The following is a 40,863-nucleotide window of genomic DNA, read 5'->3' on the forward strand; positions in this document are numbered from 1 at the left end:
GGCCGGCTCCCACAGGATCACTCACACACCGAGCATTGTGGGAGCCGGCCTTGCCGGCGATGAGGCCCCAATAGCCACCCTCACCCTTTCAGGCACTTCAACGCACTGAAATCCGCTCGCACCTTGCTCAGTCGCCCCTCCAGATACTGGCGCTGCGTCGGGCTGCTCTGTGCCATCAGGTCCACCAGCAAGCTGCGCGCTTGCTGCTCGGTATGTTGGTAGGCGATCCGATATTCTGGCGTCCACAAGCGCTCGCGATCCTTGAGCAGCACCTCCAGCCTGGGCTCGAATGCCGGGCTCTGGCGCTGTTCCATGGCCTTGCTGAACTGCGCCTGCCAGTGCGCCCGGTTGCTGATCCACTGGCGGTTCTGCTCACCCAGCGCCTGCGACCAGTTCACCACCCGCAGCCGCTGCTGGGCATTGAGTTCACCCAACCAGGTGCTCAGGCGCTTCTCCATGCGCTGGCTGCGCTCATCAATCTGCTTGGCCAGCGGCGTCTTCACGTATTTGTCCTGACGTTCGCGGATGTCCTTGGCAAAGGCCTGGCGCAGCTCCTGCACCTGATCGTCACTCATCCCGCGCAGCAGCTCTGCCGCCGAAGGGGTAATCTGGTCCGCCACCTTGGCGATCGCAAGCTTGGCTTCCTGCGAGCGCACGAGTAGTTGCTGGTCGCTCACCTCATTGCTGGCCACCATGCTGCGCACTGCATCCAGCCAGGTCAGGTACTCGGGCAGTTGGGTGCGGCAGTGCCAAGCCAGGTGCTGCTTGAGCCGCTGGTCGAGCCAGGCCTTCTGCTGGCGGTTCATGTCCAGGTAGTCGCTGAGCGACCAGGGCACCAACACGTCGAGGTTGCGGTAGGCGACGTCGATGCGGGTGCAACCCAGCATTACCACGCCGGGCAACACCAGCAGCAGGAGAGGGCGCAGGTACTTGTGCAGGCAGGCGTACATGAGCTAATCCTTGCAGGGGCATGCTTGTCTTTATAGAACAGGGTAGGCCAGCTCGGTTCAACCCGATCAGGTTCTCCGTCAGACACACGGCAAGCGATCAGGCGGCAATCGCGGTTCAGGTGTAGAATGCCGCCCTCGCAACGAGGATTTCCGGAAATGGCTTTAGTTGGGCGTTACAACACTTTGCAAGTGGTCAAGCACACGGACTTCGGTCTGTACCTGGACGGTGGGGCGGACGGCGAGATCCTGCTGCCCAATCGCTACATCCCCAAGGACACGCCCACCGAGGTGGAAGACTGGCTGAACGTCTTCATCTACTTCGACAGCGAAGACAAGCTGATTGCCACTACCGAAAAGACCAAGTTGCAGGTCGGCGAGTTCGCCAGCCTCAAGGTCAAGGAAATCAACAGCATCGGCCTGTTCCTCGACTGGGGCCTGCCCAAAGACCTGCTAATGCCGTACTCGGAAGAGAAGCGCCAGATGAAGGCCGGCGAGTACTGCGTGGTGCACGCCTACCTCGACAAGCGCACCCGCCGCATCACCGCGACCGCGCGCCTGGACCGTTACCTGGACAAACTCCCGGCCAACTACACGGTCGGCCAGGAAGTGGACCTGCTGGTCGCCGAAGAAACCCCGATGGGCTTCAAGGCGATCATCAACAACAAGCACTGGGGCTTGATCCACAAGAACGAAGTGTTCAAGTTCCTGCGTTCGGGCAAGCAGGAGAAGGGCTACATCAAGGAGCTGCGCAGCGACGGCAAGATTGCCCTGAGCCTGCAGCCGATTGGCCAGGCCCTGGCCAGCACCCTGCACGACAAGATCATCGACAAGCTCAAGGCCGCCAATGGCACCTTGCCGGTCAATGACAAGAGCGATCCGCAGGTGATCAGCGACCTGTTCGGAGTGAGCAAGGGCAACTTCAAGAAAGCGATCGGCGCCCTGTACAAGGACGGCCGCATCGTCATTCACCCAGACCGCATCGACCTGGTCTGATCAGCCCTGCACGAAGGCGGCGAAACTCAGGTTGTCGCCGCCTGGTCGCAGGTCCTGCAGCATCGAGTCACGATCGGCGCTCAGCGCAAGGCTGATGGTCGAGCGACGCTTGCCCTCGTGGCGCACTTCCATCTTCTCCAGGTGGGCCTTGAGGAAGTTGACCGGCACCTTCAGGTGTTGCAACTGGTCGGTTTCCGGGGTGTGCAGCAGCAGGTTGACCCAGTCGGCCGCCCCTTTGCGCAGTACCAACTTCACCGGCACATCAAACCACCACAGGCTGCGCTTGCTGTCGAGCACGGCGAACAGGGTGTTGTCGCTGTTCAGGACCGGGTTGGCCAGCTCCTGGTTACGGCGGGCAATGGCGGTGGGTTTGTCGAGTTTCATGCAGGTTCCTACGGGTGACGCTTGAAAGGTCGGACATTGTGCTGGGAATGCGGGCAAACATAAAGCGGCGCTGCAGTAGATCTTTTCCACGAGGTTGGTATCAATTTAACCCCACGCTTGCGGCCGCATCGCCGGCAATGCCCGCTCCCACAGGTGTATCACGAGTGCCTGAACCTACATTGAGCGCGGCATGGCAATGCTGAGTGGGGACGTTGCGCCATCGGCCCGTGTCACCGTTGCGGTAAATGACTTGAGCGCTTCGGCGTTCTCCAATACATAGTCAAACTGCCCCGCGCCGCGTTCATCCGTGATCACGTTCACATTCCCCAGGAACTGTTCGGCCTCAGTGGCCGTCGCTTCGGCGTTACCGAAGATTTCCACGCGTAACAGGCTATTGGGCTCGCCTTGCACGCTACCGTGCAAGCGAGCGTCCTTTAGCGCGGCCAGCACAGGTGCCGGCTGATCGTGATTGGGCATCGGCTGGCACCCTTGCGGCGCAGCCTTCGCGCTGCAAATGATCGCCCGGTTGTTGCTCGACTGATCAACCCCGATGCCCCGCGAACCCACATAGGCCGCATGTTCCAGCGCCGGTACGGCGAACACGATGGCCCCGGTTCGTTGCTCAGGCACGCATGAACCACCGGCTTCACAGCGGCGGATATCCTGGCTGTTGCCCCAGATCCGGTTGGCGCTCAGGCGGTTGCTGGTGCTGCTCGGCTCCGGGCGCAGGGCCACGCCGATGCGGTTGCCATGGATCAGGTTGCCATCGAGGATATTCCCCGCACCGCTGACGCTGACGCCGATCGAGTTGCCGGTAAAGGTGTTGGCGCCCAGGTAATTGCGCTGGCCCCAGTTGATCTGCAAGCCGTCGGAGTAGTTCTCGAAGCGGTTGCGCACCACGTTGTTGTCGTTGCCCCAGAGGATCTCGATGCCCTGGGACGGCTCCGGGTTGGCCGCAGTGGAGCGGAACAGGTTGTCGGCCACCAGGTTGAACGCCGCGCCACGGGTCAGCTCCAGGCCGTCGCCGTTGTCGATCAGCTGGTTGCGTAGCACTTTGTTGTTGTTCGTGGTGGTCGCGGTCGGGTTGCCCTGGCCGTCGTCGCCGGTGAGCATGATTCCGGCGCCGCCCTTGTTGGCGGTAATGCGGTTGTCCTGGATGACGTTGTTGCTGGCGCGGTTGACCAGGATGCCGATGCAGAAGTTGCGCACATCCAGCCCGGATATTTCCACGCCCTGGGTATCGCGGATGACCAGGCCGGGGCCGGTGGTGGTGCGCACATTGGTGCCGAACTGGCCGGGCACGGCGCCGGGGCACGCCTGGGTGCCGCTGCCGATGATATAGGCCGAGCCGTCAATGGCAATGAACTGGCCGCTGTGCTTCCACGCCGTGCCTTCGATGACCACTGGCCCCTTGATGGCCGGCAGTGGCGAGGTGGGCTTGATCACATAGGGCGGGGCCCCGACTGGCTGGATGTCGATCCGGTATTTGCCGGGTGTCTGGTTGTTGCGTTCGATGGCCCAGCGCAGGCTGCCCGGCTGGCTGTCGTCGGCGTAGCGGTCGACCAGCAGGGTAGTCAGTTTCGTGGCTTCAGCGGCCGGTGCGGCCAGCAGGGTGTGTGCGGGTACAGTCAGCAGCAAGGCTGCAAGCAGGGGAGTGATTCGCATGGACGGATGTACCACCAAGTCTGTTGTTGTTATGGCGGCTGTCGAGCAGGCCGCTGGTGACCGAGTCTAAGGAAAGCGCTGGCCTGCGAGCTGGTTGCGCAGACGATTCGGGGCGATATTCGCCCGCTGTTTGGCCGACCGCCGGTAGGCGCCGGCGAAAATAAATGAAACTCCCGCGCACGGCTCCGAGTCCACCCTCTGTCGATTCTGACAACGCATGTTCCCCCTTCAGGAGAAATCCCATGAGTGGTACCAAAGATAAAGTCAAAGGTATGGCCAACGAAGCGGTCGGTAATATCAAGCAAGGCGTTGGCAAGGTCACCGATAACGACAAGCTGCGCGCCGAAGGCAAGGCCCAGGAACTCAAGGGTGAAGCCCAGCAAATCGCGGGCAAGGTAAAGGACGCCGTGAAGAAGTAGTCAGCGCGACACGGCGGGTAACCTAGCGGCCATCTTCGGGTGGCCGTTTTACTGTCTGTGGCAACGGATCGTAATCGCGCATCGCTGGTCTATTGGGCTACCGTGAGGTAAAACGCCTCCCTTGGGTGAAGGGCTTTGCACATGACACTAGAGCGGCGAAAGGAGACGCTATGATTTTTCCCGAGTTGCGCGGGCTGCCCGTGCACCGCGTACTGGTGCGTACCATCAGCGAGTTTCTCGATGACGAGATGTCCACCTATGCGTCGGCGCTGGCCTACCAGATGCTGTTTTCGCTGTTCCCCTTCCTGCTGTTCCTGATCGCCTTGATCGGTTTTCTGCACCTCCCCGACTTCTTTTCCTGGCTGCGCCTGCAATCGGAGCTGGTGTTGCCGCCCCAGGCGCTGGACCAGGTCAACCCGGTGATCGACCAGTTGCAGCAGTCCAAGGGTGGGCTGCTGTCGGTCGGTATCGTCATCGCGCTGTGGACCGCCTCGGCCGGCGTGCGCCTGATGATGAGTGCGATGAACGCTGCCTACGATGTGGCTGAAGGGCGCCCGTTGTGGAAGCGCATTCCACTGTCGATCATTTATACCGTCGGTATCGCCGGCATGTTGCTGGCCGCGGCGGCGTTCATGGTGCTGGGCCCGCAGGTGATGGGCTGGATCGCCTCGCAGGTCGGCATGGAAGATTTCATCGTCACGGTGTGGACCGTGTTGCGTTGGCCGGCCATCGTCTTTCTGATGATGGTGGCCGTGGCACTGATCTATTACGTGATGCCCGATGTGAAGCAGAAGTTTCGCTTTATCACCCCAGGATCGGTGTTGGCGGTGGTGGTGTGGATCATCGCCTCACTGGGCTTTGGCTACTACGTGAAGACCTTTGCCGACTACAACGCCATGTACGGCAGCATCGGGGCGATCATCGTGCTGTTGCTGTACTTCTACATTTCCGCGGCAGTGTTGTTGCTGGGCGCGGAGATGAATGCGGTAATCGAGCACATGTCGGCCGAGGGCAAGAACCCGGGCGAGAAAGATTTCAACGAGGCGCAACCGGCCCATGATAAAAAGCATGTGTCCGGGCTGGGGCGCGATCACACGCTTGATCATCAACCGGACCCGCAATCAGAACCTGTGAGTCGAGCCCCGCATGATTCGTGACATTCTCAAGATGGGTGATGAGCGCCTGTTGCGCATTGCCCCACCAGTATCGGCCAGTCTGTTTGGCAGCGCCGAACTCGAGCAGTTGATCGCCGACATGTTCGAGACCATGCAGCATGTCGGCGGGGTCGGCCTGGCCGCGCCGCAGATCGGTATCGACCTGCAACTGGTGATCTTCGGTTTCGAGCGCAGCGAACGTTATCCGGATGCCGAGGCGGTGCCGCAGACCATCCTGCTCAATCCGCTGATCACGCCCTTGAGCAGCGAGGTCGAAGACGGCTGGGAAGGGTGCCTGTCGGTGCCAGGCTTGCGCGGGGTGGTGCCGCGTTACCAGCGCATTCGCTATGAAGGTGTCGACCCGCAGGGCCAGCCGATCCAGCGAGTCGCCGAAGGCTTCCATGCGCGGGTGGTGCAGCACGAGTGCGATCACCTGATCGGGCGCTTGTACCCATCGCGTATCCACGATTTCAACAAGTTCGGTTACACCGAGGTGTTGTTCCCCGGGCTCGACCCTTCCTCCGACGACTGAGCACGGGCCAACGCCAGCAAGGGCTTGCTGCGCTGATAGCGCGCCAGGCGCTCGGCCAGCACGGGCGGCAGGGTTTCCGTGCGCTCGAACCCTTGGGCCGCATAAAAACCTTCAAGGTCCGGGTGGCAGAACAACCAGATGCAGCCGAGCTTGTCGATGCACGCCTGGGCAATCAGTTGCCGGGCAACCCCTCTGCCACGCCAGGCCGGGTCGACCAGCAGGCTGGTCAACCAGTGGCCACCAGGCACCGGCGTCAGGCTCAGCGCCGCCACAATCGCCTCTGCACGGGCCACCCACAGCTGCCCTTGGGCGCTGGCGCGCATGGGGGAGGCGAGGCTTCGGTAGAATTTATTCAACAGCGGGCGTTCAGGCGGGGTCAGCGCGCTGGCGCGGATCTGGCTCATGGTGAGATTCCGACAGAGGCTCTGGAACGGGCTTTTACAGGCTACTGTCGCGATTGTCGAGCTGCAAGAATCGCCATTATTGTTGCGGATACGGTAACAGTGAATGTCCGTTATCGGGATTCAACAGGCAATTTGAGCTTGTAAACTGGGCCCATCCCAGACTAACAGCACTCAGCGGGATCGGTACTTCGTGTTATATCCGTTAGTTGATATAGCAACTTCTCCGCGCCAACTCGGCAACTGAAGTCACTCTGTTCCGATTGCTTTGCAGGCCTATTATCATGAAAACCTTACTTGCACTTGTATTGGCTGGTGTGTCGACGTTCGCCTTGGCGGATGGTGTTAAAGAGGCGGCCAATCCGCCCGTCGTAGAGCAGTATGACTACTCGACCAACCTGGATATCGCCAAAGTTATCAGCCTGTCGACCATCCCCAATGTCTGTGAAGTGGTCCCGGCAACCATGACCTACGAAGACCATCAGAGTCAGCGTCACACCATTGAATACCGCGCCATGGGCGACGGTTGCAAACAGGGTTGAGACCTGACCGCTTGAACTTCAAACCCCCGCCATTGCGGGGGTTTTGTTTATTGGCTGATTATTGTTGAATCGCGCTGTTATGTGCGCTCGCGCTCAAGCAACTGCTGTTTGCGCTCAACCCCCCAGCGATAACCGGACAGGTTGCCATCGCTGCGCACCACGCGGTGGCAGGGGATGGCCACTGCCAGGCTGTTGGCCGCACAGGCCTGGGCCACAGCGCGTACCGCCCTGGGTGCGCCAATGCGCTCGGCAATCTCGGCGTAGCTGGCGGTGTTGCCCGCCGGGATGCTGCGCAGCGCTTGCCAGACCCGCTCCTGAAACGCCGTGCCGCGCAGATCCAGCGGCAGGTCGAGGCCAATCGCCGGGGCTTCGATAAAGCCCACGACCTTGGCGATCAACTGTTCGAAATCCGCATCGGCGCCAATGAAGTTGGCCTTGGGGAATTTGTCCTGCAAATCCTGAAGCAGTGGCTGCGGGTCATCACCCAGGAGGATTGCGCAGATACCCCGCGCGCTCTGTGCCACCAGGATTGCCCCGAGCGAACATTGGCCGATGGCGAAGCGAATGTCGGTATTGGCACCGCCTGCGCGGTAGGCGCCAGGGGTCATGCCCAGCAAGCCGTCGCTGGCTTCATAGAAACGGCTGTTGGAGTTGTAGCCGGCCTCGTACAGCGCATCGGTGATGCTCTCGGCCTGCTTCAGCCGGCTGCGCACCTTGCGCGCCCGGTGCGCGGTGGCATAAGCCTTGGGCGTCAGGCCGGTGGCTGCCTTGAACACCCGGTGGAAGTGGTACGGGCTCATGTTCACGTGGGCGGCGATCTGGTTCAGGCTCGGTTCGGCCTCGGCGCTTTCGATCAGCTTGCAGGCACGGGTGACCTGGGCGGCATGCTGTTCGGCAACGCGAGACTGATCGCCGCCTTGGCGGCGGCTGGGGCGATAGCCGGCGGCCTCGGCCTGTTCGGCGGTGGCAAAGAACTCGACGTTTTCCAGGCGTGGCAGGCGTGACGGGCTGGACGGGCGGCAATACACGCCGGTGGTGCGCACGGCGTACACGAACAACGCATCGGCGGCCGGGTCGCGGGCCTGCACGGCTTGCCAGCGTGGGTCGGTTGCGCTGATCAGGGGTTTGCCTGGGCTGCTCATGGTATCGCTCTCGTCACAGGGTGGTGTCGTCAAGGCTACGGGCTGGGTGCGCTACTGAAACTCCGGGTCTTGCGGTCAAATTCAGGCACGCCACAGGTACCAGGCCGCGAGGGTGCGATACGGGCTCCAGGCCAGGCCGAGCTCGATCATCTGCTTGCGGGTCGGCTGGCGCTCCAGGCCATACAGGCGACGGTACCCCTCGCGCACGCCAAAGTCATCGGCGGGGAGGATGTCCATGTGTTCCAGGGTGTAGATCAGCAGCATCTCGACAGTCCAGCGCCCGACCCCGCGCAGGGTGGTGAGCTGGGTGATCAGGGTTTCCTGATCAAGTAACCGGGCCTGTTCGTGGTCGGGCACGATACCGTCCAGCCGGGCCTGGGCGATGCCCTGGAGGGTGTTCAGCTTGGTCGCGGAAAAACCGCAGGCACGCAGTTGCTCGGGGGCGGTGGCGAGCAGTTGCTGCGGGCTGGGGAAGTCGCTGCCCGGGTAGAGGGCGAGGAAGCGCCCAAGAATCGCCTCGGCGGCTTTGGCGTGCAGCTGCTGGTAGGCAATCGAACGGACCAGGGCCTGGTACGGGTCGCGGGTGGGCAGCGGCGCGTGCAGGCAGGGGCCGATGCGCTGGATGTGCGCAGCCCAGGTGGCGTCGAGGTTGCTGAGGTGGGCGGTGGCTTGGGTGTAGAAGGGGGTCAATGGGGATACTCCGGACATGATCTTGAACATTCGGGCGCCTACTGCAAATTTTTTGTAGCCGCTGCCGTCAGGCTGCGCTGGAGCCCGTGAGGGGTCCCAAAGGCGGCGCCTGCCATGCAGGCGAGCGCAGCCTTACGGCAGCGGCTACATGGAGCGGCGTTGCGGCGTTGCGGCGACCCGATGTGTCCCGCAATAGAGCCATTAAAGACACACTGCCGCCACTTGCTCCAACGCATGCTTCAACTCCGCACGGCTCCTGGCGGCCGAAAGGCTCACGCGAATCGCCGGCAAATCGCCCTGTTTCACCGCAAACACCTCCGCCGGCACGACCTCCACCGAGCGTGCCCGACACGCTTGGGCAAGCGCCGCCCCGGATTGCTGCCCCCGCACCCAGACATGCGGCGACGCTTCATCCTGCTCGGCCAGGGCAGCCCCCAGTATCCGCTTCGCCAGCCGCCAGCGCTGGCTGATCTCCTCGCGTTGCCACGCCAGCCGCTGCGCCGCCGTGCCATCGGCGATCCAGTTGCAGGCAATCTGCAGGTTCAGCGGCGACACCGGCCAATGGGTTGCCTGGCTGTGCGGGTCGATGCGTTCCAGCAATGCGCTGTCACCGGCGATCCAGCCAATGCGCAAGCCGGCCGCCACGGTCTTCGACAGGCTGCTGACCAACAGGCCACGGCCTGCAAGCAAGGGCAACAACGGCGGGCGATCCGTCAGTGCCCCATAGACATCATCCTCGATCAACAGCAAATCATGCAGCCTGACCACCTCGGCAATCGCCCGCCGCCGTGCCGCACTCATGCACGCGCCGGTCGGGTTGTGCAGGGTTGGCGTCAGCACCACGACCTTGGCGCCGCTGGCCCGGGCAACCCGGTCCAGATCATCGGGGCGGATGCCTTCGTGGTCCAGGGCAATCCCGTGCAAGGGCAGGCGCAACTGCTTGCACGCAGCCTTGATACCGGGTGCGGTCAAGGCTTCGACCATCACCGGGTCACCGGGATGGCAGAAGGAAAGCAGCAGGCTGAACAGGCCCTGCTGGGCGCCGCCACACAGCAGTATGTGTTGCGCAGTCAGGTGCAGGCCACGGCGGTTCAACCACGCAGCACCCTGCAGGCGGCCGAGCCACAGCTGTTCAGCGTTCAGGTAGTGTTCCAACTGATGGATCTGCCCGCTGCGCAGCAACGTGTGCAGGGCGTGTTCGATGGCATGGCTGTCGGGGTCGACCACCGGCACGTTGGTCGACAGGTCAATCAAGGTGGGCTGGGTATCTCGCTGCTTGAGGCGGAACAGCGTGGCCTCCTTGCTGCCTGACAGCACATAGGTGCCCCGGCCAACTTCGCCAGACACCAGATGCCGCGCCGCCGCCTCCCGGTACGCCTGTTGCGTGGTGCTGGGGTTCAAACCCAGGTTCCAGGCCAGGCGCCGCTGAGGCGGGAGGCGATCCCCCACCTTGAGCTCGCCCGCTTCGATGGCCTGGGCAATGGCGTCAACCAGGGCCAGGTAGCGAGGTTGTGCGGTGTCGGGGAGGGTGGGTGTCCACATTTTATTGTCGGCCATGCAATATAAGGTTTCACCCATACAATGCGCGGCGACTAGGATCAGGTCAAATTCCCCACCCTGAGGTGCTCCATGTTCGACCTGCCTGCTTTGCGCGATGCTGCCCGCCTGGTGCATGCCAGTGTGCCTGCTACGCCACAATATGCCTGGCCACGCTTGGCTGAGCGGGTGGGGGCGCAGGTGTGGGTCAAGCATGAGAACCATGCTCCGACCGGGGCGTTCAAGGTGCGCGGCGGCCTGCTGTATGTTCAGGCCCTGCTGGCGCGTGCGCCCCAGGTCAAGGGGCTGGTCACGGCCACCCGGGGCAATCACGGGCAGAGCCTGGCGCTGGCTGCACAGGCGGTGGGGCTGCCGATCATCATCGTGGTGCCGGTGGGCAACTCCCGGGAAAAGAACGCTGCGATGCGGGCGTTGGGGGCGCAACTGGTCGAGCATGGCGCCGATTTCGACCAGTCGCGCAGCGAGGCCGCGCGGCTGGCCGAGGTGAACGGTTATGAAATGGTGCCCTCGTTCCACCCGGACCTGATCCGCGGTGTGGCGACCTATGCGCTGGAGCTGTTCGAGGCGGTGCCGGCGCTGGACTGCGTGTATGTCCCGATCGGCATGGGCTCGGGCATTTGCGGCCTGATCCACACCCGCGACCTGCTCGGCCTGAAGACGCAGATCGTTGGCGTGGTTTCGACCGAGGCGGATGCCTTTGCGCAAAGTTTTGAGGCGGGCCGCATCATCAGTACCGAAACGGCCAATACTTTTGCCGACGGCATGGCCTGCCGTATACCGATGCCTGAGGCATTCGAAATCATCCGCCACGGGGCTGCACGTATCGTGCGGGTCAGTGATGCCGAGATCGCCAACGCCATGCGCATCTACCACGAAGACACCCACAACACCGCCGAAGGTGCCGGGGCGGCAGGGCTGGCGGCCTTGTTGCAGGAACGTGAGCTGCAACAAGGCCGCAAGGTAGCGGTGATTCTCAGCGGTGCGAACGTGGACCGGGAGCGGTATGCGCAGGTGCTGGCAGGTGCCTGAAAAATCCTGAATGAATCCCGGGGAAAAAGTGCTATCTTATTTTGATAGCATCTCGGGATGAACAATCGATACCGCAAAATCCTGTTGTGCATCTTTCGGCAACCCACCAGCACCTCGCTGGTGTTCGCCGATATAGAAGCCCTGGTACTCGCCCTCGGGGGCAGGTATTTGAGCGCGAGGGCTCCAGGGTCAAATTGGTACTGGGTGGCCAGCGATGGCGCTGTCATCGCCCGCACCCGGGCAAAGAAGCCAAGCGGTATCAGGTTGAAGAAGCCCGCGAGTTCCTTCTTCGGGCAGGGGTTCTAGTATGAGCAGCATGAGTTACAAGGGCTATTCGGCGCGCATCGACTACGATGCGCGTGACGATATTTTTGTCGGTCGCGTGCTCGGTGTGCGCGACATCATCAGTTTTCACGCAAGCTCCGTCAGTGCCTTGCATGAGGCGTTCCGGGCAGCGCTGGACGACTACCTGAGTGATTGCGAAGAGCGTGGCGTGGCCCCTGAAAAACCCGCTTCGGGCAAGGTCATGCTACGGATTCGTCCTGAAGTGCACGCGGCCGCCAGCATTGCCGCGCAGTCAGCCGGCAAAAGCCTAAACCAGTGGGCAGATGAAGTATTCGAGCGCGCCGCCCGCGCCTGAGCCTGCGCAATTTCTTCCAATACAGCACGCGGCAGAGCCGTTCTAATGGCACCTGCCTTTTATTGCCGTCAGTTGAGTGACCATGCCTTTTTCCAACGGATTTCTGCTGAGCCTGTCGTTGTGCCTGGATATCGGCGTGGCCAATATCGCGATGATCACCCTGGCCATGCAGCGCGGGTTCCTGCAAGGGATGTGGCTGGGCCTGGGGACCTGCATCGGCGACCTGATCTACGCCGTGGCCGCATTGGCGGGGATGACCGTGCTGCTGCAGTTCACCGCCGTGCGCTGGGTGTTGTGGGTGGGTGGCTCGTTGCTGCTGGTCTGGTTTGCCGTGCGCATGCTGATCACCGCGCTGCGTGGCAATACACACCTGAACACTGATGTGGCAGTGGTACGTGAGTCGGCCTGGCGCGAGTTCCTGCGCGGGATCTTCCTGGCCATGTCATCGCCCAGCGCCATCCTCTGGTTTGCGGCGGTGGGCGGGGTGCTGATTTCCCGCTCGGGGGGTGGCAGCGTGATGGAGGCGGGCATGTTCCTCAGTGGCTTCTTTGCCGCCGGCCTGCTTTGGTGCCTGACCCTGTGCACCGTGGCCAGCCACGGCGGACGGCTACTGGGGGATCGGCTGCTGACCTGGTCGTACCTGGCCTCGGCGGGGATCTTCTGCTACTTCGCGGTGTACGTGATTCTCTCCGGCTACCGCGAATTCATCCTGGCCGTGCCGGCGGCGGCAGCGGGTCTATAATCTTCCAGGTCACCGGCAAGCAGGTGTCGCTCAGCGGAGGGCCTGTCATGAAAGGTCTGAATGCGAAAAAAGCCACGAAGAAGAAACCCGCCCACACAGCCAAGGAAAAACGGCAGGCCAAACACGCCAAGGGTGATCACGCGACGTTTCTTCCCCAGCAATGACACGGCAAAAGGCTCCGCAAGGGGCCTTTTTCATGCCGGTCGGTGCAGTCGCGACCAGTAGCTGTTGGGCGTGACCCCCATGACCCGACGAAACGCATTGATGAAATGGCTCTGGTCGTAGAAATTCAGGCGTTGCGCGACCTCTAGCGGGTGCAGGCCAGCGCGTAACTGCTGGCGCGCTTCGATCAGGCGCAGTTGCATGTGGTATTGCAACGGGGCCAGCCCGGTGGCCTTCTTGAAGCAGCGCACAAAATGGAATTTGCTCAGCCCGCTGACAGCCGCCAACTCCTCCAGCTCGATACGTCGGTGCAGATGCTCGCGCATGAACGCGATCGAATGGCGCACGCCTGTGCTGTGTTCGTCGCGATGGGCGGTGCCTTGCTCAAGTAGCTGGCAGAGCAGGGCGAGCCAGGTTTCTTCCTGCTCCTGCGGGGCATCGCACGTGGCGAATTCGACGATGGCCTTGAGCAGCGCCGGGTCGTTCAGCACACCTTGGGTGAACACCGGATGGCCGCTGCTGTTGTCCAGGCTGTGCTCGGCCACGACCTCGCGCAGGGCGTCGGGCGAAAGGTGCAGGCTGATGTATTCGACGCCTTGCGGGCCGAACGCAGAGCCCTGGACCGCCAGCGGGTTGTACAGCGTCACCGCGCCGGGCGGCACGTCATGGTGACGGCCATCGAGCCAGATCTGCTCGTGGCCTTGCAGGTTTGCACTGAGCACATATTCATCGTGGGTGTGGCGCGGGAAACTCGCGGCACTGGCGCGCACCCACGAGGCCTCGATCAGGCCGCCGCGTTGCAGGTGTTCGGTGATCAGCGCCATGGGCCGGTTTCCTCGTGCAGGCAATCGGGCTACGCTAGCGGAGAGGCCTGCAGTGCCGCAACCCAATAAAAGAGACGTACGGGCGCTCGTTCAGCGATCTACCTTGTGAGGCATGGACATGGTTACCCAGAAAGACATGGACGTCAGGTTTGCTCCAGCGCGAATTATCAGCAGTCCAGGTTTTACCATTGGTGGCCTCGGGCAGCGCTATAGCCAGCAGTCCAACCAGAGCATTCCAGAGCTTTGGCTGCGCTTCGCCGAGCATGTCGGCAAGGTACCTGGCCAGATTGGTGGGGAAACCTATGGGTTGTGCTGTAACCCCGACGGTAACGGCGGGTTCGAATATATCGCTGGGGTAGAGGTGCGCAGTATCTCTTTGCTGCCCAAAGACTTTCGTTATTACACGCTGGCGCCTCAGCGTTACGCGGTGTTCGAACACCAGGGTGACGTTCGCAAGATCGGCCACACTTTTGAAAAAATCTGGAAACAATGGCTACCGGCTTCTGGCGAGGAGGCCGCCGATGCGCCTGAATTCGAGCGCTATGGCGCTGATTTCGATCCTGATTGCCGAGACGCCATGGTGGAAATCTGGTTGCCCTTGAAGCCGTCATGAAAAATCTTTTCCTGCCTGTCGATTCCCTCCCTTGCCGTTCGACCATGGATGAACACGCCGGATAACCCGGCGCCAGTCCATCGCCTCATTCGAGCGGGGAGCCACCATGACCAGTACCAGCGACAGTGAAATCCGCAGCCTCATCCAGCAATGGATCGACGCGGTCAAACACAAGAACCTTGAGGGCATCGCCGCGCCCTACAGCGATGACATCTGTGCCTTCGATGCAATCCAGACCCTGCAGTTCAAGGGCAAGGCCGCCTACCGGGCACACTGGGAAAAGTGCCTGGAATACTGCCAGGGCAATATGGTGTTCGAGTGCGAGCAACTGCAGATCCATGGCGGCAGCGACGTGGCGTTCGCCCACTGGCTGAACAAGTGCGGCTCGGGTGCCGAGGGTGAAGAGAGCTGCTATATGCGCGTCACCATGGGCTTGCAGCGCCTCGGTGGCCAGTGGCAGGTGGTGCATGAGCATTGGTCGGCGCCGTTCGACATGGAAACCCAGAAAGCCCTGTTCAACCTCAAGCCCTGAACCGCCGCCCGCCTACGGCTGCGTGGAGAAGACGATGAAATACCTGTGCCTGGTCTACTGTGATGAAGGGCTGCTGCACAGCCAGCCTGACAGCCCGGCCGATGCCGAGTGCATGGCCTATGCCGAGTCGGTGCAAGGGGGGGGCAGGATGCTCGCCGCTGAGGCGCTCCAGCCGGTGCAAACCGCCACTACCGTGCGCGTCCGCGGCGGCCAGGTCAGCCTGACCGATGGTCCGTTTGCCGAAACCAAGGAGCAGCTGGCCGGTTTTTATCTGGTGGAGGCCCGCGACCTGAACGAAGCCGTGAGCATTGCCAAGGGTATCCCGGCAGCCCGCGTGGGCAGCGTCGAGGTCCGCCCGGTTCGTGATCTGCAACCCTGAGATGAAGGAAACAACAATATGAGCCTTCCTGTTGCCAAACCGCAGTTTGAATTGTCCCTGACCCGCCTGATCGACGCACCACGGGCCAAGGTGTTCCGTGCCTGGACCGAGCCTGAGCTGCTCAAGCAGTGGTGGGGACCACACGGCATGACCACGCCGGAGTGCGAAATGCAGCTGTGGGTGGGCGGGCTGTTTCGCACGCTGATGCGCGCCCCGGATGGCGCCGAGTACCCGACCCAGGGGGTGTATCTGGAAATCGTTGCACCACGACGCATCGTCTTCACCGATGCCTTCGGCCCAGGCTGGGTGCCTTCGCCCAAGGCCTTCATGACGGCGGTGGTGCAACTTGACGATGAGCACGGCAAGACCCGCTACACGGCGACGGCCATGCACTGGAGCGAAGCCGACAGGCAGGCGCATGAAAACATGGGCTTTCATGACGGTTGGGGCCAGAGCCTGGACCGGCTGATCAGCCTGGTCACCGAGAAGATGCCTGACTGATGGCCGAGCTGCTTCAGGTGCAGGCGGCCGTCGAGGCAGTCTATCGGCAGGAGTCGCGGCGGATCCTGGCCACGCTGATCCGCCTGCTTGGCGATTTCGACCTGGCCGAGGAGGCCATGCATGAGGCCTTCTTCATTGCCGTCGAGCGTTGGCAGCGCGACGGCATTCCGGCCAGCCCGCGCGCCTGGCTGGTGTCCACCGGGCGCTTCAAAGCCATTGACGGCTTGCGCCGGCGGGCGCGCTTCGAGCGCTCGCCCGAGCACCTGGCCTTGGCCCTGGAAGCGCTGGAGAGTGCTGAAGTGAACGATGAAGAGTTGCAAGACGACCGCCTGCGGCTGATTTTTACCTGCTGCCACCCGGCCTTGTCGGCCGATGCCCAGGTGCCGCTGACCTTGCGTGAAGTCTGCGACCTGACTACTGAGGAAATCGCCCGGGCCTTTCTGCAAAGCCCGGCGACCATCGCGCAGCGCATCGTGCGGGCCAAAGCGAAGATTCGCGATGCGCGCATTCCCTATCAGGTGCCTTCACTGGCCGAATTGCCCGAACGGCTCGACAGTGTGCTGCGGGTGATTTACCTGGTGTTCAACGAGGGGTATTCGGCGTCTTCCGGCGACAGCCTGGTGCGCGATGACTTGAGCGCCGAAGCCATTCGCCTGGGGCGGCTGCTGCAGCAATTGCTGCCAGACCCGGAGGTGCTCGGGTTGCTCGCGCTGATGTTGTTGCAGGGCTCCCGGCAACGGGCGCGCAGCAGTGAACAAGGTGACCTGGTGCTGCTTGATGAGCAGGACCGTTCGCTGTGGGACCAGGCCATGATTACCGAAGGCTGTGAGCTGGTGCAGCAGGCGCTGCGTAGCCAGCGCTTTGGTGTCTACAGCCTGCAAGCAGCCATCGCTGCGGTGCATGCAGAGGCACAAACGGCGCAGCAAACCGACTGGGACGAGATCGTCGGGCTCTATGACGTGTTGCTGCGGGGCTGGCCTTCGCCGGTGGTCGAGCTCAATCGGGCGGCGGCATTGGCGCAGCGCGATGGCGCCCAGGTGGGGCTGGCGGCCGTGGAGGCGATTCTGGCGCGGGGGCAGTTGCTGGATTATTACCTGGCCCACTCGGCCCGCGCCGAACTGTGTCGCCAGTTGGGCCGCCATGAGCAAGCCCGTGAAGCGTACCGCACCGCCCTGGGCCTGACCCGGCAAGCGCCCGAGCAGCGCTTCATCGAGCGCCGCCTGGACGAGCTGGGCTGATCAGCCGATGGTGATCGGCGGTGGGCTGACCAAGTCGACGGTCTGCTGTTTGCGCGGGGCGAGGATTTCGGCTTCGCCGTCTACTACCAGTTCTTCGTTCTGGTTGAACACGCGGGTGGCGATGCGTACGCGGAATTTCGGCAGTTTTTCGAGAATTTCCAGGCGCACGGTCAGGGTGTCGCCAATCTTCACCGGCTTCTGGAAGCTCATCTGCTGGCCGAGGTAGATGGTGCCCGGGCCAGGCAGCTCGCAGGCGACAGCGGCGCTGATCAGCGCACCGCTGAACATGCCGTGGGCGATACGCTCCTTGAACATGCTCTTGGCCGCGAACTCGGCATCCAGGTGGACCGGGTTGTGGTCGCCAGACATTGCGGCGAACAGCTGGATATCACGTTCTTCGACGGTCTTGCTGAAGCTGGCGGTCTGGCCGACTTCGAGGGATTCGTACGGCGTGTTGGTGACCTGGGTCATGCGCGGGTTCCTTCGGTACGCGACGGGGTGCGCCAGTGTATCACTCGCTGCGCGCCGGCCGGCCAAGGGCTCGGGCCTGCTCAAGCCAGTCAATGAGGTCGGCGGTCACGTCGTCGCGGTTGGTTTCGTTGAGCAGCTCATGCCGCGCCTGCGGGTAGAGCGTGAGCTGCACATGCTGATTGCCAGCCAGGTGCAGGGCACCGGCCAGATCCTTCAGACGCTTGCCGGTACTGACCGGATCACATTCACCGCCCATCACCAGGATAGGCAGGTTCGGGTCGATCTGCGCCAGGTGCTTCGGCTGGCTGATCTGCTCCAGGCCCATCAGCAAGTCGATCCACAGGCGGTTGCTGCAGCGAAAGCCGCACAGCGGGTCGGCCACGTACTTGTCGACTTCCTGCGGGTCGCGGCTCAGCCAGTCGAAGGCGGTGCGATTGGGTTTGAAAGCCTTGTTGAACGAGCCGAAGGACAACCATTCGATCAACGCGCTGTGCCCCAGCGGGCCCTGGCGCCAGGATTCGGCGCGGGCGATCAGGCACGCTGCGCGGTACAAGGCCGGGGGCTGGAAGTTCGAGCCGCTGAGAATCGCCCCTTGCAGGCTGGCGCTGTGGTGCAGCAGGTAGGCCTGGGCGATGTAGCTGCCCATGCTGTGGCCCATCAGGAACAGCGGCGCACCAGGGTGTTGCTGGCCGATGTGCTGGCTGAGCAGGGCGAGGTCGTTGACCACGCTGGTCCAGCCATCATGGGCCGCGAACAGGCCCAGGGTGCCCAGTTCAGCGGTACGGCCATGGCCGCGCTGGTCATGGGCGTAGAGTGCGTAGCCTGCTTGCGCCAGGGCCTGGCCCAGGCGTTGGTAGCGTCCGGCGTGTTCGGCCATGCCGTGGGCCAGCAGCACCACCGCCTTGATCGGTGTGCTGGGCAGCCATTGGTAGACATACAGGCTGCAATGGTTGCTGGCCGGTAGCCAGAACGCGTCGTGGTGCATGGCGGGTCCTTGTGCGCAAGTCGTTGATCCAGCTCAGTGTATAACCCATCCACAGAATCGCAGGGCGCAAGGAAATAAGATTCACAATGTTAATGACAGCGCTTGGCGTATTTGCCACCTGCGACATAGCTGCTAACGTCGGCAGAATATTCGTTTTTGCATGTAGGCAATTCAGCCCGCAACCGCTCAGGCATGAGGACAAGAATAAATGCACGCTGATTTCTGGAACGACAAGCGCCCCGCAGGCGTCCCTGCGCAAATCGACCTGGACAGTTACAAGTCGATTCTTGAAGTGTTTGAGCGCTCCTGCAAGAAGTTCGCCGACCGTCCGGCCTTCAGCAACCTTGGGGTGACCCTGACCTATGCCGAGCTGGAGCGCCACTCGGCGGCCTTTGCTGCCTACCTGCAGCAGCACACCGACCTCAAGCCCGGCGAGCGCATCGCCGTGCAGATGCCCAACGTCCTGCAGTACCCCATCGCGGTGTTCGGCGCCCTGCGCGCCGGGCTGATCGTGGTCAACACCAACCCGCTGTACACCGCCCGCGAGATGCGCCACCAGTTCAAGGACTCCGGCGCCCGCGCGCTGGTGTACCTGAACGTGTTCGGCAAACTGGTGCAGGAGGTGCTGCCGGACACCGATATCGAACACCTGATCGAGGTGAAGATGGGCGACATGTTGCCGACGGCCAAGGGCTGGCTGGTCAACACCGTCGTCGCCAAGGTGAAGAAGATGGTCCCGGCCTATGAGTTGCCGCAGGCCGTCCCGTTCAAGAGCGTCCTGCGTCGCGGCAAGGGGCATGAGCTGCGCCCGGTCCAGGCCGGCCTGGACGATGTCGCCGTGCTGCAATACACCGGCGGCACCACGGGCCCGGCCAAGGGCGCGATGCTGACCCACGGCAACCTGGTGGCCAATATGCTGCAGATTCTGGCGTGCTTCTCGCAGATCGACGCCGACGGGCAGAAGCTGCTCAAGGAAGGCCAGGAGGTGATGATTGCGCCGCTGCCGCTGTACCACATCTATGCGTTCACGGCGAACTGCATGTGCATGATGGTCACCGGCAACCACAACGTGCTGATCACCAACCCACGCGATATCGCAGGCTTCGTCAAGGAGCTTAAAAAGTGGCGTTTCTCGGCCTTGCTGGGGCTGAACACCCTGTTTGTCGCGTTGATGGACAACCCCGAGTTCAAGAACCTCGATTTCTCCGCACTCAAGGTCACCAACTCCGGCGGTACGGCGCTGGTCAAGGCGACGGCCGAGCGCTGGGAGAGCATCACCGGTTGCCGCATCGTCGAAGGCTATGGCCTGACCGAGACTTCGCCGGTCGCCAGTACCAACCCCTATGGGCAGTTGGCGCGCTTGGGTACCGTGGGCATCCCGGTGCCGGGCACGGCGTTCAAGGTGATTGATGACGACGGCAATGAAATGCCCCTGGGCGAGCGCGGCGAGCTGTGCATCAAGGGCCCGCAAGTGATGAAGGGCTATTGGCAGCGTCCGGATGCCACCGCTGAAGCGATGGATGCCGAGGGCTGGTTCAAGACCGGCGACGTGGCGGTGATCGACCCGGATGGTTTTACCCGGATTGTCGACCGCAAGAAGGACATGATCATCGTCTCGGGCTTCAACGTGTACCCCAACGAGATCGAGGACGTGATGATGGCGCACCCGAAAGTCGCCAGTTGTGCGGCCATCGGCGTACCAGACGAGCGTTCCGGCGAGGCGGTGAAGTTGTTTGTGGTGGCGCGAGAAGGCGGGGTGACCGTGGAAGAGCTGAAGGCCTACTGCAAGGCCAACTTCACCGGCTACAAGGTGCCCAAGCACATCGTGCTGCGTGACTCGCTGCCGATGACGCCGGTGGGCAAGATTCTGCGGCGTGAACTGCGGGATATTGCTTGATTGGGTGGTGAATGCATCGCGGGACCAGCCCGCTCCCACAAGGGCTAAAGCCACACCCTGTGGGAGCGGGCTGGTCCCGCGATGCCGTTGATCTTCAGGCATCAAGCCGAGTGTTTAGTCTATTTGCTCTAAAAGTGACTACTGAAATTTCAAGAGTCACTTTAGTGACTATCTGGGCCGCTTTAGCTCTAGGCGACCCTTGGCAAAGCTGCTACTCTCGGCCCGCTTCTGATCAATCGGTTTGCAATAAACCGTAATCACATATCAATAATAATCGCATCGACTGCGGTGAAGAATTCGCTGTTGCTGGAGGAGTGGGCTTCCATGATCGAAAACTTTTGGAAGGATAAGTACCCAGCCGGGATTGCCTCGCAAATCAATCCTGATGAGTATCCGAATATTCAAGCGGTGTTGAAGCAGTCCTGCCAGCGATTCGCCGATAAACCGGCTTTTAGCAACCTGGGCAAGACCCTGACCTACGGCGAACTGTACGAGCTGTCCGGTAACTTTGCTGCGTATCTGCAGCAACACACCGACCTGCAGCCGGGCGATCGCATTGCCGTGCAACTGCCAAACGTTCTGCAATACCCCGTGGCCGTCTTCGGTGCCATGCGCGCCGGGCTGACCGTGGTCAACACCAACCCGTTGTATACCGCGCGGGAACTGGAACACCAATTCAATGATTCCGGTGCCAAGGCACTGGTCTGCCTGGCGAACATGGCGCACCTGGCCGAGAAGGTGGTGCCCAAGACCCAGGTCAAGCACATCATTGTCACCGAAGTGGCCGACCTGTTGCCACCTTTGAAACGTTTGCTGATCAATAGCGTGATCAAGTACGTGAAGAAGATGGTGCCGGCGTACAACTTGCCCAAGGCCGTGAAGTTCAACGATGCGTTGAGCAAAGGGCGTGGCCAGGCAATCACCGAAGTCACCCCGAACAGCGACGATGTGGCCGTGTTGCAATACACCGGTGGTACCACCGGCGTGGCCAAGGGCGCGATGCTCACGCACCGCAACCTGATCGCCAACATGCTGCAATGCAAGGCGCTGATGGGTTCCAACCTCAATGAAGGTTGCGAGATCCTGATCACCCCGTTGCCGCTGTATCACATCTATGCGTTCACCTTCCATTGCATGGCGATGATGCTGATCGGCAGCCACAACATCCTGATCAGCAACCCGCGCGACTTGCCGGCGATGGTCAAGGAACTGTCGAAGTGGAAGTTCAGCGGCTTTGTCGGCTTGAACACCCTGTTCGTGGCGCTGTGCAACAACGAGAACTTCCGCACCCTGGACTTCTCCGCGTTGAAAGTCACCTTGTCCGGTGGCATGGCGCTGCAGCTATCGGTGGCCGAGCGCTGGAAAACCGTGACCGGCTGCGCGATCTGCGAAGGCTACGGCATGACCGAAACCAGCCCGGTCGCTTCGGTGAACCCGGCGCAGCAGATCCAGGTCGGCACCATCGGCATTCCGATGCCGTCGACCCTGTGCAAGATCATCGACGACGAGGGAAATGAGTTGGCCCTGGGCGAAATCGGCGAGCTGTGCATCAAGGGCCCGCAGGTGATGAAGGGCTACTGGCAGCGTGAAGACGCGACGGCGGAGATCCTCGATGCCGAGGGCTGGTTGAAGACCGGTGATATCGCGCTGATCCAGCCAGACGGCTACATGAAGATCGTCGACCGCAAGAAGGACATGATCCTGGTGTCCGGCTTCAACGTGTACCCGAACGAGCTGGAAGATGTGCTGATGACCCTGCCAGGCGTGTTGCAGTGTGCGGCCATCGGTGTGCCGGACGAGAAGTCGGGTGAAGTGATCAAGGTCTTCATCGTCGTCAAGCCAGGCACGACGTTGACCAAAGAGCAGGTGATGGAGCATATGCGCGCCAATGTCACCGGCTACAAGGTGCCGCGTTTCATCGAGTTCCGCGATGCCTTGCCGACCACCAACGTGGGCAAGATCCTGCGTCGTGAACTGCGTGATGAAGAGATGAAAAAGCTGGGCCTGAAGAAGATCGCCTGATCCTTCTCTTGCCTTGTCCTGTGGGAGCCGGCCTTGCTGGCGATGCAAGGCAACGCCTTGCTGGTTGGCGGCTGTTGCGCAGCCATCGCCGGCAAGGCCGGCTCCCACAGGGTTTGCAGTGTTGCTGATACCTGTGGGGCAGGCGTGCCCCTTCAGCGCAATTTCTCAAGCATTTGGTAGTACCACATCCCCGCCGCCAGCAGCGGGTTGCCCAGCACATCGCCCATCGGCACCTTGATGTGCGTGCAGCCGGCAAAGGTATCGAACTTCTCCAGTGTCCCGGTAATGGCCTCGGCCATGATCTCGCCCATGATGTGGCTGGTCGCAATGCCGTGCCCGGAATACCCCTGGCAGTACCAGACGTTCTCCGACAGCTTGCCCAACTGCGGGATGCGGTTGACCACGATGCCCATGGCGCAGCTCCACTGGAACTCGATCGGCACACCTTTGAGCGCCGGGAACGTACGTTCGATACACGGCCGCAGTTCCCCGGCGATATCCCGCGAGTCACGTCCCGAATAGTTCGCGCCACCGCCGAACAACAAACGCCCATCCGCCGTCATGCGGTAGTAATCAAGCACGAAGCGGCAGTCGTACACCGCCAAATCCTGCGGGTTGATCTGCTTGGCCAGGTCGCCCAGTGGCGCCGTGGTGACAATGCCGCCCATGGCCGGGAAGATCTTGCCCTTGAGCTGGCGTTTTTCCAGCTTGTGATACACGTCGCCCGCCAGCAGCACCTGCTTGGCTTCGATGCGACCCTGAGCAGTCACCACGGCCGGTTTCGGCCCGTGGACGATCTCCAGCACCTCGGAATTCTCGAAGATCAGCGCGCCCAGTTCATGCGCTGCACGGGCTTCGCCCAGGCACAGGTTGAGCGGGTGGATATGCAGGTTGCGCAGGTTCTTCAACGCCCCCAGGTACAGCGGGCTTTCCAGCAGTTCACCAACCTCGCTGCGGTCGAGCATCTGTACCTTGTCGCCCATGCCACGGCGCTGCGCTTCGTCGTGGAATGCCTGCAACTCGGTGATGTGCGATGGCTTCATCGCCGCATGCAGGTGGCCGTGCTTGAGGTCGCAGTCGATGCCATAACGCTGCACCCGTTGCTGGATGATGTCGTGGCCACGAAAGCGCAGGGCCCAGATGAAGTCGTCGACCTCATCGCCCAGGCGTTTGTGCATCTGCTTGCGCATGGCTTCATCGCCCGACAGGCTGCCAGTGACCTGGCCGCCGTTGCGCCCGCTGGCGCCCCAGCCGATCCGGTTGGTTTCGACAATGGCCACTTTCAGGCCGCGCTCGGCCAGCTCCACGGCGCTGGCCACGCCGGTAAAGCCGCCGCCGATGATCACTACGTCGACCTGTACCGTGCCTTGCAGGCTCGGGTACTCGGTGCTGTCGTTGAGGCTCGCGGTGTAGTAAGAGGCGCTGCGCTGGGCAGGGCTGTGGTTCAGGGCTGCATTCATCAACAAGGTCCTTGGCAAATTCTGGGTAGATCGTTTCAAGCCTGGGTCAGGTACCAGCGCCAGTCCTGCTCGCCGACTTCGGCCATGAACTGACGGTATTCGGCGCGCTTGACGGCCAGGTACACACGCAGGAACGCCTCGCCGAAGGCTTCACGGGCCCAGCTCGAACGCTCCAGGGCGTTCAGCGAGGTCAGCCAGTCGGTGGGCAGCAGTACCTTGGCCTGGGCATAGCCGTTGCCTTCGACCGGTGCACCCGGGTCGAGCTGCTGGCGAATGCCGTGGTGCAGGCTGGCGAGAATCGCCGCGGCGGCCAGGTACGGGTTGGCGTCGGCACCGCAGATGCGATGCTCGACATGCCGTGTATGCGCCGGGCCGCCGGGTACGCGCAGGCTCACGGTGCGGTTGTCGACCCCCCAGGTCGGTGCCAGCGGGGCATAGCTGTTGGCCTGGAAGCGCCGGTAGGAGTTGGCATTCGGGCAGAACAGCAACAGCGAATCCAGCAGCAACTCAAGCATGCCGCCCACCGCCTGGCGCAGCAGCGGCGTGCCGGCCTTGTCTTCGCTGGCGAACAGGTTGTTGCCGTCGGCGTCGGCCAGGCTCACGTGCATGTGCATGCCGGTGCCGGCCAGGTCGTCGAACGGCTTGGCCATGAAGCAGGCCTGCATGCCGTGCTTGTGCGCCACGCCCTTGACCACGCGCTTGTAGCGTACGGCCTGGTCCATCGCCAGCAGGGCGTCGCCATGTTCCAGGGTGATCTCAACCTGGCCGGGGGCGTATTCGGAGATGGCCGTGCGTGCCGGAATGCCCTGGGCCTTGCAGGCTGCGTAGAGGTCGGCAAGGAACGGCTCGATCTGTTCCAGCTCGCGCAGGCCGTAGACCTGGGTGCCGCGTGGGCGGTTGCCGTCATTGTCCAGGGCCGGCTGTGGGCGGCCTTGCGGGTCACGCTTCTGATCGAGCAGATAGAACTCCAGCTCGCAGGCCATGATCGGGTGATAACCCTCGGCCTTGAGCGCGTCGACCACCCGTACCAGCAGTTGGCGCGGGTCGGCGACGGTTGCCGGCAGGCCTTCGCTGGGGTGCATGCTGACCTGCACGGCTGCCGTCGGCATCTGTCGCCACGGCAGGCGCACCAGGCTGCCCTCCAGTGGGTAGGCGCGGCAGTCGATATCGCCCACGTCCCAGACCAGCCCGGAGTTCTCGACGTCTTCGCCATTGAGGGTCAGGCCGAGGATGGTGCTGGGCAGCGGCCGGCCGCTTTCATACACGGCCAGCAACTCTTCGCGGTGCAGCAGCTTGCCGCGTGGCACGCCGTTGGCGTCGAGGATGAACAGCTCGACCATCTCGATATCGGGGTTGGCAGCCAGGAAAGCCTCGGCCTGGGCCAGGGGGGCAAAAGACATGGGGTGCTCGCTCGCGCCTCGGGGCGCTCTTGACCCAGCGCGTAAAGCGCTCAGTCGGATCGACAGGAAGTCCGGCCGAAGGTCGGCCAGCAGGTTCAGTCAGCAGCGAGTCGGGTGTCTGGTGGGCGGGCATGGCGGCAGTGCCACAAGGCCCAGAAGGCGAGGATGATGTGCACCAGCGGATTTTCACCAGAGCGGGCCCGCACCTTCGGGAACGAAGGCTGCGTGGTAGGGCGGGGCGAGCTCAGGGGTGAAGTCATGCCCGGATACTCCCATGCCGTCGAAGGTTCATTAAATCAGCGTTTGTATACCTTCAGATAATCATCGGCTAAACAAAGCCCGCCGCCGTTGCGTCGTGCCGAGGGCCGGCAAATCTGCGACAATCCCCGGCCAAACCAAGCCGATCATGTAAAAGCAGGCTCACCTGCATTATTAAAAAGACGTCATGACTGACCAGAACACCGCCATCGAGCAACTGCTGAAAAACCTCGATCACGCCATGATCGCCGAGCGCCATCGCCTGCGTCGGCAACTGCACGAGCTGCGCAAGCGCCCCGATGAGGCCAAGCTCGCCCAGTGGGCCGAGAAGGTCCAGGCGTCCTTCGACCAGGTCGCCGCGCGCAAAGCCAGCGTGCCGAGCATCCGTTACGACGACAGCCTGCCGATTGCCGCCAAGCGTGACGAGATCAAGAAGGTCCTCGCCGAGCACCAGGTGCTGATCATCGCCGGCGAGACCGGTTCGGGCAAAACCACCCAGTTGCCGAAGATCTGCCTGGAACTGGGGCGTGGCCAGCATGGCCAGATCGCCCATACCCAGCCACGCCGGATCGCGGCGCGCAGCGTTGCCACGCGGGTGGCCGAAGAGCTCGGCACGCCACTGGGGGCGCTGGTCGGCTACCAGGTGCGCTTCGAAGACCAGAGCGATGCCAATACCCTGGTCAAGTTGATGACCGACGGTATCCTGCTGGCCGAAACCCAGCACGACCGCTTCCTTGAGCGCTACGACACGATCATCGTCGACGAAGCCCACGAGCGCAGCCTGAACATCGACTTCCTGCTCGGTTACCTCAAGACCCTGCTGCCGCGTCGCCCGGACCTGAAGGTCATCATCACCTCGGCGACCATTGACCTTGAGCGTTTCTCCAAGCACTTCAACGATGCCCCGATCATCGAAGTGTCGGGCCGCACCTACCCGGTGGACACCTGGTACCGGCCGCTGACCAGCGAGCAGGACGAGGAAGGCAACCGCGTCGAGGACGACCTGACGGTTGACCAGGCGATCCTGGCCACCCTCGATGAAATTGCCGCGTACGAGCGTGGCAACGGCAAGGGCCCGGGCGATGTGCTGGTGTTCCTGCCGGGCGAGCGCGAGATTCGCGACGCCGCAGAAATGCTGCGCAAGGCGCAATTGCGCCATACCGAGATCCTGCCGCTGTATGCGCGGCTGTCGCCGGCTGAACAGCAGAAGATTTTCCAGTCCCATCCGGGCCGCCGCGTGGTGCTGGCGACCAACGTCGCGGAAACCTCGCTGACCGTGCCGGGCATTCGCTATGTGATCGACAGCGGTACCGCGCGCATCAGCCGCTACAGCTACCGCGCCAAGGTCCAGCGCCTGCCGATCGAGGCGGTGTCGCAGGCCAGTGCCAACCAGCGTAAGGGCCGCTGTGGCCGGGTCGAGCCGGGCATTTGCGTGCGCTTGTACAGCGAAGAGGATTTCAACGCGCGGCCGGCGTTTACCGACCCGGAAATCCTGCGTACCAATCTGGCGGCGGTGATCCTGCAGATGCTCCATCTGCACCTGGGCGCCATCGATGCCTTCCCGTTCATCGAGCCGCCGGATGGCAAGGCCATCAGTGACGGCTTCAACCTGTTGCAGGAGCTTTCGGCGGTCAACCGCGAGAACCAGCTGACCCCGCTTGGCCGCCAGTTGGCGCGCTTGCCGGTGGACCCACGGCTGGGCCGCATGCTGCTCGAAGGCGCCAAGCAGGGCAGCCTGCAGGAACTGCTGATCGTCGCCAGTGCGCTGTCGGTGCAGGACCCGCGCGAGCGTCCGCCCGAGCGGCAACAGGCAGCGGACCAGGCCCATGCGCAGTGGAAGGACGTCGATTCCGACTTCGCCGCGCTGGTCAACCTGTGGCGCGGCTTTGAAGAGCAGCGCCAGGCGCTGACCGCCAGCCCGCTGCGCAACTGGTGCCGCAAGAACTTCCTCAATTACCTGCGCCTGCGCGAATGGCGCGATTCGCACCGTCAGCTCAGCCTGATCTGCCGCGACCTGCAACTGAGCATCAACAAGGAGCCGGCGGACTATCCGAAACTGCACAAGGCGATCCTCTCCGGCCTGCTCAGCCAGATCGGCCAGAAGAGCGAAGACGGCGACTACCTTGGCGCGCGCCAGCGGCGTTTCTGGATACACCCGTCCTCCGGGCTGGGCAAGAAGCGCCCGCAATGGCTGATGACCGCAGAGCTGGTGGAAACCACCAAGCTCTATGCGCGCATGGTCGCCAAGATCGATTCGGACTGGATCGAGCCGCTGGCCGGGCACCTGATCAAGAAGAACCACTTCGAGCCGCACTGGGAGAAGAAGCGCGGCCAGGTGGTGGCCTTTGAGCAGGTCACGCTGTACGGCCTGATCGTGGTGGGGCGCCGCGCCGTGCACTACGGCCCGATTGACCCGCAGATGTCCCGTGAGCTGTTTATCCGCGAAGCGCTGGTGGGCGGTGAGATCCAGTCGCGGGCCAAGTGCCTGGCGGCCAACACCCGCCTGCTGGAGCAGCTCGACGAGCTGGAAGCCAAGGCGCGTCGGCGCGACATCCTGGCCGACGAAGAAACCCTCTACGGCTTCTACGAAGCGCGCCTGCCGGCCGAGATCCACCAGACCGCGACCTTTGACAGCTGGTACCGGGTGACCAGCCAGAAAGACCCGCAGCTGCTGATCATGCGCGAAGAAGACGTGCTGGCCCGCGAGGCCAGTGAAGTCACCGCCGCGCAGTACCCGGACACCCTGCGCCTGGGCGACCTGAGCCTGGCACTGACCTACCATTTCGAGCCGAATCACCCGCGTGACGGCGTTACCGTGCGCGTCCCGGCGCCGCTGTTGCCAAGCTTGCCGGGCGATCGCCTGGAATGGCTGGTGCCCGGCCTGCTCGAAGCCAAGTGCATTGCCCTGGTGCGCAACCTGCCCAAGGCGCTGCGCAAGAACTTCGTGCCGGTGCCGGACTTCGTCAAGGCGGCGCTGCCGCGCATGACCTTCGGCGAGGGCTCGCTGCCCCAGGCGCTGGGTCGCGAGCTGCTGCGCATGACCGGCGCGCGGGTTAGCGATGAAGCCTGGGCCGAGTCGGCCGCGCAGGTCGAAGGCCACCTGAAGATGAACATCGAAGTGGTCGATGGCCAGGGTAAGTTCCTCGGCGAAGGCCGCGACTTCGCCGAGCTGACCGCACGCTTCGTCGCGGCCAGCCAGGCCGCGCTGGCCGTGCCGCAATCGGCGAAAAGCCAGCAGCCGGTGCAAGCCAAAGTCTTCGCCGAGATCGCCCAGTCCACCCAGCAGAAGATCGCCGGGCTGTCGATGACGGTCTACCCCGCGTTGGTGGAAGAGGGCGGCACGGTCAAGGAAGGGCGCTTCTCGACCCTGGCCGAGGCGGAGTATCAACATCGCCGGGCCCTGCAACGCCTGCTGCTGCAGCAACTGGCCGAGCCGGCCAAGTTCCTGCGCGGCAAGCTGCCGGGGCAGACCGAGCTGGGGCTGTTGTACCGCGAGTTGGGGCGTGTCGATGCGCTGATCGAGGACATCCTCCTGGCCAGCCTCGACAGTTGCATCCTTGAAGGTGAAAGCACCTTGCCGCGTGACGGCGCCGGGCTGGCCTCGCTGGCCGAGCGCAAGCGCGGCAGCTGGACCGAGCACGCTGAGCGCCTGGCCCGCCTGACCCTGGAGATCCTCAAGCTCTGGCACGGCCTGCAAAAACGCTTCAAGGGCAAGATCGACCTGGCCCAGGCGGTTGCCCTGAACGATATCAAGCAGCAGTTGGCCCACCTGGTGTACCCGGGCTTTGTCCGCGAAGCTCCGGGTGCCTGGCTCAAGGAGTTGCCGCGCTACCTCAAGGCGGTCGAGTTGCGTTTGGAGAAGCTCGGCAGCCAGGTGCAGAAGGACCGCGTGTGGAGCGGCGAGCTCAACGGCCTGTGGGCGCAATACAAGGCCCGTGCCGACAAGCATGCCCAGGAAGGCAAGCGCGATGAGCAACTGGTGCTCTACCGCTGGTGGCTCGAGGAATACCGGGTGTCGCTGTTTGCCCAGCAACTGGGTACAAAAGTGCCGATTTCCGACAAACGACTGAGCAAGCAGTGGAGTCAGGTGGAAGCCTAAACCCCCGAAGTTGTGGCACACTTGGCCGATAATCGTGGCCGCTGGGGCAAACCCGCAGCGGCCACGCGTTTACCGAATGCAACATCAGGCAGCGGCCCCGGGATCCGGGCTCATTGCCTGCAAGAGTTGGCACTGGCGTGCCAGCTGACCGAACCGATCAGGTCGTTGCCCGCCAGGCAGCGGCCGCGAACCCGAACAGAGGAACGACCGTGCATAACGTCGTGATCAGCGGCACCGGCCTGTACACCCCGGCCAACAGCATCTCCAACGAAGAGCTGGTGGAATCCTTCAACGCCTACGTCAACCAGTTCAATGCCGACAACGCTGGCGCCATCGAGCGCGGCGAAGTCCAGGCCCTGGCCGAGTCCAGCGCCGCCTTCATCGAAAAGGCCTCGGGCATCAAGAGCCGTTTCGTCATGGACAAGGCCGGCATCCTCGACCCGCAGCGCATGACCCCGCGCCTGCCCGAGCGCGCCAACGACGAGCCGTCGATCCTCTGCGAAATGGCCGTTGCTGCGGCCAAGCAGGCCCTGGAGCGCGCTGGCCGCACCGCCGCTGACGTCGACGCGGTGATCGTCGCCTGCTCCAACCTGCAGCGTCCTTACCCGGCCATCGCCATCGAAGTGCAAATGGCCCTGGGCATCAACGGCTTCGGCTTCGACATGAACGTTGCCTGTTCCTCGGCCACCTTCGGCATCCAGACCGCCTGCAACAGCGTGCAACTGGGCCAGGCCCGTTCCGTGCTGGTGGTCAGCCCGGAGATCTGCACCGGCCACCTGAACTTCCGCGACCGCGACAGCCACTTCATCTTCGGTGATGCGGCCACGGCCGTGCTGGTCGAGCGTGCCGACCTGGCGACTTCGGAACATCAGTTCGACATCGTCAGCACCAAGCTGCTGACGCAGTTCTCCAACAACATCCGCAACAACTTCGGCTTCCTCAACCGCGCGGCGGAAGAGGGCGCCAACGCCTCGGACAAACTCTTCGTGCAGGAAGGCCGCAAGGTGTTCCGCGAGGTCTGCCCGATGGTTGCCGAGCTGATCGCCCAGCACCTGGCCGAGAACAGCCTCAACGTCGGCGACGTCAAGCGCTTCTGGCTGCACCAGGCCAACCTCAGCATGAACCACCTGATCGTCAAGAAGCTGCTGGGTCGTGACGCGCTGGAAGAAGAAGCCCCGGTAATTCTCGACACCTACGCCAACACCAGCTCGGCCGGCTCGGTGATTGCCCTGCACAAGCACCAGGACGATCTGCCCCAGGGTGCGCTGGGTGTGCTTAGCTCCTTTGGTGCCGGTTATTCGATCGGTAGCGTGATTTTGCGCAAACGTTGAGTTCGGCTGTAACAAGCTGCACTCATCGACGTCCATTGGGCACGTTCAGGATGAGGTGGCAATGTCAGTCGAAATTGAAGCACGCTTGCTTGAGCGCCTGCTGGTCGGAGACCAGCAGGCCTTCAGGGAACTGGTAACGACCTACCAGGGCGCCATGCGCGCCGTGGCTCACGCCATATTGGGCAGCCGCCAGGCCGACGAGGCCGTGCAGGATGCCTGGCTGGCGGTGGTACGCAGCCTGCCGGGCTTTCAGGGGCGTTCCAGCCTCAAGACCTGGCTGTTGACCATCACGGCCAACGCCGCCAAGACGCGCTACAAGCAGAACCGCCGCGAGGTGCTGCTCGATGACCTGCCGTCGCCCCATGGCACCATTGGCGCCGAACGGTTCTCCGGTGACGGCCACTGGCTGCTGGCGCCTTCCTCCTGGCACGAAGACACCCCTGAAGCCTTGCTCAGCCAGGAAGAGCTGCGCGAGTGCCTGGAAAAAACCCTGATCGGCCTGCCCAACCTGCAAAGCAGCGTATTGTTGTTGCGCGAGCGTCAAGGGCTGGAATTGGAGGAAATCTGTAATCTTTTGGAGATATCGCTCTCCAATGTCCGCGTGCTGTTGCACCGGGCGAGGCTGAAGGTCTTCGCCACCCTGGAACACTTCGAGGATACCGGCCAATGCTGAGCTGCAAGGAACTGGTCGCGCGCTCAAGCGACTATCTGGATGGACAACTGACCTTTGCCGGCTACCTGCAAGCCCGGCAGCACCTGCTGTTCTGCAAAAACTGCCGCCGCTTCATCAAGCAGATGCGCCTGGCCCAGGCGACGATCAAGGCCATGCCGGAGCCGGTGGTAGATGACACTGACGAACTCGTCCAGCGCATGACCGAGGCCCATCGCAACCGCAACAGGCCGTGAAAACCCGCTGCGAGGCCCTGCAATGGGGTCTTTCGGCTTATTCGTATTCGAAGTAAAAAGTTCCGTTGTCACAAAATCTTTATCTAATAGCCACCAATCTGACATCCCCTATCGCCAAGATTCCTCCCCAGCACAAGTGGCCTGAGCCGCGTGTTTTTTCAACGTAATCAAGACCATAAACGTTAGGGGAGCAACTTCGATGATCCGTAAGCACTTCGCCGGTTTCGTAGCCAGCGCTTTGGCAATGGCCGTTACCGCCCAGGCTTTCGCGGGCACCGTGACTACCGACGGCGCCGATATCGTAGTCAAGACCAAGGGTGGCCTCGAGGTCGCTACCACCGACAAGGAATTCAGCTTCAAGCTGGGCGGTCGGATCCAGGCTGACTACAGCCGTTTCGACGGTTTCTACACCAACAATGGCAACACTGCCGACGCCGGCTACTTCCGTCGTGCTTACCTGGAATTGGGCGGTGTGATGTACACCGACTGGGCTTACCAGATTGCCTACGACTTCTCGCACAACTCCGGCGGTGACAACCGCTCTGAGGACGGCTACTTCGACGAAGCTTCGCTGGCGTACAACGGCTTCAAGCCAGTGTCGATCAAGATCGGTCGTTTCGACCCTGAGTTCGGCCTGGAAAAAGCCACCAGCTCCAAGTGGGTAACCGCACAAGAGCGTAACGCCGCGTACGATCTGGTCGACTGGACCAACTCGCACAACGGTGGTCTGGGTATCCAGGCTTCGGGCAACGTTGGCGACTCGCTGTACGGTTCGGCCGGTATGTTTGCCAAGGACGCCACCAACCAGGACAAGGACGGCGACAGCACCAAGCAGTTCAACCTGCGTGCCGTCTTCGCCCCGATGCACGACTCGGGCAACGTCCTGCACTTCGGCGTCAACTACGCTCAGCGTGATCTGTCTGACACCGCGTTCGATGGTCGTATCCGCAGCCGTCTGGGCATGCGTGGTGTGAGCACCGACGGTGGCCAGGATGCCGGCACCAACGGCAACCGCCTGACCCTGGCTGGCGCCAACAACACCCCGGCCGGCGCTTACGACACTGACAAGGCCTGGGGCCTGGAAGCCGCCTTCGCTACTGGCCCGTTCTCGGTACAGGGTGAATACGTCAAGCGTACCGTCGAAGCTGACGGCGCTGCCTACAAGGACATCAAGGCTGACGGTTACTACGGTCAAGTGGCCTACACCATCACCGGTGAAGCCCGTGGCTACAAGCTCGGCAAGTTCGACAGCATCAAGCCGCAGAACAAGCAGATTGGTGCCTGGGAAGTCTTCTACCGCTATGACCACCTCAGCGCTGATGACGACAACGGTGCATTCGCCAACGTTGGCGACATCGAAGGCAAGGTCCACAACGTGGGTCTGAACTGGTACGCCAACGAAGCGATCAAGCTGAGCGGCGTATACGTCAAGGCTAACGTGGAAAACGCGAAAAACGCTGCCGGCGACGACAGTGGCGACGGTTTCGTAATGCGCGCGCAGTACGTGTTCTAAGTAACGCTCCTTCATCCGCTAAATCTTGAGCCCCACCTCGGTGGGGCTTTTTTTCGCCTGCGCGACGGGGCAGACTGCGCGGATGCCCAACCTTATCCTGCAACAGCTCGCCGAACTCGATGCCGCCACCTGGGACGCCCTGGTGCCGGCGGCGCAACCTTTTCTGCGCCATGCCTTCCTGCACAGCCTGGAAGCCAGCGGCAGCGTCAGCCGGCACACCGGCTGGTTGCCCATGCACCAGGTGCAGCGCAATGCCCAGGGGCAACTGGTGGCGGCGTTTCCGGCGTACGTGAAGACCCACTCCTTTGGCGAATATGTGTTCGACCAAGGTTGGGCCGATGCCTGTGAGCGCGCCGGCATCGACTATTACCCCAAGCTGCTGTGCGCGGTGCCGTTCTCGCCGGTGGGCGGTGCGCGCTTGCTGGGTGATGCCGGGGCGGTGGCGCAGTTGCTTGATCAGGCGACTGATGAGCTGTTCGATCGCGGCTTGTCGGGGATGCACGTGAACTTCACCGATGAAGCGGCGGATAGCGTGTTGCGCGGGCGTGATGGCTGGATGGAGCGATTGGGCTGTCAGTTTCACTGGCGCAACGAAGGCTATCGGGATTTCCAGGACTTTCTCGACCGGCTCAGTTCACGCAAGCGCAAGCAGATGCGCAAGGAGCGCGAGCAGGTGGCGGGGCAGGGGATCGAGTTCGTCTGGTACCGGGGCGGTGAGCTGAGCGAGGCGCAGTGGGACTTCGTGTATGCCTGCTATGCCAATACCTATGCGGTGCGCCGGCGGGCGCCGTACCTGACGCGGGAGTTCTTCAGTCTGTTGGCCGAGGGCATGCCCGAGGCGATTCGCGTGGTCATGGCGGTGCAGGGGGGGCGCGAGGTGGCGATGGCCTTCAGCCTGGTCGGTGGAGACAGCCTGTATGGGCGCTACTGGGGCTGCCTGGCCGAGTTTGACCGGCTGCACTTTGAGACGTGCTTTTATCAGGGGATGGATTTTGCCATTGCCGAGGGCCTGCAGCGCTTTGATGCCGGGGCGCAGGGCGAGCACAAGCTGATTCGCGGGTTCGAACCGGTGATTACCCGGTCGTGGCACTACCTGCTGCATCCGGGGCTGAGGTCGGCGGTGGAAGACTTTCTGGCGCAGGAGCGGGTGGGGGTGTTGGGGTATGCCGAGGGAGCGCGTTCGGCATTGCCATTTCGCCAGGTCTGAGGGCCCTATCGCCGGCCTTACCGGCGATGAGGCCCTCAATCCACCCCGACAAATCCACCTGTCTGGTGATGCAGCGTTTTGATGCCGGGGCGCAGGGCGAGCACAAGTTGATTCGCGGGTTCGAACCGGTGATTACCCGGTCGTGGCACTACCTGCTGCATCCGGGGCTGAGGTCGGCGGTGGAAGACTTTCTGGCGCAGGAGCGGGTGGGGGTGTTGGGGTATGCCGAGGGAGCGCGTTCGGCATTGCCATTTCGCCAGGTCTGAGGGCCCTATCGCCGGCAAGGCCGGCTCCCACAGAGATTGTCAGGGTAGTGTTGGCCCATGTGGGAGCCGGCCTTGCCGGCGATGAGGCCCTCAATCCACCCCGACAAACCCACCTGTCTGGTGATGCAGCGTTTTGATGCCGGGGCGCAGGGCGAGCACAAGCTGATTCGCGGGTTCGAACCGGTGATTACCCGGTCGTGGCACTACTTGCTGCATCCGGGGCTGAGGTCGGCGGTGGAAGACTTTCTGGCGCAGGAGCGGGTGGGGGTGTTGGGGTATGCCGAGCAAGCGCGTTCGGCATTGCCATTTCGCCAGGTCTGAAGGCCCTATCGCCGGCAAGGCCGGCTCCCACAGAGATTGTCAGGGTAGTGTTGGCCCATGTGGGAGCCGGCCTTGCCGGCGATGAGGCCCTCAATCCACCCCGACAAATCCACCGGTCTGGTGATGCCACAACCGCGCATACAAACCTTGATGCGCCAGCAGCTCACTGTGGCTGCCCACCTCGACCACCCGACCTTTCTCCAGCACCACCAGCCGGTCCATGCGGGCGATGGTCGACAGGCGGTGAGCAATGGCGATCACGGTCTTGCCCTGCATCAGCGTCTCCAGGCTCTCCTGGATCGCGGCCTCCACTTCCGAGTCCAGCGCTGACGTAGCCTCGTCCATGATCAGGATCGGCGCGTTCTTCAACAGCACCCGCGCAATCGCGATACGTTGACGCTGCCCACCCGACAACTTGACCCCACGCTCACCCACATGCGCATCGAACCCGGTACGCCCCTGGGCATCGGACAACTGCGGGATGAACTCGTCTGCGCGCGCGCCCCGCACCGCTTCCCACAGTTGTTCTTCGCTGGCGTCCGGCTTGCCGTACAGCAGGTTGTCGCGGATCGAGCGGTGCAGCAGCGAGGTGTCCTGGGTAATCATGCCGATCTGCGCGCGCAGGCTGGCCTGGGTAACATGAGCAATGTCCTGGCCATCGACCAGGATTCGTCCGCCCTCCAGGTCATACAGGCGCAACAGCAGGTTGACCAGGGTCGACTTGCCGGCCCCCGATGGCCCGATCAGGCCGATCTTCTCGCCTGGGCGAATATCCAGGTTGAGGTTGTCGATGATCCGGTTGCCCTGGCCGTAGTGAAAGTCGACATTCTCGAAGCGCACAGCGCCACGCTCGACCTTCAATGCCGGGGCATTCGGCGGGTCGGTCACGGTGACCGGCTGGGCGATGGTCTGCAGGCCATCCTGGACCATGCCGATGTTCTCGAAGATGCCGTTGACCACCCACATGATCCAGCCCGACATGTTGACGATACGGATCACCAGGCCAGTGGCCAGCGCAATGGCGCCGACGCTGATCAGCGACTGCGTCCACAGCCACAGGGCCAGGCCGGTGGTCGTGACGATCAGCAGGCCGTTGAGGCTGGTGATGACGATGTCCATGCTGGTGATCACCCGGCTGGCCAGCTGGGTTTTTTCGGTTTGCTCGCTGATCGCTTCGCGGGCGTACTGGCGCTCGTAGTCGGTGTGCGCGAACAGCTTGAGGGTGGTGATGTTGGTGTAGCCGTCGACGATGCGCCCCATCAGCTTGGAGCGCGCATCGGAGGAGATCACCGCGCGCGCTTTCACCCGCGGCACAAAGTAGTACAGCGCGGCGCTGTAGCAGGCGATCCAGGTCAGCAGGGGCAGCATCAGCCGCCAGTCCGCCTCGGCGAACAACACCAGCGAGCTGACCGCATAGATCAGCACATGCCACAGCGCGTCCACCGCCTGCACCGCCGAGTCGCGCAGCGAGTTGCCGGTCTGCATGATGCGCTGGGCAATGCGCCCGGCAAAATCGCTCTGGAAGAAATTCAGGCTCTGCTTGAGCACATAGTTGTGGTTTTGCCAGCGGATCATGCTGGTCATGCCGGGGCTGATGGTCTGGTGCACCAGCAGGTCGTGCAGGCCGGTGAAGATCGGCCGCAGCAGCAGCGTTACCACCAGCATCCAAATCAGCTCGCCGGCGTGATCGCTGAAGAAGTTCGCATTCGCCGGGCCCTGGGTCAGGTCGATGATCCGGCTCAGGTAGCTGAACAGCGCCACCTCGATCAGCGCACCGATCAGGCCGACCACCAGCAGCACGGCAAAGCTCGGCCAGACCTGGCGCAGGTAATACAGGTAGAAGGGCAATACGGTGCCAGGCGGCGCCGCCGTCGGCGCATCACGGAAGATATCGATCAACTGCTCAAAACGGCGGAACAACATGAAAACGGTAACTCCTGTCGGCTAGTCGACCGGCCTGGTCGGGGTTCACATCCCTGTGAACTCAGGGATCAGTCGATGCGTTTGGCAGACTTGATCATGATCGGATCGACCGGTACGTCGCGCATGCCTGATTTGGTGGTGGTTTGCGAGTTGACGATCTGGTCGACCACGTCCATGCCCTTGACCACCTTGGCGAACACGGCATAGCCAGCGTCACGGCCCGGATCGAGGAAGGCGTTGTCGGCAACGTTGATGAAGAACTGGCTGGTCGCCGAGTTCGGGTTCGAGGTACGCGCCATCGACAGCGTGCCACGGGTGTTGTGCAGGCCGTTGCTGGCTTCGTTGCGGATCGGGTCCTTGGTCGGCTTTTGCTGCATTTGCGCGGTGAAGCCGCCGCCCTGGACCATGAAGCCCGGAATCACCCGGTGGAAAATGGTGTTGGAGTAGAAGCCGCTGTCGACGTACTCCAGGAAGTTCTTGCTGCTGATTGGCGCCTTGACGGTATCCAGTTCCACTTCGATCTGGCCGAAGCTGGTTTCCAGCAGCACGTGCGGTTGCTTGTCGGCAGCCATCAGGCTGGTGGCGAAGGCGACCGAACAGGCGGCCAGGAGGATTTTTTTCAGCATGAACTCAATGATCCTTGAGGGGTGGTGGAAGTGGCTGCGAGAAATTGCAGCAACGTCTGGTTGAAGCGTTGTGGCTGATCCAGCGGCGTAGCGTGCCGTGAATCGTCGATGATCGCCAGTCGCGCGTGGGGGATCAGGCTGACATAGCGCTCCTTGAGCTTTACCGGGGTGTAGTCGTGGTCGGCGCTGATGACCAGTGTAGGACAGGTAATTCGCCCCAGGCGTTCCTCAACGCCCCAGCCGACAATGGCGTCGAAACTTGCCAGGTAGGCCCGCTTGTCATTGCGTGCCCAGCGTTCGGCCATCTTGCGTCGCAGCTCGGCTTGTTCGGGTTTGGGGAACAGGCGGGCGGCCAGGCCTTTGCCGATGGTGCTCAGGCTGAGCACGCGGGCGAGGGTCCAGCGCTTGGCCCACTGCCAGTAGTCGTCGCGGCTGCGCACCTTGACCTCGGGGGCGCTGTTGACGATGCACAGGCTGCGCAGCCACTCGGGGTGATCGACTGCAAACTGGAAACCGACCATGCCGCCCATGGACAGGCCCACCAAGTGCACCGGGCCGGTTTGCAGGTGTTCCAGCAGGGCCATCAGGTCGGCGCTGAAGCCGGGGATGCTGTAGCGCTCGCGCGGCTTGTCGGAGCGCCCATGGCCGCGAATGTCCATGAGGATCAGGCGGTAGTGGCGGGCCAGTTCCGCGATCTGCATTTCCCAGTCCTGGCAACTGGAGCCTAGCCCGTGGAGCAATACCAGGGGTTCGCCCTGGCCGTATTCCTCGTAGTGCAGCGAGCAACCTTCATGTTCGAAGTAGGCCATGGCGCATCCTGTCAGGCTTGGGCGGGGGCAGCGAAAGGCACGTCCAGCGGCGCGGTATCGAAGTTGCGCAGCAACTCGATGAGAATTTGCGTGGCCGGGCCCAGGGGTTTGTCCTTGTTCGAGTAAAGGTAGAACAGCGGGTGACGACTGCCACCCTGATCCAGCAGTAGCGGCTTGAGCACGCCCTCGCGCAGCTCGCGCTCGATCAGGTGGCGTGGCAGCCAGGCAAAGCCCAGGCCGCTGCTGACGAAGGTGGCGGCGGTGGCCAGGCTGCCGACGGTCCAGCGTTGTTCGGCACCGAGCCAGCCGACATCGCGCGGCTGGGCGCGGCCGGAGTCGCGGATGACCACCTGCAGTTGGCTTTCCAGGTCCTGGAAGCTCAGTTGTCGGCCGAGGCGATGCAGTGGGTGTTCGGGGTGGGCGACGGCGACGAATTCCACGGCGCTGAGTTCGGCGCCCAGGTAGCCGGGAATGCTGAAGCTGCTGATGGCAAGGTCGGCGATGCCTTCGTGCAGCACCTCTTCCACGCCGGACAGCACTTCCTCACGCAGGCGCACCCGGCAGCCACGGCTTTGCGGCATGAATGCACTGAGGGCGCGGACCAGGCGGGCGTTAGGGTAGGCGGCATCGACCACCAGGCGTACCTCGGCTTCCCAGCCTTGCTCCATGTGGTGGGCGAGGTCTTCGAGCTGGCTGGCCTGCTTGACCAGTTGGCGTGAGCGGCGCAGCAGCACGCCGCCGGCTTCGGTGAGCACTGCCTTGCGCCCATCGATGCGCAGCAGTGGCACGCCGAGTTGGTCTTGCATACGGGCCACGGTATAGCTCACCGAGGACTGCGAGCGATGCAGCGCTTCGGCGGCCTGGGCAAACCCGCCGTGATCGACCACGGCCTGCAGGGTTCGCCATTGATCCAGGGTAACGCGTGGCGCTTTCATCTTCGGCTCCTGTTGTCCTAAGCTGGCGCTCTTACATGGAGAGCGTCGTATGAAGAAATGTTGTGCGGTATTGCTGGCACTGCTGCCCCTCACGGCCGTGGCCTATCCCATCGACGTGGAAAAATCCACGGACGGCGTCAAGCTCGACTACACCGCCTACGACACTGACCGTGACATCGGCTCGATCACCCTGAACAACTATGGCGAGGTTGCCGCGCAGTGCAAGGTCACCTTCCGCAACGGGCCTGAAGCGCCGCGTGTGCGTCGAGTGCAGGTCCCGGCGAAGAAAAGCGTCGATGTGACCGCCAAGTTCAACCGCGAAATCATCAAGCTGCGTGTCAGCCTGGACTGCAAACCGCAATAAAACGATTTAACTGATAGGTTTGGCCTAGTTTTTACGCTTTTTTATCGATAGGTCAATCACTAATCTTGCCTCCATTGACTTAGCCACTTCGCCGATGGAGGCAACCCATGTCCCGTGTACTGATCATCGAAAGCAGCGCCCGCCAGCAGGATTCGATTTCCCGTCAACTGACCCGGGATTTTGCCGCGCAGTGGCAGGCGGCGAACCCGGCGGACACGCTGACCCAGCGTGACCTGGCGGTGAATCCGGTGCCGCACCTGGACAGCCATTTGCTCGGCGGCTGGATGAAGCCTGAAGCGCAGCGTTCTGCCGAAGAGTTGCAGGCGCTGGCGCGTTCCAACGAGCTGACTGATGAAGTGCTGGCGGCTGATGTGCTGGTGTTGGCGGCGCCGATGTACAACTTCGCCATTCCTAGCACCCTCAAGGCCTGGCTGGACCATGTGCTGCGCGCCGGGGTGACCTTCAAATACACCGAGACCGGGCCTCAGGGGCTGCTGACTGGCAAGCGTGCCTACGTGCTGACGGCGCGTGGCGGGATTCATGCCGGGGCCTCGAGTGACCATCAGGAACCGTACCTGCGCCAGGTGTTGGCGTTTATCGGGATTCATGATGTGACGTTCATTCATGCTGAAGGGCTGAACATGGGAGGGGACTTCCATGAAAAAGGCCTGAACCAGGCTAAAGCGCAGTTGGCTGCGGTGGCTTGAGGTTTGATCTGACGTGATCTGACGAGTTTTCCCCCCGCCTGACACCTTGTTGCTCCTTTGGGTGTAGATGCCCGGTCGTTATTGGCCGGGCTTTTTTATGTGTGAGTTTTTTGGGTTTATCCGTTTGATTTTTGGGGCTATTGGCCCCTTCCGCCCATACGGCGGGTCACTTTTGAAAGGCGCAAATTAGTCGTTTATAGAATTTGTTTACGTCACACAAAGCAAAAGCCACACAAACATACGCACGGTAATTTCCTGTAGATACCGTCTTGCC

Annotated in this window: 39 protein-coding genes and 2 pseudogenes; 25 read left to right on the forward strand and 16 right to left on the reverse strand. The window is 62.5% G+C overall.

Annotated elements, in window-relative coordinates; all coding sequences use genetic code 11:
- Nucleotides 1-80: 80 nt before the first annotated feature.
- Nucleotides 81-887, reverse strand: a complete 807-nt coding sequence (locus M5G11_RS25920) for a DUF6279 family lipoprotein (RefSeq protein ID WP_273909175.1) — start codon at nucleotides 885-887, stop codon at nucleotides 81-83.
- Nucleotides 888-1,106: 219 nt separating this feature from the next.
- Here M5G11_RS25920 and M5G11_RS25925 point away from each other — a divergent pair, with 219 nt between their 5' ends.
- The gene (locus M5G11_RS25925) at nucleotides 1,107-1,943 is read left to right on the forward strand and encodes a CvfB family protein (RefSeq protein WP_273909172.1); all 837 of its coding nucleotides are present in this window, start codon (nucleotides 1,107-1,109) and stop codon (nucleotides 1,941-1,943) included.
- On the opposite strand, the gene M5G11_RS25930 is transcribed toward M5G11_RS25925, so the two are convergent.
- Both M5G11_RS25930 and M5G11_RS25935 read right to left on the reverse strand, forming a co-directional pair.
- Nucleotides 1,944-2,327: a hypothetical protein gene (locus tag M5G11_RS25930; RefSeq protein ID WP_273909171.1), complete on the reverse strand. Its 384-nt coding sequence runs from the start codon at nucleotides 2,325-2,327 to the stop codon at nucleotides 1,944-1,946. It abuts the gene before it with no gap.
- 174 nt (nucleotides 2,328-2,501) lie between these two features.
- Nucleotides 2,502-3,992 carry a right-handed parallel beta-helix repeat-containing protein gene (locus tag M5G11_RS25935; protein ID WP_273909170.1) on the reverse strand — a complete coding sequence of 497 codons (1,491 nt, stop codon included), beginning with the start codon at nucleotides 3,990-3,992 and terminating at the stop codon, nucleotides 2,502-2,504.
- A gap of 242 nt (nucleotides 3,993-4,234) precedes the next feature.
- Here M5G11_RS25935 and M5G11_RS25940 point away from each other — a divergent pair, with 242 nt between their 5' ends.
- The 3 genes from M5G11_RS25940 (at nucleotide 4,235) to def (ending at nucleotide 6,097) form a co-directional block, all read left to right on the forward strand.
- Complete coding sequence (locus M5G11_RS25940) at nucleotides 4,235-4,411, forward strand: CsbD family protein (RefSeq protein ID WP_273909169.1); 177 nt, start codon at nucleotides 4,235-4,237, stop codon at nucleotides 4,409-4,411.
- Nucleotides 4,412-4,581: 170 nt separating this feature from the next.
- Nucleotides 4,582-5,568, forward strand: coding sequence for a YihY/virulence factor BrkB family protein (locus tag M5G11_RS25945; RefSeq protein WP_273909168.1), 987 nt, complete (start codon nucleotides 4,582-4,584; stop codon nucleotides 5,566-5,568).
- The gene (gene def / locus M5G11_RS25950; RefSeq protein WP_273909167.1) at nucleotides 5,558-6,097 is read left to right on the forward strand and encodes a peptide deformylase; all 540 of its coding nucleotides are present in this window, start codon (nucleotides 5,558-5,560) and stop codon (nucleotides 6,095-6,097) included. The genes M5G11_RS25945 and def overlap by 11 nt, the downstream gene beginning before the upstream one ends.
- Here def and M5G11_RS25955 read toward each other — a convergent pair.
- Nucleotides 6,049-6,501, reverse strand: coding sequence for a GNAT family N-acetyltransferase (locus M5G11_RS25955; RefSeq protein ID WP_273909166.1), 453 nt, complete (start codon nucleotides 6,499-6,501; stop codon nucleotides 6,049-6,051). The genes def and M5G11_RS25955 overlap by 49 nt on opposite strands.
- Before the next feature lie 281 nt (nucleotides 6,502-6,782).
- Between M5G11_RS25955 and M5G11_RS25960 the strand changes: the two genes are divergently transcribed.
- Complete coding sequence (locus tag M5G11_RS25960) at nucleotides 6,783-7,040, forward strand: DUF2790 domain-containing protein (protein ID WP_273909165.1); 258 nt, start codon at nucleotides 6,783-6,785, stop codon at nucleotides 7,038-7,040.
- A 77-nt stretch (nucleotides 7,041-7,117) separates the two neighbouring features.
- On the opposite strand, the gene ada is transcribed toward M5G11_RS25960, so the two are convergent.
- The 3 genes from ada to M5G11_RS25975 form a co-directional block, all read right to left on the reverse strand.
- Nucleotides 7,118-8,182: a bifunctional DNA-binding transcriptional regulator/O6-methylguanine-DNA methyltransferase Ada gene (gene ada / locus M5G11_RS25965; protein ID WP_273909164.1), complete on the reverse strand. Its 1,065-nt coding sequence runs from the start codon at nucleotides 8,180-8,182 to the stop codon at nucleotides 7,118-7,120.
- A gap of 81 nt (nucleotides 8,183-8,263) precedes the next feature.
- Nucleotides 8,264-8,890: a DNA-3-methyladenine glycosylase family protein gene (locus M5G11_RS25970; RefSeq protein ID WP_273909163.1), complete on the reverse strand. Its 627-nt coding sequence runs from the start codon at nucleotides 8,888-8,890 to the stop codon at nucleotides 8,264-8,266.
- A 183-nt stretch (nucleotides 8,891-9,073) separates the two neighbouring features.
- Nucleotides 9,074-10,414: an aminotransferase-like domain-containing protein gene (locus M5G11_RS25975; RefSeq protein ID WP_273909173.1), complete on the reverse strand. Its 1,341-nt coding sequence runs from the start codon at nucleotides 10,412-10,414 to the stop codon at nucleotides 9,074-9,076.
- A gap of 87 nt (nucleotides 10,415-10,501) precedes the next feature.
- Here M5G11_RS25975 and M5G11_RS25980 point away from each other — a divergent pair, with 87 nt between their 5' ends.
- From M5G11_RS25980 to M5G11_RS25990, 3 genes are all read left to right on the forward strand, one after another.
- A complete protein-coding gene (locus M5G11_RS25980) occupies nucleotides 10,502-11,458 on the forward strand; it encodes a threonine dehydratase (RefSeq protein ID WP_273909162.1) in 957 nt (318 codons plus the stop codon).
- Between the two features lie 307 nt (nucleotides 11,459-11,765).
- Nucleotides 11,766-12,098, forward strand: coding sequence for a type II toxin-antitoxin system HicB family antitoxin (locus M5G11_RS25985; protein WP_273909161.1), 333 nt, complete (start codon nucleotides 11,766-11,768; stop codon nucleotides 12,096-12,098).
- Between the two features lie 82 nt (nucleotides 12,099-12,180).
- Entirely contained in the window at nucleotides 12,181-12,840 is a 660-nt protein-coding gene (locus tag M5G11_RS25990) for a LysE family translocator (RefSeq protein WP_273909160.1), read from the forward strand.
- A gap of 194 nt (nucleotides 12,841-13,034) precedes the next feature.
- Here the strand turns inward: M5G11_RS25990 and M5G11_RS25995 are convergent, their stop codons facing one another.
- Nucleotides 13,035-13,826 carry an AraC family transcriptional regulator gene (locus tag M5G11_RS25995; RefSeq protein WP_273909159.1) on the reverse strand — a complete coding sequence of 264 codons (792 nt, stop codon included), beginning with the start codon at nucleotides 13,824-13,826 and terminating at the stop codon, nucleotides 13,035-13,037.
- Between the two features lie 136 nt (nucleotides 13,827-13,962).
- On the opposite strand from M5G11_RS25995, the gene M5G11_RS26000 reads away from it, so the two are divergent.
- The 5 genes from M5G11_RS26000 to M5G11_RS26020 all read left to right on the forward strand — a co-directional run bounded on the left by M5G11_RS26000 (nucleotide 13,963) and on the right by M5G11_RS26020 (nucleotide 17,089).
- Nucleotides 13,963-14,439 carry a GyrI-like domain-containing protein gene (locus tag M5G11_RS26000; protein WP_420793780.1) on the forward strand — a complete coding sequence of 159 codons (477 nt, stop codon included), beginning with the start codon at nucleotides 13,963-13,965 and terminating at the stop codon, nucleotides 14,437-14,439.
- 106 nt (nucleotides 14,440-14,545) lie between these two features.
- Entirely contained in the window at nucleotides 14,546-14,971 is a 426-nt protein-coding gene (locus tag M5G11_RS26005) for a YybH family protein (RefSeq protein WP_273909157.1), read from the forward strand.
- A 34-nt stretch (nucleotides 14,972-15,005) separates the two neighbouring features.
- Nucleotides 15,006-15,350, forward strand: coding sequence for a YciI family protein (locus M5G11_RS26010; RefSeq protein ID WP_273909156.1), 345 nt, complete (start codon nucleotides 15,006-15,008; stop codon nucleotides 15,348-15,350).
- Between the two features lie 18 nt (nucleotides 15,351-15,368).
- Nucleotides 15,369-15,851: an SRPBCC family protein gene (locus tag M5G11_RS26015; protein ID WP_273909155.1), complete on the forward strand. Its 483-nt coding sequence runs from the start codon at nucleotides 15,369-15,371 to the stop codon at nucleotides 15,849-15,851.
- On the forward strand, nucleotides 15,851-17,089 hold the full coding sequence (locus M5G11_RS26020) for an RNA polymerase sigma factor (protein ID WP_273909154.1): 1,239 nt from the start codon (nucleotides 15,851-15,853) through the stop codon (nucleotides 17,087-17,089). The genes M5G11_RS26015 and M5G11_RS26020 overlap by 1 nt, the downstream gene beginning before the upstream one ends.
- Here the strand turns inward: M5G11_RS26020 and M5G11_RS26025 are convergent, their stop codons facing one another.
- Together M5G11_RS26025 and M5G11_RS26030 are read right to left on the reverse strand one after the other, a co-directional pair.
- On the reverse strand, nucleotides 17,090-17,560 hold the full coding sequence (locus M5G11_RS26025; protein ID WP_273909153.1) for a MaoC family dehydratase: 471 nt from the start codon (nucleotides 17,558-17,560) through the stop codon (nucleotides 17,090-17,092).
- 40 nt (nucleotides 17,561-17,600) lie between these two features.
- Nucleotides 17,601-18,545, reverse strand: a complete 945-nt coding sequence (locus tag M5G11_RS26030; protein WP_273909152.1) for an alpha/beta hydrolase — start codon at nucleotides 18,543-18,545, stop codon at nucleotides 17,601-17,603.
- A 208-nt stretch (nucleotides 18,546-18,753) separates the two neighbouring features.
- Here M5G11_RS26030 and fadD2 point away from each other — a divergent pair, with 208 nt between their 5' ends.
- Together fadD2 and fadD1 are read left to right on the forward strand one after the other, a co-directional pair.
- The gene (gene fadD2, locus M5G11_RS26035; RefSeq protein ID WP_273909151.1) at nucleotides 18,754-20,442 is read left to right on the forward strand and encodes a long-chain-fatty-acid--CoA ligase FadD2; all 1,689 of its coding nucleotides are present in this window, start codon (nucleotides 18,754-18,756) and stop codon (nucleotides 20,440-20,442) included.
- Nucleotides 20,443-20,766: 324 nt separating this feature from the next.
- On the forward strand, nucleotides 20,767-22,464 hold the full coding sequence (gene fadD1 / locus M5G11_RS26040; RefSeq protein ID WP_273909150.1) for a long-chain-fatty-acid--CoA ligase FadD1: 1,698 nt from the start codon (nucleotides 20,767-20,769) through the stop codon (nucleotides 22,462-22,464).
- A gap of 152 nt (nucleotides 22,465-22,616) precedes the next feature.
- On the opposite strand, the gene M5G11_RS26045 is transcribed toward fadD1, so the two are convergent.
- Complete coding sequence (locus tag M5G11_RS26045; RefSeq protein WP_273909149.1) at nucleotides 22,617-23,924, reverse strand: NAD(P)/FAD-dependent oxidoreductase; 1,308 nt, start codon at nucleotides 23,922-23,924, stop codon at nucleotides 22,617-22,619.
- 35 nt (nucleotides 23,925-23,959) lie between these two features.
- Nucleotides 23,960-25,324: a glutamine synthetase family protein gene (locus M5G11_RS26050; protein WP_273909148.1), complete on the reverse strand. Its 1,365-nt coding sequence runs from the start codon at nucleotides 25,322-25,324 to the stop codon at nucleotides 23,960-23,962.
- Between the two features lie 445 nt (nucleotides 25,325-25,769).
- Here M5G11_RS26050 and hrpA point away from each other — a divergent pair, with 445 nt between their 5' ends.
- The 8 genes and pseudogenes from hrpA to M5G11_RS26090 form a co-directional block, all read left to right on the forward strand.
- A complete protein-coding gene (gene hrpA / locus M5G11_RS26055) occupies nucleotides 25,770-29,681 on the forward strand; it encodes an ATP-dependent RNA helicase HrpA (protein WP_273909147.1) in 3,912 nt (1,303 codons plus the stop codon).
- Nucleotides 29,682-29,890: 209 nt separating this feature from the next.
- Complete coding sequence (locus M5G11_RS26060) at nucleotides 29,891-31,012, forward strand: beta-ketoacyl-ACP synthase III (RefSeq protein WP_273909146.1); 1,122 nt, start codon at nucleotides 29,891-29,893, stop codon at nucleotides 31,010-31,012.
- A gap of 61 nt (nucleotides 31,013-31,073) precedes the next feature.
- A complete protein-coding gene (locus tag M5G11_RS26065; RefSeq protein WP_273909145.1) occupies nucleotides 31,074-31,685 on the forward strand; it encodes an RNA polymerase sigma factor in 612 nt (203 codons plus the stop codon).
- Nucleotides 31,679-31,918, forward strand: coding sequence for a zf-HC2 domain-containing protein (locus tag M5G11_RS26070; protein ID WP_273909144.1), 240 nt, complete (start codon nucleotides 31,679-31,681; stop codon nucleotides 31,916-31,918). The genes M5G11_RS26065 and M5G11_RS26070 overlap by 7 nt, the downstream gene beginning before the upstream one ends.
- A 199-nt stretch (nucleotides 31,919-32,117) precedes the next feature.
- On the forward strand, nucleotides 32,118-33,431 hold the full coding sequence (locus M5G11_RS26075) for an OprO/OprP family phosphate-selective porin (RefSeq protein ID WP_273909143.1): 1,314 nt from the start codon (nucleotides 32,118-32,120) through the stop codon (nucleotides 33,429-33,431).
- An 82-nt stretch (nucleotides 33,432-33,513) separates the two neighbouring features.
- The gene (locus M5G11_RS26080) at nucleotides 33,514-34,638 is read left to right on the forward strand and encodes a GNAT family N-acetyltransferase (RefSeq protein WP_273925409.1); all 1,125 of its coding nucleotides are present in this window, start codon (nucleotides 33,514-33,516) and stop codon (nucleotides 34,636-34,638) included.
- A 68-nt stretch (nucleotides 34,639-34,706) separates the two neighbouring features.
- Nucleotides 34,707-34,904 (forward strand): annotated as a pseudogene (locus tag M5G11_RS26085) (peptidogalycan biosysnthesis protein); the annotation flags it as partial.
- 123 nt (nucleotides 34,905-35,027) lie between these two features.
- Nucleotides 35,028-35,225 (forward strand): annotated as a pseudogene (locus tag M5G11_RS26090) (peptidogalycan biosysnthesis protein); the annotation flags it as partial.
- A 90-nt stretch (nucleotides 35,226-35,315) separates the two neighbouring features.
- Here the strand turns inward: M5G11_RS26090 and M5G11_RS26095 are convergent.
- From M5G11_RS26095 to M5G11_RS26110, 4 genes are all read right to left on the reverse strand, one after another.
- Complete coding sequence (locus M5G11_RS26095; RefSeq protein WP_273914094.1) at nucleotides 35,316-37,148, reverse strand: ABC transporter ATP-binding protein; 1,833 nt, start codon at nucleotides 37,146-37,148, stop codon at nucleotides 35,316-35,318.
- A gap of 68 nt (nucleotides 37,149-37,216) precedes the next feature.
- The gene (locus tag M5G11_RS26100) at nucleotides 37,217-37,774 is read right to left on the reverse strand and encodes a peptidylprolyl isomerase (RefSeq protein ID WP_273914093.1); all 558 of its coding nucleotides are present in this window, start codon (nucleotides 37,772-37,774) and stop codon (nucleotides 37,217-37,219) included.
- On the reverse strand, nucleotides 37,768-38,583 hold the full coding sequence (locus M5G11_RS26105) for an alpha/beta fold hydrolase (RefSeq protein WP_273914092.1): 816 nt from the start codon (nucleotides 38,581-38,583) through the stop codon (nucleotides 37,768-37,770). Before M5G11_RS26105 ends, M5G11_RS26100 begins: the two co-directional genes overlap by 7 nt.
- Nucleotides 38,584-38,594: 11 nt before the next feature.
- The gene (locus M5G11_RS26110; protein WP_273914091.1) at nucleotides 38,595-39,518 is read right to left on the reverse strand and encodes a PA3225 family LysR-type transcriptional regulator; all 924 of its coding nucleotides are present in this window, start codon (nucleotides 39,516-39,518) and stop codon (nucleotides 38,595-38,597) included.
- A gap of 49 nt (nucleotides 39,519-39,567) precedes the next feature.
- On the opposite strand from M5G11_RS26110, the gene M5G11_RS26115 reads away from it, so the two are divergent.
- Together M5G11_RS26115 and M5G11_RS26120 are read left to right on the forward strand one after the other, a co-directional pair.
- Nucleotides 39,568-39,882, forward strand: coding sequence for a 3-phosphoglycerate kinase (locus M5G11_RS26115; protein WP_273914090.1), 315 nt, complete (start codon nucleotides 39,568-39,570; stop codon nucleotides 39,880-39,882).
- A gap of 107 nt (nucleotides 39,883-39,989) precedes the next feature.
- Entirely contained in the window at nucleotides 39,990-40,589 is a 600-nt protein-coding gene (locus tag M5G11_RS26120) for an FMN-dependent NADH-azoreductase (protein WP_273914089.1), read from the forward strand.
- The last annotated feature ends 274 nt before the right edge of the window (nucleotides 40,590-40,863 follow it).

The sequence above is a fragment of the Pseudomonas fontis genome, assembly GCF_028656955.1.
GTDB lineage: Bacteria > Pseudomonadota > Gammaproteobacteria > Pseudomonadales > Pseudomonadaceae > Aquipseudomonas > Aquipseudomonas fontis.

Bases quoted from the DNA above. Each gene is read 5' to 3' on its own strand.
- M5G11_RS25920 (WP_273909175.1), bottom strand. From the start codon at position 887: ATGCTGGGTTGCACCCGCATCGACGTCGCCTACCGCAACCTCGACGTG.
- M5G11_RS25925 (WP_273909172.1), top strand. From the start codon at position 1,107: ATGGCTTTAGTTGGGCGTTACAACACTTTGCAAGTGGTCAAGCACACG.
- M5G11_RS25930 (WP_273909171.1), bottom strand. From the start codon at position 2,327: ATGAAACTCGACAAACCCACCGCCATTGCCCGCCGTAACCAGGAGCTG.
- M5G11_RS25935 (WP_273909170.1), bottom strand. From the start codon at position 3,992: ATGCGAATCACTCCCCTGCTTGCAGCCTTGCTGCTGACTGTACCCGCA.
- M5G11_RS25940 (WP_273909169.1), top strand. From the start codon at position 4,235: ATGAGTGGTACCAAAGATAAAGTCAAAGGTATGGCCAACGAAGCGGTC.
- M5G11_RS25945 (WP_273909168.1), top strand. From the start codon at position 4,582: ATGATTTTTCCCGAGTTGCGCGGGCTGCCCGTGCACCGCGTACTGGTG.
- def (WP_273909167.1), top strand. From the start codon at position 5,558: ATGATTCGTGACATTCTCAAGATGGGTGATGAGCGCCTGTTGCGCATT.
- M5G11_RS25955 (WP_273909166.1), bottom strand. From the start codon at position 6,501: ATGAGCCAGATCCGCGCCAGCGCGCTGACCCCGCCTGAACGCCCGCTG.
- M5G11_RS25960 (WP_273909165.1), top strand. From the start codon at position 6,783: ATGAAAACCTTACTTGCACTTGTATTGGCTGGTGTGTCGACGTTCGCC.
- ada (WP_273909164.1), bottom strand. From the start codon at position 8,182: ATGAGCAGCCCAGGCAAACCCCTGATCAGCGCAACCGACCCACGCTGG.
- M5G11_RS25970 (WP_273909163.1), bottom strand. From the start codon at position 8,890: ATGTCCGGAGTATCCCCATTGACCCCCTTCTACACCCAAGCCACCGCC.
- M5G11_RS25975 (WP_273909173.1), bottom strand. From the start codon at position 10,414: ATGTGGACACCCACCCTCCCCGACACCGCACAACCTCGCTACCTGGCC.
- M5G11_RS25980 (WP_273909162.1), top strand. From the start codon at position 10,502: ATGTTCGACCTGCCTGCTTTGCGCGATGCTGCCCGCCTGGTGCATGCC.
- M5G11_RS25985 (WP_273909161.1), top strand. From the start codon at position 11,766: ATGAGCAGCATGAGTTACAAGGGCTATTCGGCGCGCATCGACTACGAT.
- M5G11_RS25990 (WP_273909160.1), top strand. From the start codon at position 12,181: ATGCCTTTTTCCAACGGATTTCTGCTGAGCCTGTCGTTGTGCCTGGAT.
- M5G11_RS25995 (WP_273909159.1), bottom strand. From the start codon at position 13,826: ATGGCGCTGATCACCGAACACCTGCAACGCGGCGGCCTGATCGAGGCC.
- M5G11_RS26000 (WP_420793780.1), top strand. From the start codon at position 13,963: ATGGACGTCAGGTTTGCTCCAGCGCGAATTATCAGCAGTCCAGGTTTT.
- M5G11_RS26005 (WP_273909157.1), top strand. From the start codon at position 14,546: ATGACCAGTACCAGCGACAGTGAAATCCGCAGCCTCATCCAGCAATGG.
- M5G11_RS26010 (WP_273909156.1), top strand. From the start codon at position 15,006: ATGAAATACCTGTGCCTGGTCTACTGTGATGAAGGGCTGCTGCACAGC.
- M5G11_RS26015 (WP_273909155.1), top strand. From the start codon at position 15,369: ATGAGCCTTCCTGTTGCCAAACCGCAGTTTGAATTGTCCCTGACCCGC.
- M5G11_RS26020 (WP_273909154.1), top strand. From the start codon at position 15,851: ATGGCCGAGCTGCTTCAGGTGCAGGCGGCCGTCGAGGCAGTCTATCGG.
- M5G11_RS26025 (WP_273909153.1), bottom strand. From the start codon at position 17,560: ATGACCCAGGTCACCAACACGCCGTACGAATCCCTCGAAGTCGGCCAG.
- M5G11_RS26030 (WP_273909152.1), bottom strand. From the start codon at position 18,545: ATGCACCACGACGCGTTCTGGCTACCGGCCAGCAACCATTGCAGCCTG.
- fadD2 (WP_273909151.1), top strand. From the start codon at position 18,754: ATGCACGCTGATTTCTGGAACGACAAGCGCCCCGCAGGCGTCCCTGCG.
- fadD1 (WP_273909150.1), top strand. From the start codon at position 20,767: ATGATCGAAAACTTTTGGAAGGATAAGTACCCAGCCGGGATTGCCTCG.
- M5G11_RS26045 (WP_273909149.1), bottom strand. From the start codon at position 23,924: ATGAATGCAGCCCTGAACCACAGCCCTGCCCAGCGCAGCGCCTCTTAC.
- M5G11_RS26050 (WP_273909148.1), bottom strand. From the start codon at position 25,324: ATGTCTTTTGCCCCCCTGGCCCAGGCCGAGGCTTTCCTGGCTGCCAAC.
- hrpA (WP_273909147.1), top strand. From the start codon at position 25,770: ATGACTGACCAGAACACCGCCATCGAGCAACTGCTGAAAAACCTCGAT.
- M5G11_RS26065 (WP_273909145.1), top strand. From the start codon at position 31,074: ATGTCAGTCGAAATTGAAGCACGCTTGCTTGAGCGCCTGCTGGTCGGA.
- M5G11_RS26070 (WP_273909144.1), top strand. From the start codon at position 31,679: ATGCTGAGCTGCAAGGAACTGGTCGCGCGCTCAAGCGACTATCTGGAT.
- M5G11_RS26075 (WP_273909143.1), top strand. From the start codon at position 32,118: ATGATCCGTAAGCACTTCGCCGGTTTCGTAGCCAGCGCTTTGGCAATG.
- M5G11_RS26080 (WP_273925409.1), top strand. From the start codon at position 33,514: ATGCCCAACCTTATCCTGCAACAGCTCGCCGAACTCGATGCCGCCACC.
- M5G11_RS26095 (WP_273914094.1), bottom strand. From the start codon at position 37,148: ATGTTGTTCCGCCGTTTTGAGCAGTTGATCGATATCTTCCGTGATGCG.
- M5G11_RS26100 (WP_273914093.1), bottom strand. From the start codon at position 37,774: ATGCTGAAAAAAATCCTCCTGGCCGCCTGTTCGGTCGCCTTCGCCACC.
- M5G11_RS26105 (WP_273914092.1), bottom strand. From the start codon at position 38,583: ATGGCCTACTTCGAACATGAAGGTTGCTCGCTGCACTACGAGGAATAC.
- M5G11_RS26110 (WP_273914091.1), bottom strand. From the start codon at position 39,518: ATGAAAGCGCCACGCGTTACCCTGGATCAATGGCGAACCCTGCAGGCC.
- M5G11_RS26115 (WP_273914090.1), top strand. From the start codon at position 39,568: ATGAAGAAATGTTGTGCGGTATTGCTGGCACTGCTGCCCCTCACGGCC.
- M5G11_RS26120 (WP_273914089.1), top strand. From the start codon at position 39,990: ATGTCCCGTGTACTGATCATCGAAAGCAGCGCCCGCCAGCAGGATTCG.